Annotated in this window: 55 protein-coding genes (2 of these 55 running past the window's edge); 20 read left to right on the plus strand and 35 right to left on the minus strand. The window is 69.7% G+C overall.

Annotated features, from left to right (window positions below):
* Positions 1-234: the 3' portion of a hypothetical protein gene (locus tag QTI51_RS31195; RefSeq protein WP_286517177.1), read on the plus strand. 30 nt of this gene lie to the left of the window's left edge; the window shows 234 of its 264 coding nt (coding positions 31-264); its start codon lies off the left edge, out of view; it ends in the stop codon at positions 232-234.
* 40 nt (positions 235-274) lie between these two features.
* Here the strand turns inward: QTI51_RS31195 and rpe are convergent, their stop codons facing one another.
* The gene (gene rpe, locus QTI51_RS31200) at positions 275-970 is read right to left on the minus strand and encodes a ribulose-phosphate 3-epimerase (protein ID WP_286517176.1); all 696 of its coding nucleotides are present in this window, start codon (positions 968-970) and stop codon (positions 275-277) included.
* Between the two features lie 60 nt (positions 971-1,030).
* On the opposite strand from rpe, the gene apaG reads away from it, so the two are divergent.
* The 4 genes from apaG (at position 1,031) to QTI51_RS31220 (ending at position 6,021) form a co-directional block, all read left to right on the plus strand.
* Positions 1,031-1,426 carry a Co2+/Mg2+ efflux facilitator ApaG/CorD gene (gene apaG, locus QTI51_RS31205; RefSeq protein ID WP_286517175.1) on the plus strand — a complete coding sequence of 132 codons (396 nt, stop codon included), beginning with the start codon at positions 1,031-1,033 and terminating at the stop codon, positions 1,424-1,426.
* A gap of 124 nt (positions 1,427-1,550) precedes the next feature.
* Positions 1,551-3,548 (plus strand): transporter-like protein TlpB, encoded by a 1,998-nt coding sequence (gene tlpB, locus QTI51_RS31210; protein ID WP_286517174.1) that lies wholly within the window; start codon positions 1,551-1,553, stop codon positions 3,546-3,548.
* Entirely contained in the window at positions 3,545-4,816 is a 1,272-nt protein-coding gene (locus QTI51_RS31215) for a cation:proton antiporter (protein WP_116912376.1), read from the plus strand. Before tlpB ends, QTI51_RS31215 begins: the two co-directional genes overlap by 4 nt.
* Positions 4,813-6,021, plus strand: a complete 1,209-nt coding sequence (locus tag QTI51_RS31220; protein WP_116912377.1) for a YbdK family carboxylate-amine ligase — start codon at positions 4,813-4,815, stop codon at positions 6,019-6,021. The genes QTI51_RS31215 and QTI51_RS31220 overlap by 4 nt, the downstream gene beginning before the upstream one ends.
* Before the next feature lie 52 nt (positions 6,022-6,073).
* Here the strand turns inward: QTI51_RS31220 and QTI51_RS31225 are convergent, their stop codons facing one another.
* Entirely contained in the window at positions 6,074-7,072 is a 999-nt protein-coding gene (locus QTI51_RS31225) for a GlxA family transcriptional regulator (RefSeq protein WP_286517173.1), read from the minus strand.
* Between the two features lie 111 nt (positions 7,073-7,183).
* On the opposite strand from QTI51_RS31225, the gene QTI51_RS31230 reads away from it, so the two are divergent.
* The gene (locus QTI51_RS31230) at positions 7,184-7,810 is read left to right on the plus strand and encodes a cysteine hydrolase family protein (RefSeq protein WP_286517172.1); all 627 of its coding nucleotides are present in this window, start codon (positions 7,184-7,186) and stop codon (positions 7,808-7,810) included.
* A gap of 27 nt (positions 7,811-7,837) precedes the next feature.
* Complete coding sequence (gene thiL, locus QTI51_RS31235) at positions 7,838-8,794, plus strand: thiamine-phosphate kinase (protein WP_286517171.1); 957 nt, start codon at positions 7,838-7,840, stop codon at positions 8,792-8,794.
* A gap of 46 nt (positions 8,795-8,840) precedes the next feature.
* Here thiL and QTI51_RS31240 read toward each other — a convergent pair whose 3' ends face one another.
* Entirely contained in the window at positions 8,841-9,551 is a 711-nt protein-coding gene (locus QTI51_RS31240) for a DUF3053 domain-containing protein (protein ID WP_286517170.1), read from the minus strand.
* 112 nt (positions 9,552-9,663) lie between these two features.
* Entirely contained in the window at positions 9,664-11,124 is a 1,461-nt protein-coding gene (locus tag QTI51_RS31245) for an MFS transporter (protein WP_286517169.1), read from the minus strand.
* A 177-nt stretch (positions 11,125-11,301) separates the two neighbouring features.
* Between QTI51_RS31245 and QTI51_RS31250 the strand changes: the two genes are divergently transcribed.
* Genes QTI51_RS31250 through QTI51_RS31265 form a run of 4 tightly spaced genes read left to right on the plus strand, consistent with a single transcriptional unit; the run spans position 11,302 to position 13,224 of the window.
* Entirely contained in the window at positions 11,302-11,829 is a 528-nt protein-coding gene (locus tag QTI51_RS31250; RefSeq protein ID WP_286517168.1) for a phosphatidylglycerophosphatase A family protein, read from the plus strand.
* A gap of 5 nt (positions 11,830-11,834) precedes the next feature.
* On the plus strand, positions 11,835-12,389 hold the full coding sequence (locus tag QTI51_RS31255) for a CinA family protein (RefSeq protein ID WP_286517167.1): 555 nt from the start codon (positions 11,835-11,837) through the stop codon (positions 12,387-12,389).
* A gap of 29 nt (positions 12,390-12,418) precedes the next feature.
* Positions 12,419-12,913, plus strand: coding sequence for a nuclear transport factor 2 family protein (locus QTI51_RS31260; protein ID WP_116912384.1), 495 nt, complete (start codon positions 12,419-12,421; stop codon positions 12,911-12,913).
* A complete protein-coding gene (locus tag QTI51_RS31265) occupies positions 12,910-13,224 on the plus strand; it encodes a GNAT family N-acetyltransferase (RefSeq protein ID WP_116912385.1) in 315 nt (104 codons plus the stop codon). The genes QTI51_RS31260 and QTI51_RS31265 overlap by 4 nt, the downstream gene beginning before the upstream one ends.
* On the opposite strand, the gene QTI51_RS31270 is transcribed toward QTI51_RS31265, so the two are convergent.
* Positions 13,214-14,413 carry an MFS transporter gene (locus tag QTI51_RS31270; RefSeq protein WP_286517244.1) on the minus strand — a complete coding sequence of 400 codons (1,200 nt, stop codon included), beginning with the start codon at positions 14,411-14,413 and terminating at the stop codon, positions 13,214-13,216. The genes QTI51_RS31265 and QTI51_RS31270 overlap by 11 nt on opposite strands.
* Before the next feature lie 58 nt (positions 14,414-14,471).
* Complete coding sequence (locus QTI51_RS31275) at positions 14,472-15,263, minus strand: UPF0149 family protein (protein ID WP_286517166.1); 792 nt, start codon at positions 15,261-15,263, stop codon at positions 14,472-14,474.
* A gap of 55 nt (positions 15,264-15,318) precedes the next feature.
* Between QTI51_RS31275 and QTI51_RS31280 the strand changes: the two genes are divergently transcribed.
* Both QTI51_RS31280 and QTI51_RS31285 read left to right on the plus strand, forming a co-directional pair.
* Positions 15,319-17,010: an FMN-binding glutamate synthase family protein gene (locus QTI51_RS31280; protein ID WP_286517165.1), complete on the plus strand. Its 1,692-nt coding sequence runs from the start codon at positions 15,319-15,321 to the stop codon at positions 17,008-17,010.
* Positions 17,011-17,074: 64 nt separating this feature from the next.
* The gene (locus QTI51_RS31285; RefSeq protein ID WP_116912388.1) at positions 17,075-17,980 is read left to right on the plus strand and encodes a BUD32 family EKC/KEOPS complex subunit; all 906 of its coding nucleotides are present in this window, start codon (positions 17,075-17,077) and stop codon (positions 17,978-17,980) included.
* Positions 17,981-18,052: 72 nt separating this feature from the next.
* Here QTI51_RS31285 and QTI51_RS31290 read toward each other — a convergent pair whose 3' ends face one another.
* The 15 genes from QTI51_RS31290 to QTI51_RS31360 all read right to left on the minus strand — a co-directional run bounded on the left by QTI51_RS31290 (position 18,053) and on the right by QTI51_RS31360 (position 34,319).
* Positions 18,053-20,383: a fused MFS/spermidine synthase gene (locus QTI51_RS31290; protein ID WP_286517164.1), complete on the minus strand. Its 2,331-nt coding sequence runs from the start codon at positions 20,381-20,383 to the stop codon at positions 18,053-18,055.
* An 8-nt stretch (positions 20,384-20,391) separates the two neighbouring features.
* Positions 20,392-21,612: a TadE/TadG family type IV pilus assembly protein gene (locus QTI51_RS31295; RefSeq protein ID WP_286517163.1), complete on the minus strand. Its 1,221-nt coding sequence runs from the start codon at positions 21,610-21,612 to the stop codon at positions 20,392-20,394.
* A 27-nt stretch (positions 21,613-21,639) separates the two neighbouring features.
* Positions 21,640-21,984, minus strand: a complete 345-nt coding sequence (locus QTI51_RS31300) for a DUF192 domain-containing protein (RefSeq protein WP_286517162.1) — start codon at positions 21,982-21,984, stop codon at positions 21,640-21,642.
* A gap of 19 nt (positions 21,985-22,003) precedes the next feature.
* Positions 22,004-22,891, minus strand: a complete 888-nt coding sequence (locus QTI51_RS31305) for a type II secretion system F family protein (RefSeq protein ID WP_116912392.1) — start codon at positions 22,889-22,891, stop codon at positions 22,004-22,006.
* A gap of 18 nt (positions 22,892-22,909) precedes the next feature.
* Entirely contained in the window at positions 22,910-23,767 is an 858-nt protein-coding gene (locus QTI51_RS31310) for a type II secretion system F family protein (RefSeq protein ID WP_116912393.1), read from the minus strand.
* On the minus strand, positions 23,764-25,404 hold the full coding sequence (locus QTI51_RS31315) for a TadA family conjugal transfer-associated ATPase (protein ID WP_286517161.1): 1,641 nt from the start codon (positions 25,402-25,404) through the stop codon (positions 23,764-23,766). The genes QTI51_RS31310 and QTI51_RS31315 overlap by 4 nt, the downstream gene beginning before the upstream one ends.
* 38 nt (positions 25,405-25,442) lie before the next feature.
* Positions 25,443-27,098: a type II and III secretion system protein family protein gene (locus QTI51_RS31320; RefSeq protein WP_286517160.1), complete on the minus strand. Its 1,656-nt coding sequence runs from the start codon at positions 27,096-27,098 to the stop codon at positions 25,443-25,445.
* A 55-nt stretch (positions 27,099-27,153) separates the two neighbouring features.
* Entirely contained in the window at positions 27,154-28,122 is a 969-nt protein-coding gene (gene cpaB / locus QTI51_RS31325; protein WP_286517159.1) for a Flp pilus assembly protein CpaB, read from the minus strand.
* Between the two features lie 6 nt (positions 28,123-28,128).
* Positions 28,129-28,353: a hypothetical protein gene (locus tag QTI51_RS31330; protein WP_286517158.1), complete on the minus strand. Its 225-nt coding sequence runs from the start codon at positions 28,351-28,353 to the stop codon at positions 28,129-28,131.
* A gap of 17 nt (positions 28,354-28,370) precedes the next feature.
* Positions 28,371-29,102, minus strand: coding sequence for a hypothetical protein (locus QTI51_RS31335; RefSeq protein ID WP_286517157.1), 732 nt, complete (start codon positions 29,100-29,102; stop codon positions 28,371-28,373).
* Positions 29,103-29,137: 35 nt separating this feature from the next.
* Positions 29,138-30,133, minus strand: a complete 996-nt coding sequence (locus QTI51_RS31340; protein WP_286517156.1) for a hypothetical protein — start codon at positions 30,131-30,133, stop codon at positions 29,138-29,140.
* A complete protein-coding gene (locus QTI51_RS31345; RefSeq protein WP_116912399.1) occupies positions 30,130-31,992 on the minus strand; it encodes a pilus assembly protein TadG-related protein in 1,863 nt (620 codons plus the stop codon). The genes QTI51_RS31340 and QTI51_RS31345 overlap by 4 nt, the downstream gene beginning before the upstream one ends.
* A gap of 60 nt (positions 31,993-32,052) precedes the next feature.
* Complete coding sequence (locus QTI51_RS31350) at positions 32,053-32,358, minus strand: Flp family type IVb pilin (RefSeq protein ID WP_116912400.1); 306 nt, start codon at positions 32,356-32,358, stop codon at positions 32,053-32,055.
* Positions 32,359-32,554: 196 nt separating this feature from the next.
* The gene (locus QTI51_RS31355) at positions 32,555-33,499 is read right to left on the minus strand and encodes an AraC family transcriptional regulator (RefSeq protein ID WP_116912401.1); all 945 of its coding nucleotides are present in this window, start codon (positions 33,497-33,499) and stop codon (positions 32,555-32,557) included.
* Positions 33,500-33,887: 388 nt separating this feature from the next.
* Positions 33,888-34,319, minus strand: coding sequence for a putative toxin-antitoxin system toxin component, PIN family (locus QTI51_RS31360; protein WP_286517155.1), 432 nt, complete (start codon positions 34,317-34,319; stop codon positions 33,888-33,890).
* A 162-nt stretch (positions 34,320-34,481) separates the two neighbouring features.
* On the opposite strand from QTI51_RS31360, the gene QTI51_RS31365 reads away from it, so the two are divergent.
* A complete protein-coding gene (locus QTI51_RS31365; RefSeq protein ID WP_286517154.1) occupies positions 34,482-35,009 on the plus strand; it encodes a surface-adhesin E family protein in 528 nt (175 codons plus the stop codon).
* On the opposite strand, the gene QTI51_RS31370 is transcribed toward QTI51_RS31365, so the two are convergent.
* Entirely contained in the window at positions 35,006-36,283 is a 1,278-nt protein-coding gene (locus tag QTI51_RS31370; RefSeq protein ID WP_286517153.1) for a THUMP domain-containing class I SAM-dependent RNA methyltransferase, read from the minus strand. The genes QTI51_RS31365 and QTI51_RS31370 overlap by 4 nt on opposite strands.
* 82 nt (positions 36,284-36,365) lie before the next feature.
* Between QTI51_RS31370 and QTI51_RS31375 the strand changes: the two genes are divergently transcribed.
* The 4 genes from QTI51_RS31375 (at position 36,366) to QTI51_RS31390 (ending at position 40,276) form a co-directional block, all read left to right on the plus strand.
* Positions 36,366-38,246 carry an ATP-binding response regulator gene (locus tag QTI51_RS31375; protein WP_286517152.1) on the plus strand — a complete coding sequence of 627 codons (1,881 nt, stop codon included), beginning with the start codon at positions 36,366-36,368 and terminating at the stop codon, positions 38,244-38,246.
* Positions 38,247-38,368: 122 nt separating this feature from the next.
* Positions 38,369-38,962: a cytochrome b gene (locus QTI51_RS31380; protein WP_286517151.1), complete on the plus strand. Its 594-nt coding sequence runs from the start codon at positions 38,369-38,371 to the stop codon at positions 38,960-38,962.
* Positions 38,959-39,555, plus strand: a complete 597-nt coding sequence (locus QTI51_RS31385; protein ID WP_286517150.1) for a YceI family protein — start codon at positions 38,959-38,961, stop codon at positions 39,553-39,555. Before QTI51_RS31380 ends, QTI51_RS31385 begins: the two co-directional genes overlap by 4 nt.
* A 79-nt stretch (positions 39,556-39,634) precedes the next feature.
* Positions 39,635-40,276, plus strand: a complete 642-nt coding sequence (locus QTI51_RS31390; protein ID WP_286517149.1) for a YceI family protein — start codon at positions 39,635-39,637, stop codon at positions 40,274-40,276.
* A 43-nt stretch (positions 40,277-40,319) separates the two neighbouring features.
* On the opposite strand, the gene QTI51_RS31395 is transcribed toward QTI51_RS31390, so the two are convergent.
* Positions 40,320-40,565: a hypothetical protein gene (locus QTI51_RS31395; RefSeq protein WP_132748990.1), complete on the minus strand. Its 246-nt coding sequence runs from the start codon at positions 40,563-40,565 to the stop codon at positions 40,320-40,322.
* Positions 40,566-40,702: 137 nt separating this feature from the next.
* On the opposite strand from QTI51_RS31395, the gene QTI51_RS31400 reads away from it, so the two are divergent.
* Positions 40,703-41,359, plus strand: coding sequence for a LysE family translocator (locus QTI51_RS31400; RefSeq protein ID WP_286517148.1), 657 nt, complete (start codon positions 40,703-40,705; stop codon positions 41,357-41,359).
* A 55-nt stretch (positions 41,360-41,414) separates the two neighbouring features.
* Here the strand turns inward: QTI51_RS31400 and QTI51_RS31405 are convergent, their stop codons facing one another.
* The 7 genes from QTI51_RS31405 to argS all read right to left on the minus strand — a co-directional run bounded on the left by QTI51_RS31405 (position 41,415) and on the right by argS (position 49,584).
* Complete coding sequence (locus QTI51_RS31405) at positions 41,415-43,052, minus strand: phospholipase D family protein (protein ID WP_286517147.1); 1,638 nt, start codon at positions 43,050-43,052, stop codon at positions 41,415-41,417.
* Between the two features lie 10 nt (positions 43,053-43,062).
* Entirely contained in the window at positions 43,063-44,673 is a 1,611-nt protein-coding gene (gene rpoN / locus QTI51_RS31410; protein WP_286517146.1) for an RNA polymerase factor sigma-54, read from the minus strand.
* 17 nt (positions 44,674-44,690) lie between these two features.
* A complete protein-coding gene (gene lptB / locus QTI51_RS31415; protein WP_116912413.1) occupies positions 44,691-45,485 on the minus strand; it encodes an LPS export ABC transporter ATP-binding protein in 795 nt (264 codons plus the stop codon).
* A complete protein-coding gene (gene lptA / locus QTI51_RS31420; protein WP_286517145.1) occupies positions 45,482-46,207 on the minus strand; it encodes a lipopolysaccharide transport periplasmic protein LptA in 726 nt (241 codons plus the stop codon). The genes lptB and lptA overlap by 4 nt, the downstream gene beginning before the upstream one ends.
* Before the next feature lie 143 nt (positions 46,208-46,350).
* On the minus strand, positions 46,351-46,998 hold the full coding sequence (locus QTI51_RS31425) for a thiol:disulfide interchange protein DsbA/DsbL (RefSeq protein WP_116912415.1): 648 nt from the start codon (positions 46,996-46,998) through the stop codon (positions 46,351-46,353).
* 139 nt (positions 46,999-47,137) lie between these two features.
* Positions 47,138-47,890, minus strand: coding sequence for an SPOR domain-containing protein (locus QTI51_RS31430; RefSeq protein ID WP_286517144.1), 753 nt, complete (start codon positions 47,888-47,890; stop codon positions 47,138-47,140).
* Between the two features lie 8 nt (positions 47,891-47,898).
* Positions 47,899-49,584, minus strand: coding sequence for an arginine--tRNA ligase (argS, locus tag QTI51_RS31435; protein WP_286517143.1), 1,686 nt, complete (start codon positions 49,582-49,584; stop codon positions 47,899-47,901).
* Between the two features lie 135 nt (positions 49,585-49,719).
* On the opposite strand from argS, the gene QTI51_RS31440 reads away from it, so the two are divergent.
* A complete protein-coding gene (locus QTI51_RS31440; protein WP_116912417.1) occupies positions 49,720-50,064 on the plus strand; it encodes a hypothetical protein in 345 nt (114 codons plus the stop codon).
* Between the two features lie 82 nt (positions 50,065-50,146).
* Here the strand turns inward: QTI51_RS31440 and QTI51_RS31445 are convergent, their stop codons facing one another.
* The 5 genes from QTI51_RS31445 to QTI51_RS31465 all read right to left on the minus strand — a co-directional run.
* Positions 50,147-50,599: a DUF2214 family protein gene (locus QTI51_RS31445; protein WP_116912418.1), complete on the minus strand. Its 453-nt coding sequence runs from the start codon at positions 50,597-50,599 to the stop codon at positions 50,147-50,149.
* 80 nt (positions 50,600-50,679) lie between these two features.
* A complete protein-coding gene (locus QTI51_RS31450) occupies positions 50,680-51,606 on the minus strand; it encodes a LysR family transcriptional regulator (protein ID WP_116912419.1) in 927 nt (308 codons plus the stop codon).
* 90 nt (positions 51,607-51,696) lie between these two features.
* On the minus strand, positions 51,697-52,677 hold the full coding sequence (locus QTI51_RS31455) for a Bug family tripartite tricarboxylate transporter substrate binding protein (RefSeq protein WP_286517142.1): 981 nt from the start codon (positions 52,675-52,677) through the stop codon (positions 51,697-51,699).
* Between the two features lie 5 nt (positions 52,678-52,682).
* A complete protein-coding gene (locus tag QTI51_RS31460; RefSeq protein ID WP_116912421.1) occupies positions 52,683-53,891 on the minus strand; it encodes a CaiB/BaiF CoA transferase family protein in 1,209 nt (402 codons plus the stop codon).
* A protein-coding gene (locus QTI51_RS31465) for a hydroxymethylglutaryl-CoA lyase (RefSeq protein ID WP_286517141.1) crosses the window boundary here: on the minus strand, positions 53,884-54,438 show its 3' portion. 393 nt of this gene lie beyond the right edge of the window; 555 of the gene's 948 nt are visible here — the last part of the coding sequence; its start codon lies beyond the right edge, outside the window; it ends in the stop codon at positions 53,884-53,886. Before QTI51_RS31465 ends, QTI51_RS31460 begins: the two co-directional genes overlap by 8 nt.

A 54,438-nucleotide genomic window follows, 5' to 3' on the forward strand; every position in this document is an offset into this window, starting at 1 on the left:
CCCAGCGACAAGACCGCCGACGCGAACGACGGCAAGACCAAGGTGCAGCAAGGTGGCGAAGCCGCCCCGCGGCTGCCCAACGAGCACGACCAGTCGTCAGACAGCCAGCAGACGCAGGACGGGCAGGCCCCCGAGGTGGGCCGCAAGGCGCATGACGACGTGGAGCGCGGCGTGGTCGACACCGACCGCGGTCCGGAGGCCGACCGGGTCTACAACGACAAGGTCAAGCGCTAGACACTGCCTGAAACAGGCGCCTGAATGAAGACGCTGGAGATCAGGCCGCCGGAATGCTGGCGAGCTGCTTGCGCATGTCGCCGATGACCGCGCCGTAGTCCTTGGCGTTGAAGATGGCGCTGCCCGCCACGAAGGTGTCGGCGCCGGCCGAGGCCACGCGCGCGATGTTGTCGATCTTGATGCCGCCGTCCACCTCGAGGCGGATGTCGCGCCCGCTCTGCTCGATGCGCTTGCGTGCGAGTTCGATCTTGCGCAGCGCCGAGTCGATGAAGCTCTGGCCGCCGAAGCCGGGGTTCACGCTCATGATCAGGATCAGGTCGATGTCGTCGATGGCCCAGTCCAGCGCTTCCAGCCCCAGCCCGGGGTTGAACACCAGCCCGGCCTTGCAGCCCGCGCCCTTGATGGCCTGGATGCTGCGGTTCACGTGCGGCGAGGCATCGGGGTGGAAGCTGATGTAGTCGGCGCCCGCTTCCGCGAAGGAGGCCGCCAGCGCGTCGACCGGCTGGATCATCAGGTGCACGTCGATGGGCACGGGGGTGCCGTCGGCTTTCTTGGCGTAGGGCTTGAGCGCGTGGCAGATCATCGGGCCGAAGGTCAGGTTCGGCACGTAGTGGTTGTCCATCACGTCGAAGTGGATCCAGTCGGCGCCGGCCGCGATCACGTCGGTCAGTTCTTTGCCGAGGTGCGCGAAGTCGGCGGACAGGATGGAGGGCGCGATGCGAAACGGGGTGCTCATAACCCCCGATTCTCGCAGCCGATGGAAGTCCGACGAAAGGCCTCCGTTACCATGCGCCCCATGTCAAACAGCCCCTTCAGCGTCCAGGTCGAACCGCGCTACCTGGCCGAGCAGTCTTCCCCCACGGACAACATCTACACGTTTTCGTACGCGGTCACCGTCACGAACACGGGGTCGGTGGCGGCGCAGCTGATCGCACGCCACTGGCTCATCAACGACGCCTCGGGCCACCCGCAAGAGGTGAAGGGCCTGGGCGTGATCGGGCAGCAGCCGCTGCTGGCGCCGGGCGAATCCTTCCGTTACACGAGCGGCTGCCGCCTGCAGGCGCCCAGCGGCACCATGCACGGCAGCTACCTGGTGGTGACCGAAGAAGGCGAACGCTTCGACGTGACCATCCCGATGTTCGTGCTCGAGGCCGACGTGGGCGGCGCACCTGTCTCGCGCGTTCTGCATTAGCGCTCCCCCAGGCTTCGCGCACTGCGTGTCGCTTCTCTTCCCCCTCCCCGGGGGCGACACCGGCGGCCCGGCAAAGCCGGTTCCGCGGTGTCTCTTGAATTGAATTGCTGAACTCCCGACTCTCATGGCTGCCGCATCGCGCGACTTGCAGGGGCTGCTTGCCGGCCTCGACCCGACAGCCGACGTGGCGCAGCGCCACATCTGGCTCATCGACCTCTTCGACTGGCTGCGCGGCGACCGTGCGTCGCCCCAGGCGGCGATGGGCCGCGTGCAGCTGCTGCTCGACGCCATCGAGGCGCGGCCCGAGCTGCGCGAGCGCCTGCGCGCCTGGTGGCGCGCCTTCACGCGGGCGGTCGACCTGACCACGCTGCTGGCCGACTACGGCTTCGCGCCGCGCACCGCCTTCGCCAGCGAGCTGGCCGAGCGGCTGCGCCGCAAGATACTGCCGGGCACGCCCGAGACCACCGACGCATCGGACCTGTTCCGAATGGTGCTGCCGGGCGTGTTCGACGCGGGCTGGATCGCGCTGCTCGACGACACGCAGCTCGCGCGCATCGGCGCGTTGCTGGCCGATGCCTCGCCGGACGGCCCGCTGGGCGACCCGATCGATGCCGACGCCGCCCCGCGCTGGCGCCACACCGTGATGGACGCCGTGACCTACTGCGCCAGCCAGGTGGTGGCCGCCGGCTTCTCGCCGGAGCTGCGCCTGCGCATGAGCGCCGAGCTGGGCGCCGCGCGCCCCTTTCATTCGCTGATGGCCGACCTGGACCACCTGCGCGAGCAGATGTTCGTGCAGCCGCGCGACGCGCAGGCGCTGCAGGCGGCCTTCGTCGCCTTTCGCGACCGGCTGGAGGCCTGCCGCGCGGTCACGTCGTCGGTCTACACGCACCTGGAAGACAACGGCATCTCCGTGGGCCTGGTGTTCCGGCTGCGGCAGCTGCGCGAGCGGGTGCTGCGCATTCGCGAGCTGCTCGACTGCCTCATGTCGCCCACGCCCGCGCCCAGCGTGGCGCGGCTGGTCGGCAAGCTGGTGCTGGCCGGCGGTGAGCGCAACAGCATACGCGCGCTGATCGCCTCCAACTCGTCGATGCTGGCCGCCAAGGTGACCGAGCGCAGCGCCGAGACCGGCGAGCACTACATCACCCGCGACCGCGCCAGCTACGCGCAGATGGTGAAGAAGGCCGCGGGCGGCGGCGCGCTCACCGCCCTCACGGTGCTGCTGAAGTTCAGCATCTACGCGCTGGGGCTGTCGGCCTTCTGGAGCGGGCTGGGCGCCGGCCTCATGTATGCGGCCAGCTTCGTCGCGATCCAGCTGCTGCACCTGACGCTGGCCACCAAGCAGCCCGCCATGACCGCGCCGGCGCTGGCCGCGCGGCTGCGCGACATCAAGTCGGACGGCGCGGTGGGCGACTTTGTCGACGAGGTCGCCAACCTCGTGCGCTCGCAGGTCGCCGCCGTGCTGGGCAACGTGCTGGTGGTGGTGCCGGCGATGCTGGCGGTGGCGCTGCTGGTGCAGGCGGCGCGGGGGCGGCCGCTGCTCGACGCGGCGCATGCCGCGGCCACGCTCGATTCGCTGTCGCTGCTCGGCCCGACTGCGCTTTACGCGGCAATCACCGGCATCCTGCTGTTTTCGGCCAGCATCATCGCCGGTTGGACAGAAAACGCCTTTGTCCTGCATCGCCTGGACTCCGCCATGCGTTACAACCCCCGCATCGGCGCCTTTCTGGGCGCCGCCCGGGCCCGACGCTGGGCCGACTTCATGCGCACACACATCTCAGGCTTCGCCTCCAACATCTCGCTGGGACTCATGCTCGGACTGCTGCCCGCGTTCGCGGGTTTCTTCGGGCTCGGGCTGGATGTGCGGCACGTGACACTGTCGGCCGGGCAGATTGCCGCGGCGGCCGCCTCCACGGGCCTCGCGGTGCTGCAGCAGCCCGCCCTGTGGTGGGCGGTGGCGGCCATTCCGGTCATTGGCGCGCTCAATGTGAGCGTGAGTTTCTATTTCGCTTTCCGGCTGGCGCTGCGCGCGCACAGCGTGAGCCTGGGCGACCGCGCACGCATCCGCAGCGCGATCTGGGCACGCTGGCGCAGCCGGCCGGTGAGCTTCTTCCTACCTGCATGAACCTGACGAGCTTCTTCAACGATCTGCTGGGCTTCTGGTCCGAATGGGTGCGCCCCTCGGCCGGCCTGCCCACGGTGCTGTGGTCGCTGCTGCTGGCCGCGGCCGCGGCCTCCGGCCACCTGGTGCAGCGCTACCTGGGGCTGCCCAAGGTCATCGGCTATTCGCTGGTGGGCGCGGTGGTGGGCTTTGCCGGCTTCGAGGGCGCCATCTGGCCGCTGCGCGGGCTGAGCCTGTTCCTGCTGGAGCTCGGCGTGGCCGTGGTGCTGTTCGAGGCCGGCGGGCGGCTGCCGCTGCGCTGGTTTCGCCACAACCCGATGGTGCTGGTGCAAAGCCTGCTGGAAGCCACGCTCACCTACTTCGGCGTGTACTGGATATTGACGCTGCTCGGCCTGCCCGAGCCGGTGGCCAACCCCATCGCGCTGATGGCGATCGTCGCCTCGCCCGCGGTGCTGAGCCGCGTGATCATCGACACCCGCGCCGCCGGCCCCGTTACCGAGCGCGCCATGACGCTGGCCACGCTCAACACCTTCTACGCGCTGGCGCTGGGCTACGCGCAGGCCGGGCTCATCGAGCGCGCGCCGCAGACGCTGCTGCAAAAGCTCTACCCGGTGGCGGTGGTGCTGGGCCTGTCGTTCGTGGTGGGCGGCATCATGGCGCTGGCGCTGCGCTCGGCCCTGCGGGTGATGAGCCCGACCAGCGAGAACACCTCCATCCTGCTGCTGGCGATCATCGCGGCCGGCGCCGCGCTCACCGCGCACATCGGCGGCTCGGCGCCGCTGGCCGCGCTCATCGGCGGCGTGCTGCTGAAAACGCTCAACCCCAAGCCCTGGGCCTGGCAACGCCAACTCGGTACGGCCGCCTCGCTGCTGACCATGCTGATGTTCGTGCTGGTGTCCATCGTGGCGGCGCAGGCCGACTGGACATTGCCCGTGGCCAGCGTGGTGCTGGCGGTGATCGGCGTGCGCCTGGTCACCAAGATCGCCGGCGTGGCCATTGCCAACCCCGGCAGCGGCGCCAGCTGGAAGCAGGCGTTCTGGGTGGGCTGCGCGATGTCGCCGCTGTCGTCGATCGCGCTGCTCATCGCCTCCAATTTCGCGACCGCCTCTCCGCTGCTGGGCACCATGATCACGCAGGTTGCGCTGCCCTCCATCCTGCTGATGGAAGTGGTGGGCGCGGTGCTGGCCACGGTGGCCATCCACGCGGTGGGCGAGAGTTCGGTGCCCTGGGCGCCCCAGGCCTTCAGCACCACCGAGGACACGCAGCGATGAGCACGGCAGTGAACACCCCCTTCGACCCCGACAGCGACGACTTCCGCTCGGCCCCGTTGCCGGTCGACCCCGACAGCCGCACCGTCAAGCTCGAGCCCTTCAACAAGTCGGAGGCGCTGTCGCTGGGCGTGGAGCTGGAGCTGCAGCTCGTGAACACGCACGACTACGACCTGGCCCCCTACGCGGAGGACATGCTGCGCCTGATGGCGCAAACCCCGCTGCCCGGCAGCGTGGTGCCCGAGATGACCTCGAGCATGATCGAGATCTCGACCGACATCTGCCACTCGGCGCAGGACGTGATCACGCAGCTTTCGCCCATTCGGGAGGCGCTCATCCGCAATGCCGACAAGCTCAACATCGCGGTGGTGGGCGGCGGCACGCATGCCTTCCAGCAGTGGCACGAGCGGCGCATCTATGACAAACCGCGCTTTCGCGAACTGTCGGAGCTGTACGGCTACCTGAGCAAGCAGTTCACCATCTTCGGCCAGCACGTGCACATCGGCTGCCCCGACGCCGACGCGGCGCTGCTCATGCTGCACCGCATGTCGCGCTACATCCCGCACTTCATCGCGCTGTCGGCGTCTTCGCCCTTCGTGCAGGGGCAGGACACGCAGTTCGACTCGGCGCGGCTGAACTCGGTGTTCGCGTTTCCGCTGTCGGGCCGCGCGCCCTTCACCACCAGCTGGAAGGAGTTCGAGGCCTACTTCGAGCGCATGACCCGCACCGGCGTGGTCCGCAGCATGAAGGACTTCTACTGGGACATCCGCCCCAAGCCCGAGTTCGGCACCATCGAGATCCGCGTGTTCGACACGCCGCTCACGGTGGAGCGCGCCGCGGCGCTGGCGGGCTACGTGCAGTCGCTGGCGGCGTGGTTCCTGCAGGAGCAGCCCTTCGAGCCTTGCGAGGACGACTACCTCGTGTACACCTACAACCGCTTCCAGGCCTGCCGATTCGGGCTGGACGCGGTGTACGTCGACCCGGCCACCGGCCAGCACATGCCGCTGCGCGAGCACATCCTGATGACGATGACGCAGCTCGAGTGGCACAGCGAGGCGCTCAACGCGACGCAGGCATTGGGCGAGCTGCGCACCAGCGTGGAGGCCAACCGCAACGACGCGCGCTGGCTGCGCGAGAAGCAGGGCAAGGAACGGCTGCTGGCCGAGGTGGTGCGCCAGGCCTCGCTGCGCTTTCGCGGGCAGGCCTGACGGGTCTGGTGGGCCTGACGGGCCTGACGGGCCTGCATGGAGGCCGGGGCCTTCAACCCGGCGCCGCGTCCTGCGAGAACTGCCTGCGGTACGCCGTGGGCGACACCTTGAACGCGCCCACGAAATGCTTGCGCAGCGACACCGCCGAGCCGAAGCCCGCGTCGGTCGCCACGCGCTCCACCGGCCGGTCGGTGGTTTCCAGCAGCCGCTGCGCCAGCGCGAGCCGCTGGTTCTGCAGCCACTGGCCGACGGTGGTGCCGGTGGATTCGCGAAAGCGCCGCGTGAAGGTGCGCCGGCTCATCAGCGCGCGCCCGGCCAGTGCGTCCAGCTCGTGCGCCGTGTGCAGGTGGCGCCCCAGCCATTCCAGCAGCGGCGTGAGGCGGTCGCGTTCCGCCGCGGCCGGCATCGGCTGCTGGATGTACTGCGCCTGCCCGCCCTGGCGATGCGGTGCCACCACCATGCGCCGTGCGGCGCGGTTGGCGGTCTCGGCGCCGTAGCGCACGCGCAGCAGGTGCAGGCAGCAGTCGATGCCTGCGGCGGTGCCGGCCGACGTGAGCACATCGCCGTCGTCGACGTACAGCACCTCGGGCTGCAGCGTGACCTTCGGGTATTGCCGCGCGAAGGCCTCCGCCAGGTTCCAGTGCGTGGTGGCCGGCCGGCCGTCGAGCAGGCCCGCCTCGGCCAGCACGAAGGCGCCCAGGCACAGCCCGACGATGGTGGCGCCGCGGCGGTGCGCGGCCTGCAAGGCGCGAATCAGCTCGGGCGGCGCGGGCCGGCCGTCGTCGCGCCACGAGGGCACCACCACGATCTGCGCGCGACGTATCACCTGGAGCCCGTGCTGCACGCCCAGCGTGAAGCCCGCGTTGGTCCGCAGGGGGCCGGGCTCGCTCGCGCACACGCGCAGGCGAAAACGCGGGGTGCCCGCTTCGGTGCGGTCCTCGCCGAACACCATGCAGGGCACGGAGAGGTGGAACGGGCTGATGCCGTCGAAGGCCACGACGGCGATGGTTTCAGCAGGGGACCCAGTGGTTTCGACGGCGGCTTTTCGCATGGCCCGATGTTATCGATGAATGGCTGACGGGCCACTTTCGGCGCAAGGCCTCGAAGCGAAGAATCGGGCCATCGACATCCCCAACCAACGACGCCACCAAGGACCCAGACCATGAGCCAACCCGCACCGCGCCGCGCCCTCGTCGTGATCGACGTGCAGAACGAATACTTCGAGGGCGGCGGCCTGCCCATCGAGTACCCGCCGGTCGCGCAGTCGCTGCCGAAGATCACGCAGGCCATGGACGCCGCGCACGCGGCCGGCACGCCCGTGGTGGTGGTGCGCCACCACGCGCCCAAGGGCGCGCCCGTGTTCCAGGCCGACGCGCACAACGGCCAGCTGCACCCCGAGGTCGCCAAGCGGCCGCACGACCACCTCGTGACCAAGGCGCTGCCGAGCGTGTTCGCCGGCACCGACTTCGCCGAGTGGATCGCGCAGAACCGGATCGACACGCTGAGCGTGGCCGGCTACATGACGCACAACTGCGACGCCTCCACCGTGTACGAGGCGCTGCACCGCGGGCTGAACGTGGAGTTCCTGTCGGACGCGACCGGCGCGCTGCCTTACGAGAACGCGGCGGGCCGCGCCAGCGCGGAGGAAATCCACCGCGTGTTCAGCGTCGTGTTCCACAGCAACTTCGCGGCCGTGGCGACCACCGACGCATGGGTCGCGGCGCTGCAGGCCGGCCAGGCCCTCGAGAAGGACAACGTGGTCATGTCCAACCGCCGCGCGCGGGGCTGAGCCGGCAGCCCTTATGCTTCACCCCCCATGGGTGAATTCGACCTGATCACACGCTACTTCAAGCGCCCCGCCGTGCGCTCTCCGCTCGGCGTGGGCGACGACTGCGCGCTGCTGGCGCCCGCGGCGGGCATGCAGCTCGCCGTGTCTTCCGACATGCTGGTCGAGGGGCGGCACTTTCTGTCCACCGTCGAGCCCGCGCGGCTGGGCCACAAGGCGCTGGCGGTGAACCTCAGCGACCTGGCGGCCTGCGGCGCGAAGCCGCTGGCCTTCACGCTCGCGCTCGCGTTGCCGGGCGTGGACGAGTCCTGGCTCGAAGGCTTCTCGCGCGGCCTGTTCGCGCTGGCCGACGCGCACGGCTGCGAGCTGGTGGGCGGCGACACCACGCGCGGACCGCTCAACATCTGCATCACCGTGTTCGGCGAAGTGCCGGCCGGCGCGGCGCTGCTGCGCTCGGGCGCGCGCGCGGGCGACGACATCTGGGTGAGCGGCACGCTGGGCGACGCGCGGCTGGCGCTGGAAGTGTTCCGCGGCACGATCGCGCTGTCGGCCGAGGCCTTCGAGGCCGCGCGCTTTCGCATGGAGCAGCCCACGCCGCGCGTGGCGCTGGGCCAGGCATTGCGCGGCGTGGCCACGTCGGCGGTGGATGTGAGCGACGGGCTCATCGGCGACCTGGGGCACATCCTGGCGGCGAGCCGGGTCGGCGCCACGCTCGACGTCGATGCCACCACGGCGCTGGTCGCCGCCGAGGCGCCGGGGTTGCGCACCGAGCTGCTGCGCACCTGCGCGCTCTCGGGGGGCGACGACTACGAGCTGGTCTTCACCGCGCCGCCCTCGGCGCGCGAGGCCGTAATGCAGGCCGGCGCGCACAGCACCACGCGCGTCACGCGCATCGGCGGCATCGAGGCCGATGCCGGACTGCGCATCGTGGACGCGGCCGGCGCGCCGGTGTCGCAGCGCTTCGGCTCGTTCGACCACTTCGTCTGAGGCGCCGAGCCGCGGCGCGCCAGACGCTTCAGCGTTGGCGTGGTGCTCAGGAGCCCCGCACCATCGCCTGCATCTTGCGTTGCGCCGCGTTGATGGCGGCGGACTGGCCGTTCAGCTGCTGCAGCATCTTGTTGAACTCGGCCTGCACCACCGGGTCGGTCACGCTCACCGTGCTGCCCGAGATCTGGATCTTCGACTTGTTCTGCTCGATGTAGCCGCCGATGGCCAGCGCGCTGTCGAACACGGCGTCGAGCGCGGGGAACACTTCCTTGAAGGTGGTCGAGGGCTCGGTCACGGTCTTGGCGTAGGCCTTGTCGTAGACCTGCTTCAGGTCGTCGGGCTGCTTGAGCTGCGCGTGCGCGGCGTCGGCCTTGGCGGTCTGCTGGTCGAGCGCGGTGCGCAGGCCGGCCAGGCCGTCCTTCGCGGCCTTGATGTCGTCGCGGCGCGAAACCAGGTCGCCGATGGAGCGCAGCCCGCCCTTGGCCATGATCTGCGTCATCGGCTGGCTCACCGACTGGTTCATGCCCTCGTTGAAATCGGTGATCACCGCGTAGTGCTGCGCGTAGTCGCCGAAGGACGACTTCTCTTCGGCCGTGGGCTTGGGCACGTGGATGCCGGGCTTGTCGAGCACGCGGGTCTGCAGGTAGGTGCTGAAGGCCTGGCGCTGCTCGGCCTCCTTGTTGCCGCAGGCCACCAGCGCGAAGCTGAAGGCCAGCAGGAGCGACAGGGGCCCGAAACGTTGAACGAAATTTCTCATGGGGCAAGGCCCTCCCGCTTGTTGTGAATGCGAAAAATTATAGGGAGCGCCTTGTTGCGTCGGTGCAGGCGAGCGCCGCGACCTGCGGTGCGCTGCGGCGGCCTGCAACCCGTCAAGTGCCCCGCCGGGCCACGGCCCGAAAGGCCAGCCAGACGGCCACCGCGGGCGCGATCGCGAAGCTCGCGAACAGCCAGGCGGCCGCCGACTGCGCACCCGTCACCCCGCCCGGCGTGGTGAGCCCCGCCGCGTTCGCCACCAGCCCCGCCACCGCGGCGCCCACGGCCATGCCGTAGAGCTGCACGGTGGTGATCGAGGCGGAGGCCAGGCCTTCCTCGCCCTTGGGTGCGAGCGACATCACGCGCGTCAGCAGGTGCGGCCAGCCGATGCCCACGCCAAACCCCACGGCCGCCAGCGCGATGGCCACCAGCAAGGTCTCCACACCCGGGCCGAAGCGGCCCGGCGCGGGCAGCAGCAGCGCGAGCGCCACGAGGCCCAGCGTGCAGATCACCGGCCCGGCGCGCAGCATGCGGTCGGCACCCGCGCCGCTGCGGCCCGACGAGCTCAGCGAGCCCACGCTCCAGCCGCCGGCCATCGCTGCGGTGAGGTAGCCCGCCGCCAGCGGCGAGTGGCCGTGCAGCAGCTGCAGGAAGTACGGCACGAAGATCTCGGTGGTGGTGCCGATAAGCAGCAGCGCCACGCTCGCGTAGATGGCGCCCAGCGGCGCGCGCATCGAATACGCGCCGCTCGGCAGCACGCGCACGGCGGCGCGGCTGTCGATGCGCGTGGCCGCGAAGCCGATGCCCAGCCCCAGCGCCACGCCGAGCGCCTGCCACGCCAGGCTGGACCACAGGCCGCTGGCCGCGATCACCAGCACCGAGGCCGCGAGCAGGCCGATCTGCACGGCCGGCACGCGGGGCAGCGTGGCGGGGCGCGCGTGCATCACGCCGGCCGAGGGGCGCAGCTGCACCAGCACCAGCAGCGCCTGCGCGGCCGCCACCGGCAGCAGGAACCAGAAGGCCCAGCGCCAGTGGCCCGCCTGCGCGAAAAGCCCGCCCACCGCCGGCCCGCACAGCGTGGCGACGCCCCACATGCCCGACACCAGCGCCACCGCGCGCGGCCACAGCCGCTGCGCGAACACCAGCTGGATGAGCCCGTAGCTCAACGCGGCGAGCAACCCGCCGCCCAGCCCCTGCACCGTGCGGCCCGCGAGCATCCACGCCATGGCCGGTGCCAGCGCGCAGCCGACGGAGCCGGCGCTGAACACCGCCAGCGCGGCCAGGCAGGCGCCGCGCGGCCCCAGCACCGCGAGCAGCCGCACCGACAGCGTGGCGCCCAGGATCGAGCCGACCACGAAGAGCGTGGTGCTCCACGCATACCAGTCGAGCCCGCCGATCTCGCGCACCACCGAGGGCAGCACGGTGGTCACGATGTGCACGTTGACGGCGTGCAGCGCGACGCCGCCGGTGAGCGCCAGCGCGCGCCAGCCGTTGCGCCCGCTGAAGAGCTCGCGCCATGCGGCGGTGGGCGGTGGCGACGAAGGGGCTGGGCGCACGGCGGCGGAAGAAGAAGACATGAGGGAATGCGAAGCTCGAAAAGGAAGCCCCGATGCTAGGGGCCCGGGCTCAATTAAACAAGCAATTGCTTTGATTAATAAAATTGCCGGGCGAGCGGGCCGTGCCGCAGATGCGCGACACTCCTGCCCCTGATGCAAGCCGCTTCTTCTACGCCCTCGCCCTCCCCCTCCGGCCCCATGCCCCCACCCCCGATGCGCCGCGCCACGCTGCGCTTCATGCTCTCCCACCCCGCGCACTACATCGCGCTGGGTTTCGGCTCGGGCCTGCCGCGCATCGCGCCCGGCACCGTGGGCACGCTGTGGGCGTGGGCGGCCTTCGTGGTGATGCAGCTGTGGTTCACGCCCGCGACCATCGGCTGGATCATCCTGGCGTCGCTGCCCATCGGCTGGTGGGCCTGCACCGTGACCGCGCGCGACATGAACGTGGCCGACCCCGGCGCCGTGGTGTGGGACGAGGTGGTCGCCTTCTGGATCGTGCTGTGGCTGGTCACGCCGGCCGGGCTGCTGGCGCAGGCCATCGCCTTCGGGCTGTTCCGTTACTTCGACGCCGCCAAGCCCGGCCCGGTGGCCTGGGCCGACGGCTTGTTCAAGCAGCGCGACGCGGCGCAGGTGCGCTGGTGGCACGCGGGCTTTGGCATCATCCTGGACGACCTGGTGGCGGCCTTCTGCACGCTGCTCGTGATTGCGCTGTGGCGCGCATGGTGAACCCGATGGACTCTTCGCTTTCTTCTTCGACGTCGCCGGCCCCGGCCGAGCTCAGCAACCTCACCGACCTCGCCGACCTGGATACACCCGCGCTGGTGGCGACGCTGGCCGGCCTGCTGCAGCACAAGGGCTGGATGCTCGCCACCGCCGAGAGCTGCACCGGCGGCCTCATCGGCGCCGCCTGCACCGAGCTGGCCGGCTCCAGCGCCTGGTACGAGCGCGGCTTCATCACCTATTCGAACGAAGCCAAGACCGCGCTGCTGGGCGTGGACGCGGCCGTGATCGCCGCGAACGGCGCGGTCAGCGAGCCGGTGGCGCGCGCCATGGCCACGGGCGCCATCGCCCGGTCGGTGCCCGCGCGCGTGTCGCTGGCCGTGACCGGCGTGGCCGGCCCCACCGGCGGCACGCCCGACAAGCCGGTGGGCACGGTGTGGTTCGGCTGGTCGGTCGACGGCAGCGTGCGCACCGAGCGCCGCTGCTTCGACGGCGACCGCGCCACAGTGCGCGCGGCCACGGTGCGGCACGCGCTGCAGACGCTGGTCGGGCTGCTCGGCCGCTGATCCCCGATTTTTTTCAACCAAGAGGCCTCATGACCGCAGCCACCAACGCCCAGACCATCGAGCGCTTCTACAGCGCGTTCGCCAAGCTCGACGCCGCCACCATGCAGGCCTGCTACGCCAGCGACGCGCAGTTCGACGACGAGGCCTTCTCGCTGCGCGGGCGGCGCGAGGTGGGCGGCATGTGGCGCATGCTGGCCTCGGCCACGCAGGCCAAGGGCGCCGACGTGTGGCGCCTGACCTGGCGCGACGTGAAGGCCGACGACACCTCCGGCAGCGCCCACTGGGACGCGCACTACCGCTTCAGCGCCACCGGGCGCCTGGTGGACAACAGCATCGACGCGCGCTTCACCTTCACGCCCGACGGCCTCATCGCCACGCACCGCGACAGCTTCGCGTTCTGGACCTGGTCGCGCCAGGCGCTCGGCGCGCCCGGCCTGCTGCTGGGCTGGAGCCCGATGCTGCGCAAGAAGGTGCGCGCCACGGCCGCCGCCAATCTTGCCAACTACCTTGCACGCCAACCATGAGCAACACCGACCTCGCCTTTTCGAACAACGAAGCCCAGCACCGCTACGAAGCCGCGCTGGACGGCAAGCTCGCGGCCTATGCCGAGTACAACCTGCTGACCGACGCGATCATGTTCACGCACACCGAGGTGCTGCCCGAACACGAAGGCAAGGGCGTGGGCTCGGGCATCGCGAAGCATGTGCTGGACGAGGCCCGCGCCAAGGGGCTGCATGTGATTCCGGTGTGCCAGTTCATCGCGGGGTACATCCGCAAGCACCGCGAGTACGCCGACCTGGTTCGCCCGGACATCCAGCGCGCCTTCAAGATCTGACGGAATTCCTGGCCGGATCGGCCTTCGGCGCGGGCAGCCAAGCGAAGGCCGCGACGCCCGCCACCAGCAGCGCGGCGATGGTGCCCAGCACGGCCGTGAGCGGGTCCTTGCCGTGCGCCGCGGCCACCGAGGCGGCCACGCCGGTGCCCCACTGCATGAGCGCCACGCCGAGGAACATGGCCATGGTGAACACCGCCATCGCGCGGCCGGTGAGCGTGGCCGGGTAGGCGCCGCGCACGTCGGCGTACTGCCACACGATGAAGCCCGAGAGCACGCCGATGAGCACCATGCCGGCAATGTCGAGCCAGGCCGAGTGCAGCACCGCGATGAGCGCGAACAGCGCCGCGTAGCCCAGCGCGCAGACCACGATCCAGCGGCGGCGCCCGGCGCCGTCGCGGTCCAGCCGGCCGAACAGCGGCGCGCCGAACAGCGAAATGACCGACACCGCCAGCGCCACGTTGCCGCTCTGCACCAGCGAGTAGCCGTGGCGCTCCATCATGAGCGGGCCCAGCCACAGGCCGCGCAGCGAGATGAAGGCGGCATAGGTCACGGCACCGAGCACCACGATGCCCAGCGTGTGCGGCATGGCGAACAGCGCGCCGAACTGGCGGATGGCATCGGGAATGGATTCCCTGTTTTGCGGCACGGCCGAGGCCGGCTCGTGCACCCAGTGCCAGATGGCCAGCCAGGCCAGCGCCGCGGCCACGGCCAGCACCACGAAGCCGGCGCGCCACGAGTACGCCTGCACCAGCCAGGCGAGCGGCGTGCCGGTCACCAGCATGCCCAGGCCGCCGATGGCCAGCACCATGCCCGACACCGTGGCGAAGCGCGCCGCCGGAAAGTGCCGCGCGATGAACACGGTGCACACCAGGAAGGCCGGCGCGCAGCCGATGCCGATCAGCGCCTGCCCGGCCACCAGCATGAGGTAGCTGGACGACACCGCCGACAGCAGCGCGCCGGCAATGGCCACCGGAAACGCCACCAGCACCGTGCGCCGCACGCCGTGCAGGTCGATGCCGATGCCCATGAACAGCTGCATGGCGCCGAACGCGAAGTGGAAGGCGCCCGAGAAGATGCCCAGGGCCTGGGCGGACAGGTGAAAGTCGGCCTGCAGCGGGCTCGCCATGATGGCGCCCACCGTGCGAAAGGCCTGGCTGAGCGCCACCCCGGCGCACAGCGCCAGCACCATCACCCAGGCGGCCCGGGGCGTCAGCGGTTCGCGGTCGGCCACGGCACCAGGTCCTGTGTCAGGCCCCGTGGCACTTCTTGTACTTCTTGCCGCTGCCGCAGGGGCAGGGATCGTTGCGGCCCGGCTCGGCCTCCTTGCGGATCGTCTCGACCTTCGGGCCCAGGCTCTTCCAGAGCTGGCGCAGGTCGTACACGGCCCAGATGGCGGCGCCGAAGTCGTCCAGGCGCTGCTGGCTCACGCTGGGCGGGGCGTCGTCGCTGTACATCGACAGCGTGGGCTTGGCGTTGTCGTCCTCGGTGAGGGCGACGATGTTGTCCAGCGCGTCGTCCAGCATCTGGGCGGCTTCCTTGTCGCGCGGGGTGGCCCAGTCTTCGGGCCAGTTTTCCACCGCGTACATGAAGCCCAGCGCCCACACCTGCGCGAACGACGGAATCTCCTCGCCGGCGACCTCGGCACGCTCTTCCTCGGGCAGCGAGGCGATGGCGCCGCGGGTGTCGAGCACCTCGGGCTGCCAGCTGCGCTCGTCGTCGAGCGTTTCGACGGGGGCGTCCAGGCCCTCCTCGATCTCGATCCAGCGGCGCTTCCAGTTCCAGACGAACTCCATGTGCTGCGCGGACGAGAAGCTGTCGCCCAGCAGCACGGGCCAGTATTCGGACGGGAGGATGGGGCGGCGCGTGCAGATCAGCGCGGCCATGAAGCCTTCGCAGAACTCCCACTGGGGAATTTCCTCGTCGTGCTCGCGCATGGCGTCCAGGGCCTGGTCGAGCGCGTCGAAATCGTCGGGGCCGAGCGGGGTCTGGGCGGGTGGGGTGGCTTCAAGGGCCGTTTGGGGGTCGGGAATGGTCGTCATGGCAAGTTCGGGGCAGCCCTCTATGATGCAGCAGGCTTCGGTCGCCCCTATATCTATGCCCACGATTATTCCGTTTCCGGCGCGCTACAGCGCCTTCGCCGTGTGCGTCGTCGGCCTGCTGGCCTGCATCGTCTTCGTGCTCGTGTCGCCGCACCTGTGGCTCGCCTGGATCGGCGTGGTGGTGTTCGCGGTGCTCACGGGCACCGGCATCCACGACCTGCGGCAGGCCCGCCACGCCATCCTGCGCAACTACCCGGTCATCGGGCACCTGCGCTTCCTGCTGGAGTTCATTCGGCCGGAAATGCGGCAGTACTTCATCGAGAGCGACTCCGAGGCCGCGCCCTTCTCGCGCGCCCAGCGCTCGCTGGTGTACCAGCGCGCCAAGGGCGAGCCCGACAACCGCCCCTTCGGCACCCAGCTGAACGTGACCATCGCCGGCTACGAGTGGATCAACCACTCCATGCAGCCCACCCAGCTCGCGAACCACGACTTCCGCATCGTCATCGGCGGCACGCCCCAGCAGGACGGGGGCCACCACCCCTGCACGCAGCCGTACAACGCCAGCGTGTTCAACATCTCGGCCATGAGCTTCGGCGCGCTGTCGGCCAACGCCATCCTGGCGCTCAACCAGGGCGCCAAGATGGGCGGCTTCGCGCACGACACCGGCGAAGGCTCCATCTCGCAGCACCACCGCGTGCACGGCGGCGACCTGATCTGGGAAATCGGCTCGGGCTACTTCGGCTGCCGCAACGACGACGGCAGCTTCAGCGAAGAGCGCTTCACCGCCAACGCGCGCGACCCGCAGGTGAAGATGATCGAGCTCAAGCTCAGCCAGGGCGCCAAGCCCGGCCACGGCGGCGTGCTGCCCGCCCCCAAGGTCACGCCCGAGATCGCCGCGGCGCGCGGCGTGCCGGTGGGGGTGGACTGCATCTCGCCCTCGTCGCACAGCGCGTTCTCCACGCCGACCGAGATGATGCATTTCATCGCCAGGCTGCGCGAACTGTCGGGCGGCAAGCCGACCGGCTTCAAGTTCTGCCTGGGCCACCCGTGGGAATGGTTCGGCATCGTCAAGGCCATGCAGGCCACCGGCATCACGCCCGACTTCATCGTGGTGGACGGCGCCGAGGGCGGCACCGGCGCGGCGCCGGTCGAGTTCAGCGACCACGTGGGCGCGCCGCTGCAGGAAGGCCTGCTGCTGGTGCACAACACGCTGGTGGGCGTCAACCTGCGCCACCGCATCAAGATCGGCTGCGCGGCCAAGGTGATCACCGCCTTCGACGTGGCCCGCATGATGGCGCTGGGCGCCGACTGGTGCAACGCGGCGCGCGGTTTCATGATGGCGCTGGGCTGCATCCAGGCGCAGAGCTGCCACACCGGCCACTGCCCCACCGGCGTGACCACGCAGGACCCGCTGCGCCAGCAGGCGCTGGTGGTGCCCACCAAGGCCGACCGGGTGCGCAACTTTCACCGCAGCACGCTGCATGCGCTGCAGGAGCTGGTGCAGGCCGCGGGCCTGGACCATCCGCAGCAGATCACCGCGCACCACATCGTGCGCCGCATCTCCGACACCGAGGTGCGCCTGCTGAGCAACCTGGTGATGCAGGTGCAGCCGGGCGCCCTGCTCGGCGCGCTCGACGCGCAGCACAATGTCTTTCGCACCTACTGGCCGCTGGCCAGCGCGGAGAGTTTCCAGCCCGTCACGCAGGGCCCGCAGGGGCTGGTGTCGGGCTTTGCAATGGCAGCATGAGCGCTGCGCCGGGCCGCCCCAGGCAAGCTCGCGCCGCAGCACGGAGTGCGAAGGTATCGACCTGATGAGTCCTTTGAAACGAGGCGCCAACGGGCGCCTGCAATCGCGCAAGGGCGCTGCTTCGGCGCCCGCGCCGCTCGACGCGCTTGCGCGCGCGCCCGCTGCGGGCGACTACGCCGAGTTCCTGCGCGTCACCCTGCCCCGGCAGGAGAAGAACGTGGCCAGCCACCGCTTCGGCAGCGAGCGCGTGTGGCTCAAGAAGGCCGGCCCCCGGCACGGCAAGTGGGGCTACCGCGTGATGGCCGCCGTGGCGCGCATGGTGCGGCTGGACATCATCAAGCCCGTGCCCAACCCCGGCGGCGAGGCCGCCATCGCCACCGAGGCGCGGCGGCTCAAGCAGCTCGCGGCCGCCGGCCTGCGCGTGCCGGTGGTGCTGGCGCAGCAGCCGGACGGGCTGCTCATTTCAGACCTGGGTGAAAGCGGCCGCGCGACCGTGGTGCTGCAGGAGCGGCTCGACCAGGCCGCCGCCGCCGGCCCCGCCGCGCTGCTGGCCGTATGGCGCGAGGGCCTGGCCGCCATTGCCGCGGTGCACGTGCGCGGCCAGCACCTGAGCCAGGCCTTCGACCGCAACCTGGTGCAGTGCCCCGACGGCACCATCGGCTACATCGACTTCGAGGACGACCCCGCCGAGGTGATGACGCTGGCCGAATGCCAGGCGCGCGACTGGCTGAGCTACCTGCATTCGACGGCCATGATGCTGGAGGCCGCGGCCCCGCAGGCCGCCGGGCAGCACTGGCACGCGGCGCTGGCCGGCGTGAACGACGAGGTGCGCGAGCGCATCGCCAATGCCGCGCGGCGCATGAAGTGGGCGCAGAAGCTGCCCGCGAGCCGCCGCTGGGGCCGCGACACGCAGCGCGTGCGCGCCGTGGCGCGCCTGCTGGGGCAGTGGCACCTGGCGCCGCAGGCCTAGGAGCCCGCGCGCTGGCTGGCGATAGCCGCGGTGAGCCGTGGTGAGCCGCAGTCAGCCGCCATCAGCCGCGCTTCATTCCCACTTCAGCACGCCCAGCAAGTCGCTGTGGTCGTCCGTCCACAGCGCCGCACCCGCCGCGCTGACAGGCTCGCCGCGCTCCCGCACCACCGGGTCCGCCAGAAAGCGCGCGTCCTGCGTCAGCAGCACGTAGTCGGAGGTGTGCTCCAGCGTCGGGTTGCCGCGCTCGGGCTCGAAGCGGATGCGCACCGCCTGCATGCCCGCGTCGTCGGCCAGCCGCTTCACCACCGGCGCCAGGTCGAGGTGGCGGTTGCTGATGTGGAACGCGATCACGCCGGTCGCCTTCAGGTGCCTGCGGTAGAGCGCGAGCGCCTCGCGCGTCATCAGGTGCATGGGAATGGCGTCGCCGGAGAACGCGTCGACCACCAGCACGTCGAAGCGCCGGGCGTCCTGGGCTGCTTGAGCAACTTGACCGGCTTGCGCATCCAGCTCCTGCTGCAACAGCAGCCGCGCATCGCCCGGCACCACCTCGACCTGGGCCACCGAATCGGCCAGGTACGTGAAGTGCGAGCGCGCGGCCGCCGTCACCAGCGGGTTGATCTCGTAGAAGCGCACCGTGTCGCCCGCGCGCCCGTAGGCCGCGAGCGTGCCCACGCCCAGGCCGATCACGCCGATGCGTTGCGCGTCGCCGCGGTTGGTCGTCAACGCCACGCCGGCGCCCGACTTCGGGCCGTAGTAGGTGCTCGGCAGGCGCCGGTGGATCGCGCCGGTGACCTGCTCGCCGTGCGAGATCACGCCGTTCATCAGCCGGCGGTACGAGGTGAGCGCGCCGGGCACGCCGTACTGCTCCACGCGCAGGGCGCCGTAGAAATTGCGCTCGCGCAGCAGGGTGCGGTTGTCGGCCTCGCGCACGTTCGACACGGTGAGCCAGGCCACGGCGACCGACACCAGCGCCCCCAGCAGCCCCGCCCCCACCGCCCACGACCGCGCGCGCCACGCGGTGTAGCCGGCCGCGAAGCAGGCATGCGCCCCCACCATGGCATAGAACACCGGCAGCGACACCGCGACCGATGCCAGCCGCAGCCAGGCCGCGAAGCCCACCACGACGGCGAGCGCGAAGAGCAGCCACACCCATTGCTGGCGCGCGCGCGTGAGCCACAGCATGAGCAGCCCCGGCACCGCCAGGCTGGCGGGCAGCTCCCAGTAGCCGTTGAACGCGTGCGGCGCGACCACGCCGGCAAACAGCCCGCCCAGCGCGCCGCCGAGCGCGATCATCAGATAGAAGCGCGTGAGCCGCGCCGCGTCGGGCCGGGCGCGCGCGAGTTCGCCGTTGGCGAACATGCAGATGGCGAACAGGCCCGCGCAGTACAGCGCGATGGCCGCCGCAATCGGCAGCGAGCGCTGCGGCGTGTTCAGGTACCAGCCCATCACCGGCGTGAGCAGCAGCACCGCCGGCCAGAACACGCGGCGCCGGTACCAGAAGCCGCTGTCGAAGCACAGCACGAAGGACAGCAGGTACAGCGCGAGCGGCACGATCCACAGCATCGGCACGGAGGCCACGTCCTGCGTGATGAAGGTCGACACCGACAGCAGCGCCACCGTGCCCAGCGCGGAGAGCACCAGCCACAGCGCGTGGTCGGCCCACGACGGTGGCTGCGCCGGCGCCTTCGGCTCGACCGGTGCCGCAACCATCGTGGCCGTGTCGCCCTGCCCGTGTTGCGCCTGCTGCCACCGCGCCACCGACAGCACCGACGCCATCGCCAGCACCGCGAACAGCGCGAACCCCACCGACCACGCCACCGCCTGCGCATGCAGCGCGAACGCCGGCTCCAGCACGAAGGGGTACACCACCAGCGCCACCAGCGCCGCCACGTTCGACAGCGCGAACAGCCGGTACACGCGCGCCTGCCGCGGCGCGTCGTGCGCATGCAGCCGCGCCACCCAGCTCTGCACCAGCGGCCCGGTGGTGCACACGGCCAGGTACGGCAGGCCGACGGTGGCGGCCAGCACCGCGAGCACGCCCGTGGCCGGGTCGCCCTGCCCGCCCGGCTTGAACGCCGCGTCGGGAATCACGGGCAGCATCGCGCAGGCGGCCAGCAGCAGCAGCGCGTGCACCACGGCCTGCGTGCGCAGCGGCCGGCGGGAAAGCTGGTCGGCATAGAAGTAGCCCGCCAGCAGCACCACCTGAAAGAACACCAGGCACAGCGTCCACACCGCGGCCGAGCCGCCGAACCACGGCAGGATCTGCCGCGCGATCAGCGGTTGCACCAGGAACAGCAGGAAGGCCGAGACGAAGATGGTCGACGCGCAGAGCATCGACACGCGGGCACTGGCGCTGGCGCTGGCGCTGGCACTGGCACTGGCGTGGGCCGGGGCGTTCTCCATCCTCCCGCTCATCCTCCCGCGCCTGCCGCCCCGGCGCCCGGGTTCGGCACCTTGTCGAGCTGCCCCTTCACCGAGCCGTCCCAGATGGCGGGGCAGAAGGCGTTGCCGTCGCCCACCTTGCCGGCCAGCCCGTCGAGGCCGCGCGCCAGCAGCTGCGAGGCCCACTCGGTGCTGTTGTTGCGCACGAAGGCGGCCACGTTGGTCATGGCGTCGCCCGGTGCCTCGAGCACGTTGGTGCCGATGTTGTCGTTCCACGCCGGGTCCCACTGCAGGCCGATGGCGCGGTCGGCCTTGGGGCCGAACGAATAGAAGGGGTGCCAGTACATCGGCGACTCCATGCCCACCACCCCTTCGGCCGACAGCGGGATCTTGCCGTTGGCCAGGTAATAGGTGTCCAGCTGGTTCAGCCTGAAGTCGCTCGCCGGCGCGGTGGTGCCGTCGGTGGACAGCAGCTTGAACCACGCCTCGCCCACGTACTGGTAGCCCTGCAGCGCCTTGATGATGATCTTGTTGGCCACCGGAATGCCCAGCCGGTAGCCGTAGTGCACGCGCAGGTGCAGCACGTTGGTCTCGCCCAGCGTCTTGTTCGAGGTGTTGCCGCGCAGCTCGGCGTCGGGCGGCGTGGGGTCGTTGATGCCCGCGGCCGTGCCCAGGGCCTTGGCCTTGTAGTCGTAGGCGAGCGGCTTGCGGTAGCGCATGGTGTCGTTGGGTATCTGCAGGATCCAGCGGTTCTCGCCGAAGTTCTCGATGAAGGACCAGTCGATGAAGGTGGTCTGCGTCGGGTTCAGGTACTCGATGCAGGCCGACTCGATCATGTCCTTGTTGGTGGCGGCCCAGCCGGTGAACATGCCGCCCACGCTGGTGTCGTTCACGTACAGCGGCATCATGCCCTTCACCAGCCCCTGCCACACGCTGCCGCGCGTAAGCACGTTGGTGAGCGTTTCCAGGGCGGCGCTGCCCAGCGTGCCCAGCCCCGGCACGCCCGAGTTGCCGACGCGGAAGATGAAGGGCAGCGGCATGCCGTTGTTCAGCGAGCCCGCGCGCGCGGCCTCGTGCGCCGCGTACTCCAGCGTGAGCTTGGCGCGGTAGATGAGGCCGAACTGCACCACGCACATCACGAACAGGATGATGACGGGCAGCGCGACCAGCGTCTCGGTCATCGACACGCCATGCTGGGCGCGGCGCTGCATGGTCTGGCGAATGGTTCGACGGGTTCGACGGGTTCGCATGGGTTCTCTCCTTCGGATCGTTCGGCTTCACCAGCCCATCAGCTGCAGCCCCGGGCGCAGGGCCAGCCGGCGCGCCTGGCCCGCGGCCAGCTCCAGCACGCTGGACGCGCCCAGGCAGATGGCCATGCGCATCGGGTTCAGCCCCTCGACCACGCGCGCCACGCAGCCATGGCGGTCCAGGAAGACGACGTCGATGGCGTAGCGCATGCCCACCGTGTGCACCGAGCTGCAGCGCGTGATGAGCAGCCCCTCGCTGCCGCTGATGCGCGGCCGCCCGAGCAGCCCGCGCGTGCGGTCCCAGCCGCGCTCGGCAACGCGCACCGGGCCGAACGGGGCCTGCGTGTGGGCGGTGCGAAGGGAAACGATGCGCATGCGGTACGGCGGCGGCGCGTCAGCGCTGGGTTTCCAGGAACTGCATCACCAGCGGGAAGAAGATGATGATGAAGGTCACCGGAAAGATGAAGATCACCAGCGGCCCGATCATCTTCACCGGCGCCTCCATGGCCAGCTTCTCGGCCTGCTGGAAGCGCTCGGTGCGCCGCTGGTCCGAAATGGCGGCCAGCGTGTCGGCCAGGCTCGCGCCCAGCGACTCGGCCTGCGTGAGGTTGGACACCAGGCTCTTGATGTGCCGGTTGTCCAGCCGGTCGGCCATGGCGTTGAGCGCGTCCATGCGGCTTGCGCCGGTGCGCATCTCGCGCATCATGCGGTCGAACTCCTGGCCCAGCGCGCCGCCGGGGCCCTTCTGCACCGCCTGCGCGATGGCGCCGGTGAGGCTCAGGCCGGCCTGGCAGCACAGCGTGATCATGTCGAGGTAGCCCGGCAGCGTGCGCAGGATGTCCTTCTCGCGGCGCTTGCGGCGGTCGCGCATCCACAGCACCGGGTAGTACCAGCCCAGCAGGCAGCAGCACAGCGTGACCCACACCTTGGTGCCCGCGTGCGCGTCGAGCAGCCCCGCCGTCCACAGCCCCAGCGCGGCCACCACGATGAGCGACACGATCTGCACCGCGATGAACTCCTCCGCCTTCAGCACGAACTCCAGCCCCGAGAGCTGCAGCTGCCGCTTGCGCTTCACCAGCATCGAGGTGGGCGCGATTTCAGAGGCGTGGAACTGCAGGATGTTCACCACCGGCCACACCACGCGCAGCATGGGCGGCAGCGGGTCCATGTGCGTGCGCTCCGAAGGCCGCGCCTTGCGGATCAGCGAGATCATGTACAGCAGCAGGATCACGCCCGTGGTCGCGCACAGGAAGATGATGGCCAGCAATATCAGCGATCGCATCGTGCGTCTCCTTGCCCGTCAGATGTCGATGGCGACGATCTTGCGGATCATCAGGTAGCCCAGCAGCAGCATGATGCCGGTCACGGTGAGCACCACCCAGCCGATGGTGGTGCTGAACAGCATTCCCATGCTCGGCTGCATCAGGTAGAGCACGCCGCCCAGGAACACCGGAAACAGCGTCATCACCAGCCCCTGGATGCGCCCCTGCGCCGTGAGCGCCTGGATGCGCCCTTCAAGAATCGCCTTGCGCCGCAGCGTCTCGGCCAGCACCTGCAGCGGCTCCGACAGGTTGCCGCCCACCTCCTTCGACACGCGCAGCGCCACCACCACCAGCACGAAGTCGGGAATGCCCAGGCGCTGCGACATCTTCTGGATGGCGTCGTCGAAGCTCACGCCCAGGCGCTGCTCCTTGAGCACCAGGCCGAACTCCTGCCCCAGCGGCCCCACCTGGTCGCGCACCAGCACCTGCAGCGCCACCGACAGCGCGCTGCCCGCGCGCAACGCGCTGGCGATGAACAGCAGCGCATCGGGCAGCTCCGACTCGATCTGCTTCCTGCGCTTCTTGCGCTGCCAGGCGAACCAGCGCGCGGGCAGCAGGTAGAGCACCACCGCCGCCACCACGCCGCCGATGAGGTTGCCCGTGACCAGCCAGCCCAGCGCGCCGCACAGCGCGATCAGCAGCGCATGGCCCGAGGCGAAGGCCACCGCGTGCTGCGCCTGGAACTCCGACAGGTTCAGCGTGCGGCGCCCGCTGGCCTGCAGCTTGCGCATCATCTTGCCGGTGAGCTCGGGCGAGCGCTTGAGCAGCAGGTAGCCGCACAGCGTGATGAAGCCCATGCCGCTGAGCACCGAGGCCAGGAGCACCAGCGTCTTCATGCGCCCGCCTCGCCGAACAGGAAGTCCAGGTCCAGCTTCAGGCCGTGCTCCTGCAGCCGCGTGAAGAACTCGGGCACGGTGCCGGCCGCGGCAAAGTGGCCCACCGTCTTGTAGTCGGCGTCCACGCCGGTCTTGCGGAACATGTACACGTCCTGCATCTGGATCATGCCGTCGGCAAAGCCGGTGAGCTCGGTGATCTGCGTCACCTTGCGGCTGCCGCACGGAAAGCGCGTGAGCTGCACGATGAGGTCCACCGCCGAGGCGATCTGCTCGCGGATGGCGGCCACCGGAATGTTCATGCCCGCCATGGTCACCAGCACCTCCAGGCGCGACACCGCGTCGCGCGGCGAGTTGCTGTGCAGCGTGGTGAGCGAGCCGTCGTGGCCGGTGTTCATGGCCTGCAGCATGTCCAGCGCCTCGCCGCCGCGGCACTCGCCCACCACGATGCGGTCGGGCCGCATGCGCAGCGAGTTGCGCACCAGGTCGCGGATGGCGATGGCGCCCTTGCCCTCGATGTTGGCCGGCCGCGATTCGAGCGACACCAGGTTGGGCTGGCCCAGCGAGAGCTCGGCCGCGTCCTCGATGGTCACGATGCGCTCGTTGGGCGGGATGAAGTTCGACATCATGTTCAGCAGCGTCGTCTTGCCGGTGCCCGTGCCGCCCGAGACGATGATGTTGAGCTTTTCTTCCACCGCGATGCGCATGAACTCCACCATCTGCGGCGTGACCGAGCCGGTGCGGATCATGCCCTCGTGGCCCATGCGGTTCTTCGGAAACTTCCGGATCGTCACGCTCGGGCCGCGCAGCGCCAGCGGCGGAATGATGGCGTTCACGCGCGAGCCGTCCTTCAGCCGCGCGTCCACCATCGGCGAGCTCTCGTCGATGCGCCGGCCCAGCGGCGTCACGATGCGCTCGATGGCGCCCAGCACCGCGATGTTGCTGGTGAAAGCCACGTTGGTGCGCTCCAGCCGGCCGGAGCGCTCGATCCAGATCTCGTCGAAGCGGTTGACCATCACCTCGGTCACGCTCTCGTCCTTCAGCAGCACCTCCAGCGGGCCCAGGCCGATGGCCTCGTCCAGCAGCTGCTGGCTCAGCAGCGCGCGGTCGAGCTCGGGCGGCAGCTCGCGCGTGTCGCGGATGATCTCGGCGATCAGCGCGCGGATGTTGGAGCGCAGCTCCTCGTCCTTCATCTGCGCGGTGTCGATGCGGCGGTTGTCCAGCTGCTGCAGCAGCGTGCGGTGCAGCGAGCGGCGCCACTGCAGCAGCGGGTCTTCGGCCAGCGGCGCGAGCTGCAGCTGCGCGGCCTCCTCCGCGTCGAGCGGCTCGGCGCCCGCGGGGCGCAGCGCGATATCGATGGACACCACCAGCGTGTGGCCGCCGATGATGATTTCTTCTCCCCCCTTCAGCGGCCCGAAGCGCGTGACGCGGTTGCCGTCCACCCACGTGCCGAACAGGCTGCCCTGGTCCTGCACGAACACTTCTTCGTCGTGCAGCACGAACTGCGCGTGCTGCTTGGCGACGTTCCAGCCCGACAGCACGATGTGGCTGGCGGCGTCCTTGCCGACCTGCAGCTCGGCCACGTCCAGCGCAACCTCGCGCAGCGCCTGCTGGGGGGAATTGACGAAGACCTTGTGCATGGCGTGTGGGCTTCAGCGTTGGAATTCAGGGATGCGAATCACGGCGCCACGGGCTGGCCGGGCGTGCCCGCGGGAACACCCGCCGGCACGCCACCCGCGTCGGGCGTGGCCGGCACGTCGGTCTGCTTCGGGCGCAGGCCCTCGGGGTCGGTGCGGTCTTCGGTGAGCGTGCCGAAGTTGCGGTTCACGTCCTGCTCGATCTGGCGCGCGCGCTCGATGCGCGGCTGGCTCCAGGCCGGGTCGACCACGCGCGGCGTGATGAACACCACCACCTCCTGTTCCTTGTCGGTGTCGTTGTCGGCGCGAAACGCGCGCCCGATGATCGGCGCCTTGCGCAGCCCCGGCACGCCGTCGCTGGCGCGCGTCGACTCGCGGCTCAGCAGGCCCGACAGCACGATGGTCTCGCCGGCCTTGGTGTTGAACTCGGTGTCGGTGCGCCGGATCAGCAGGCCCGGAATGCCCTGCACCGCCACGCTGCGGTCGATGCTGCTCACCTCGGTGAGGATGCTGCCCGAGATGTTGCCCTCGCCGTCGGCAATGGGCTTGATGTTCAGCCGCACGCCGTAGGGCTTGAACTCCACCGAGCCCGCGCCCTGCGTGCTCAGCGCGGGCAGCGGGATTTCGCCGCCGGCCAGGAACTTGGCCTCGCCGCCGCTGCGCGTGGAGAGGTTGGGCGAGGCCAGCAGGTAGGCGTTGCCGCGCTGCACCAGCAGGTTGATGCGCGAGGACAGCGTCATGCCGATGCCGAAGTAGGCCTCCGGCGTGCGCCGGTTGCGGCTGAGCAGCGCCGAGCCCTCGGGGGTGGAGGTGTTGAAGCTCGAGCCCTCGGGCAGCACGCGGTAGCTGCCGCTGGAGGCGATGTCCGAGAACAGCCCGAAGTTGAAGCCGTCGCCCGAGCTCTGCCAGCGCACGCCCAGGTCGTCCAGCGCGGTCTTGCTGAACTCCACGATGCGCACCTGGATGTCGATCATGCGGTCCACGCGAATGCGGTCGGCGGTGGCCAGCGACACCACGGCCGGCGCGTACAGCTGCGCCACCGTGTTCAGCCGCTCCACGGCGGCGGGGTCGAGGTTGTTGCCGTCCAGGATCACGCGCTCGCCGATGCGGCGAATGCCCACGCCCGAGATGCCGCGCGTGATCTCGCGCAGCTCGCCTGCGATGCGGTCGAGGTCGACCACGTTCACCCGCACCTGCAGCTTGCGCACGCGGCCGTTGCGCTCCCACACGTGCAGCGTGCTGTCGCCCGCGTCCTGCGCGGTGATGAGCATGTTGGCGCCGTCGAGCACGCGCGCCTCCATGACCTTGCCGCTGCCGATGGCCACGCGCGCCACGCCCGGCATCTTCACCAGCACCATCTGCCCCACGTAGAGCGTGAGGCTGGACGGCAGCTCCTGCAGCACGGTGGCGCGCGCGGCGATGCGCTGCAGCTCGGCCGCGTCGATGGCCGGCGGCGGCGGTGGCGGCGGGCGGATGCCGGGCGAGCGCTCGACGCCGCCGCTGGCGGGCGACGGGCCGGGGCCTGGAACCGTGGCGCCCCCCGGCGCGGCCAAAGTGCCACCGGACGCACCACCGGACGCGCCACCGCCCGTGATGCCCTCCACGCCCACGCCCCCACCCATGCGCTGGCCGTGCGCCACGCCCTGGAAAGCCACCACCAGCGTCACCGCTGCCAACCCGCATCGCTTGAGATTCATCGAACTTCTTCTGGAGATCAAAAAATGAGAGGCACCACGAGCGCGGTGAACAGGCTCAGCGCAGCGGCGCCTCGCCCGGCGGCAGCATCTGGCCAAGGCCCAGGCCGGCACCCGGCGCGGAACCCCGGTTGCCCGCGCCGCCGACGATGTACTCCACCCCCGGGCGCGAAGGCGCGAACGAGGGCGGCGGCGCGCGCACCGCGCGCTGCGGCCGGAAGCCCGCGACGGTGGCATCGAGGTCGACCGAGTCCACGCCCGTCTGCATGGTGGCGCGGTCTTCGGGGTTGCGCAGCGTGGCGACGATCTTGCCCAGGCGCTGCGCGAGGATGAGCTTCTGCGCGTCCTGCGGCTGGATCGCCACTGTCACGGTGGAGTAGCGGTTGCGCTCGTAGGGGTCGGTCTCGGCCGAGGCGTCGGAGCGCTTGCGCAGCGAGGCGAACTGCTCGGAGGTGATCTGCCCAGTGGCGCGCACCTCGATGTCCTGCAGCAGCGGCACCACCACCGAGGGCTCGCCCGCGCCGGGCTTGTCGACCACGTACATGAAGTCGATGCGGTCGCCCGCGCGCAGCATGCCCGAGATGGAGCTGATCTCGTCCACCGGAATGGTGATGGCGCGCACGCCCTGCTCGATTTCCTGCGCGAACACCTTGCGCGGCGTGGAGAAGAACGAGGCCAGCAGCGGCTTGCCCGCGGCCACCGGCACCGTGAGCTGGCGCCCGGCGAACTGCGCGAAGGTCTCGGGCGTGAGCGCGTCGTTGTGCACGTACTCGTTGGGCACCGAGCGCTTGGCCACCATGCTGGGCATGACGGTGGTGCCGTCGTTCAGCGCCTGGCGCGCCACCACCACGTCGCGGCGCTGGCTGTCGGCGTCCTTCTCCAGGCTGGCCGCGATCTCGCGCTCGCTGGCCCGCAGGTAGTACCAGCCGAGGCCGGCGGCCAGCAGCCCGAGCACCAGCGCGCCGATGAGGGGAGACAGCCTTCTGACGCTTTGCTTGAACTTGAGAAATCCCGGAGATGGTTTCATGCCTGGCTAGAGAGGAAAGGAAAGGGTGTACGAGTAGGTCGCCCAGGCGTCGCGAAAGGCCTTCAGCAGCAGCCCGACGACGGATCGGTCGGCGCCGGGGAAGGTGGCGAACAGCATCACGGCGAGGATGCCGGCGACGATGACGTACTCGGTGATGACCTGGCCTCGCTGGCGGCGCTGGGGGCGCTTGCACGGGCGATGCGGGGAACGAAGGCTTCGGTGGCGTGGCATGGTGCGGGCTCTGGCGGCTATTGCCCGTCCGTGTCCGGCGAGGTCTGGCTCGCGATGACGATGTAGTCCGTGTCGCGCCGGGCGATGGTGACCACCATCTCTTCCTGCGCGCGGCGAAACACCAGGCCCGAGCGCAGGCCGCCGTCGATGGTGCGGTCCTGCACCAGCGTCCAGCCCAGGCGGATCATCTGCTCGCGCAGGTAGAGCGCGTTGGTCTCCACGCTCACGCCGTTGGTGACCATCACGGTGCGGTTGCGCTGGCCGCGGTCGAAGGAGAGCGTGTCGGAGATCACCTGCGAGCCGGCCGGGCGCGGAAAGCCGCGGCCGATGCGCGCGGCGCGCGCCTCGGGGTCGGGCACGTCCTCGTACACCACGGCCGCCACCAGCCGGCCCTTGGTGCCCATGCCGGCGCCGGCGCCCGTGGGCGTGGCCCACAGCTGCACCGTGACCTGGTAGGCGCCCATGCGCGCGCCGAGCACGCGCGCCGGGCCCAGCTCGCTGGCGCCGTAGCCGTTCTTGTCGGCGAACCACTTCTCGTAGTAACGAACCACCTCGGACAGCGGCACGCGCGTCTCGAAGCCGCGGATCTGCATGGGCACGGTGTTCTGCTCGAGGTACTCGGCGATCCAGAAGGTGCTGGCGTCGGGCGGCGAGGGAATGGCCGGCCAGTCGCGTTGCGGCGCCGCGCCGGCGGCCGTGGCGGCGACAAGGCCGATGCAAAGGCACAGCCACGCGAATGCCGCCCGCATGCGCCGCGATGACCACTGCGATGGCGCTCGCGGCCTCATGGCAGCGTGTTGACCACGGGCGTGGGCGGAAAGGCGCGGTAGTAGCGGAACCTGTCCTTCGGGCTGCCGCCGTCGGCATCGGCGCCGCCGCCGGTCTCGCCACCTGCACCACCCGCGCCGCCCCCTGCCGCGGCCGGCATGCGCTCGAAGCGGTCGAGCGGCGTCTTCTCCAGCGCGTCGCCCGGCGTGAGCCCGAAGGTGAGGTTGGAGTTGGCGAAGGCCGGGTAGACCTGGCTGATCTGGTAGGCCGCCGAATGCAGCCCGCCGCGCAGCTGCTGGTAGAACACGCTGTCGGTCAGCTTCAGCGGCACCAGGCCCTGGATCTTCTTTTCCTCGCGGTTGGTGCCGCCGGCGTTCCAGGCCTCGGTGAGCATGGTCACCTGCTCGCTGATCTCGATCTGCGGCATGAGCGTGAAGCGCGTGTTGGTCTGGATCACGTCGACCTGGTTGCGCATGTAGCCGCTGCTCACGAAGGTGAACTTGCCCAGCGACTGCGTCACCAGGTTGCCCGACAGCGCGCTCTGCGCGATGCGCACCTTGTCCCACAGCACGTCGCTGGCGTTCAGCAGCGACGGCAGCGCCACCGCCGTGCTCGACGCGGTCACGTGCGTGGTGCGCCGGTCGATGGCCGGCTCCAGCGGCTCGAACTCGGCGATGTCTTCCGCATGGATGGTGGCGCCGTCGGTGGAGCGGTCGCGAAAGATGTGGCGGCGCAGGTCGCGCGTGACTTCGGCATCGGTCTTCTTCACCGCGCCCGACGCGCCAGTGGCGTCTTCGGCGCTGATGCCGTGGGCCTCGGGCATCCACACGGTGCGCTGCCACGCCACCAGGCGCGCGGCGGACACGGTCTGCAGCCGCTTGGCGCCGTACTCTCCCAGCGCCGGAATGGCCGCGAGCGCGAGCGCCGCGAAGCTCGCGATGAGCAGGGTCTCGGTCATGGCATGGCCGCGCGCATGCCTGCGCGAAGCCGATCGCCGTGGGGTGCGCGTCATTCGCCGTTGTCCTCCTCGGCGCCGAGCACCGCGCCGCCCATGGCGACGGCGCGCGCCCACAGCGAGGGCTCGATGTTGTGCGCGTGCCAGTACGGGCTGAACAGGCTGCGGTGCTCGATGTAGCCGCCCGCGAAGCCCACGTTGTACTTGCCGATCTGCGGCGGATCGTCGGCCGAGAAATCGCGCCGCGCCCAGCGGTCCTGCGGCCGGCGGAAGTACACCTGCGCGGTGGACAGCGCCTTGATCTGCTGGCCCGCGAACTGGTCGCGCAGGCCGGTGCGGCCGTCGGGGCTGGCGTCGCCGAAGCCCACTGTCTGGCCGGTGCGAACGAGGTTGCCGCCCTTTTGCACCACCAGCGAAAGGGCCGGGCCCTTGTCTGTGTTCTTGCCCCACTTGAGCGGGTTGGCGCCCTTGAAGGCCTGCTCGGCAATCCAGTTGTCGGAGCCGTGCGCCTCCATCGGCGGATGCTCGCGAATGTCCACGTAGCGCGGCAGCGACCAGTTCTGCGTGAGGTTGGTGCCGATGCTGGTGCGCGGCCCGTAGTGCAGCTTGGCGTTGAAGATCAGCACCGCCATGGGCAGCAGCAGGATGTCGCCGTCGCGGTCGGCCGCGGCGCGGCGGAACGAGCCGCGCACCATGTTGGCGGTGTCGCCGGTCTCGTCGTTCAGGCCACCGTAGGTGCGCGCCTCGCGCGCATAGCTGCGCAGCGTGAGGCGCTGGCCCTCCCAGCTGCTCATGTAGTTGGGCCCGCCCGCCGCGGCCGCGCCCGCGCCCAGGCCGAAGCGCCCGCGCAGCGTGTCGCCCAGGCCGCCGAAGAAGTCGGTGTACAGCGGCGCGAGCGGCAGCTTGATCTCGATGGCGTCGCCCGACTGCCAGCGGATGCGCCCCTCTTCGCGGCCGATGCCGTTGGCCGCCACCAGCTCGGTGCCGCCCTTCCATTCGACCAGCCCGCCGAGCACGTCGCTCGCGAGCCCGCCGAAGCCCGCCGGCGTGGGGCTCTGGCTCACGATGCCGCTGATGGAGCTGGCCAGGCCCGAGCCGATCCAGCTGGCCCAGTCGGGCAGGAAGCGGCGCTTCTTGGTCCAGTCGTCGCGCGTGGCCTGCGCCGCGTGGGCGAAGCGCAGCACCTCGTTGTATTCGTCGGCGTCGAAGGGGCCGCTGGCCGACTGGTGGTAGGTGTTGAGGTACAGGCCCAGGTCGGCCACGAACTTGGTCGCGAGGATGGCGGTTTCGCCCGGCGGCACCGAGGCGTCGGGGTCGTTGGCCTTGAGCACGTCGACGATCAGCTGCGGCAGCTGCGCCGCGGTGCTCGCGAGCATCGCGACCTGGCTGGCGGAGATGCCCTGGTTGAGCACGCGCAGCACGTCCACGCCCACCTGCAGCGGCTTGGACACGGGCTCGACGAAACCGGCGATGCGGTCGGCCGTGCGCTGCAGGCGCTGGGCCTGCCCCACGTTCGCCAGGTAGGCCAGGAAGAAGAAGGGGCCGACGACGGGCGTGCGGCTGCGCTCGAGGTTGCGAATGCCCTGGTAGGCCTTGGCGATCACCAGGCCCTCCTGGATGTTCGATGCGCTGGTGATGAACGCGGCCATCGAGGTCTGCACGCTCGCGAGCGTGGCAATGCTCGCTTCGTTGGCCGCCATCGCGCGGTTGGTGTAGGCCAGGTAGTTCAGGCTGCGCGCGGTGAGCACGCTGGCGCTGTAGGTGGTGGCGTCCGCGGTGTTCTGCAGCTTCATCTTCTCGCGCGTGGCGGCGGCGGTGTTGTAGACCACCAGCACGCTGATGAAGACGAAAGGCAGCAGCGCAACGATGTAGACGATCGCCTGGCCGGCTTGCCTGGCTCTGTTCGGCGCTTTCACTGGACGTTGCGGGTCAGTGGAGGGCGAGCGTCTTGCGGACTTGCTGCTTGGCTTGGCGGCTTACTTCGCGCCGTCCGCGCCGCCCTTGGTGTAGGTGCTCATGTTCATGTTGACGTCGGCGTTGGTGGAGGCCTTGCCGGCGGCGGTCTGGGCCTTGGTCACTTCTGCGGTGCCGGTCTTGCCGCCCACTTCCTGCGCCATGCCGGCCACCTGGTTGCGCATGGTCTGGCCGAAGAAGCTGAACACCGCGATGGCCGCGATGGCGATGAGGCCGAGGATCACGAGGTACTCGGTCATGCCTTGCCCGCGGATCTTGATCTTCGAGGCAACGTGACGGCTCAACAGGGTCAGGCGATGGATGTGCATGAGAGAAGTTCCTGAAAGGTGGCTGAAAGAAACAGCCCGGATCGTAGGGACGCACTCGCCTCGCGTTCGATAGACTTTTTGCGATTGCCGATACGAATTGACTTTCAGGACACGCTTGTCAAAACACTCGCAGTCTTTAGTTCACTGAACGTTCGCTGAACCTTCGCCGAGCAGTCATCGAACCGTCATCGAACCGTCACTCGAGGCTTGCAGGAACCGTCGCGCCTTCGAACCGCAGCTGGCTCTGCCTTCTGAATTCGGTCGGCGTCACGCCCTTGATCTCGAGGAACTGCCGGTTGAAGTTCGACACGTTGTTGAAGCCCACGTCGTAGCAGATCGAGGTGACGTAGCGGTCGCTGTGCATCAGCAGCAGGCAGGCCTTGTTCACGCGCACCTGGTTCACGTAGCTGAGAAAGCTGTGGCCCGTGGCACGCCTGAACAGCCTGCTGAAGCGCCCCGCATGCATGCCGAGCTCCGCGGCGATGTCGGCCGCGCTCACGTCCTTCGACGGGTCGTTGGCGATGCGCGTGACGATGTCGTTGATGGCCTCCAGCGGGTTGTCGCCGTCGGTCTGCATGCCCGACAGCAGCCTGTAGTCGGTGCATTGCGCGATGTCGGCAAGAAAGTCGCAGAACAGGCTGAAGCGCTTCAGCCCGCGCGCATCCTTCACACGGTGCCAATGTTGCTGCGCGCATTCGGCCATGCCGAAGAACTCGATGCCGTAGCGCGCGCGCTCGAGCATGCGCACCGCTTCGAGCAGCTCGGGAATGCGCTGCGCGGCCTCGAAGATGGGATCGTGCAGGAACTGGATGACGAGGTCGCGCTGCGCGACGCCCTCGGGTGGTGCGTCGAGCGAGATCCAGTTGTGCGGCAGCTTGGGGCCGCACAGCACCAGGTGGCCGGGCTCGAAGGCCCCGATCCAGTCGCCCACGAAGGCCTGCCCCGAGGTGGCCACGATGAGGTGCAGCTCGTACTCCTCGTGGCAATGCCAGCGCGCCAGCGGCGTGGGGAAACCATGTTCCAGGCAACGCACCAGGCCCACTTCGTCGGATGGCTCGTAGCCCAGTTCGGTGGAACGGGCAAGCTCGACTTCGAGCTCGGGCAACAGTTGGCGTGGCGATCGCTGGTGTGAACTCGGCATGACTTTGTTTGAAGGACGGAAAGCGTTTTCCAACAACCGGCGCGGGGCGCCAAGGGCGCTCCGGACGGTCGTGGGGTCGTGGTCTTCGAAGTCGGCGTGGCTCGCATCACGCGAGCCCGCAAGCGGTGTGCGTGAACCACTTCGGCGCGGCGGACGATAGTTGCGAGGCCATGCAATTGCCAGACCCTATGCGGGCTACAGCAGTCGATATGCGCGCACGGCAAGCCGCCGGAACAGGCGCGATGCACACCTGCCGGCATTGTCTAGACAGCTGAACCACGGCAACTCCCTCTGTGATTTGCCGATCAGTAGACGCGAGGGCGCGGCCTGTCTAGAAGCCGAACCGATGCCGTCGCGAAGTAAGCTTTTTTCGCGCGGCGTCGAAAGGCTATGTCGCGGCGAACACGGCCTGCACCACCACGCCTTGCGCCGCCAAACGTTTGCGCATGGTGAGCACCTGCTGGTCCTTGCTGATGAGCAAGGCACGCCGCGCCACCGCCAGGTCGATGAAGACCTGGTCGTCGGGGTCCTTGCACACGCACGGTGCACGCGGGGGCGTGTCGGCCTGCAGGTGCACGCGCGCATCGAAGGCCTCGAGCACGCTGGCGGCGGCCATCTGCCGCTGCGCGAGCCGCTTCACGATGAGCGGATAGCCAAGCACGCGCGCCAGCTCGGTGCGCATGGGTGCGGTCACGAGCCAGCGCAGGTGGCCGGCGTCGAGCGCGGCCACCAGCGGTGCGCAATCGGGGTTGTCGAACACGAACAGGTCGAGCGCGATGTTGGTGTCGATGACGACGGGGCCGGGTTCTGTCAACGTCATGGAATGTGAGAGGGAATGCTTCGATGTTGCACCATGCGGGGCGAGGTCAGCCTGGCGTAGGTTCGGGGCTGGAAAATGCCGCGGCCCGTCTTGGCCTGCCTTGCTTGCTTTGCCTGCACCGTTGTTCTTCTTGCGTACCGCTTCCGTCCCGCTGCCCTTTTCATGAAACGACTTCCGCTGCCTTGCCCTGTCCTCGTTGCCCTGGTTGCTCTGGTTGCCTCGGCCGGTGCGCGCGCCGAATGGCTGACGCTCACCGGCTCGCCCGGCGATGCGGCCAGCAGCTACGTGCAGGTCGACCCGACCACGGTGCAGGTCGACGGCTCGCACCGCATCGTGAACCTGCGCCTGAGCCTGGCGCAGGAGCGCACCACGAAGGACGGCCTGCGCTTTCGCTCGTTCAACGCCCGCGTGAACGTCGACTGCGAGGCGCGCAACGCGCGCTATGTGAGCGCTACCTACTTCGGCCACCCTGATTTCGTGGGCGAGCCGATTGCGGTGCGGGTGTTCGAGGCGGACGACGTGCGGCCCATGACGCTGTCCGGCGCGCCGCGCGACCTGGCGGGGCGCACCATCAACGCGGCGTGCAGCGTGAGCGGCAAGGAGCAGAAGGAAGCGGCGGAGCAGCCGGTGCCGGATGCATCTCAGGCGCCGCAAGCACCTCAGGCACCGCAGGCGCCCCGGACGCCTTAGGAAGCGACCGGCTTGCGCGCCGAGCCCGCGACCATGTCGAAGCGGAACAGCCGGCACTCGATGGGGCCGTTCCACATCGGCACGCGGCGCGACTCCTTCAGGCGCATCTGCTTGGGCAGCTTCAGGTCGGGCGTGAGCACCCAGGCGGTCCAGCCGGCGTAGTTCTTCTTCCAGTGGGTGGCGAGCTGCGGGAAGAACTCGCCGCCGTCGCTGCCATCTCCGCCTTCTCCTCGTTCTGACGAATCGCTGGCCGACGTTTGCGCCGATTCGCGCGCACCGAAACGCCCCGGGCCGGCCACGCCGCCCACCTCGATGCGCTCGCCGTACGGCGGGTTGAGCATGATCACGCCGCCCTCCGCGGGCGGCATGCGCTGCAGCGCGTCGCCGCCGCGGAACTCGATGGCCTGCGCCACGCCGGCGCGTTCGGCGTTGCGCTCGGCAAAGTCGACCATGCGGTGCGACACGTCGGAGCCGAAGATGGCCACGCCGGCATCGCGCTCGGCCTTTTCAGCCTCGTTCTTGATGGCCGTCCACACATGCGGCTGGAACGGCAGCAGCTTCTCGAAGCCGAAGCGCCGCAGCGAACCGGCCGCGATGCCGCGCGCGATCTGCGCCGCCTCGATGGCGATGGTGCCGCTGCCGCAGCAGGGGTCGTACAGGGGCTGGTCGGACACGGTGCCGGCCTCGGGGTTCCACCAGCCGCTGGCGGCCAGCATGGCGGCGGCCAGGGTTTCCTTCAGCGGGGCGTCGCCCTTGTCCTGGCGCCAGCCGCGCTTGAACAGCGGCTCGCCCGAGGTGTCGATGTACAGCGTGCAGGTGTCGGTGGTCAGGTGGGCGAACACGCGGCAGTCGGGCCACTGGGTCTCGATGCTCGGGCGCACGCCGTTGGCCTTGGCGCGAAAGCGGTCGGCAATGGCGTCCTTGATGCGCAGGGTGGCGAAGTTCAGGCTCTGCAGCGGGCTGTGCTGGGCGGTGGTCTCGATCTTGAAGGTCTGCTTGGGCGTGAACCAGATTTCCCAGGCCACGCCGTTGGCAATGGCGTACAGGTCGTTCTCGTTGCGGTAGGGCGCATGGGCCAGCTCGACCAGCACGCGCTGCGCGAGGCGGCTGTGCAGGTTGAGCTTGAGGGCGTCGCGCCAGTCGGCACGCACGCGCACGCCGCCTCGCAGGGTGAGCAGGTCTTGCCCGGCGCGGCCCGTCAGGGCGTGCACCTCCTGGGCAAGGAATTCCTCGACGCCGGCGGCGCAAGGCAGGAAGAAGGAGAGATCGTTCACGGGAATTTCGCTATCGGGAAGCCCGACCAGGGGCCTCCATTGTCGCCGCGTCACAGTCCTTCTCTATATAGTCGATTCGCCGATGAACTCCACCCCCTCCTCGTCCAGCGTGCTTTCGAGCGGGCTCGCCACTGCGCCGGCCGTGGTCGGCGGCGGCAGCGACCGCTTCGAGATCCAGTGCGAGGTGCTGCGGCTGTCGATCCGCCCCATCGGGCCGGTGCTGGCGGTGCAGTACCTGCTGAACTGCGGGGTGGCGGCGCTGTTCGCCTGGCAGTACTCGCTGCCGCGCGCGCTGCTCTGGATGGCGCTGATCACCGGCGTGACGCTCATGCGCGGCTTCTTCCCCCAGCGCCTGCCGGAGCCCTTCTCCCCGCAGACGCTGCGCGCCGCCCAGCGCACGCACACGCTGCGCACGGCCGTCTGGGAGCTGGCCCACGGGCTGGCCGGGCTGCTGTTGTTCAACCCCGAGCGGGCCGACCTGCAGCTGCTGCTGGGGCTGATCGTGATGGGCATGACGCTGTCGTCGGCCTTCTCGGTGTCGTTCTACACGCCGGCCACGCAGCTGGCGATCACGCTGCTGCTGGCGCCGATCATCGTCACCGGGCTGTGGCTGGGCGCCCCGGTGATGATCGCGGTGTCGGTCATCGGCATCGGCCTGACGGCCATGATGTGGAAGCTGGTGGCCGAGCGCTCGCGCCAGCTCGAGGAAAACATCGGCCTGCGGCTCAACGAGCGCACGCTGCGCGAACAGGCCCTGGCCGGCCTGCGCGCCTCCGAACAGGCGCAGGCCGAGCGGCTGCGCTTTTTCTCGGCCGCCAACCACGACCTGCGCCAGCCGGTGATGGCCATCGGCCTGCAGGCCGAGGTTCTGCGCCAGCAGCTGCACGGTGGCGCGGACATGCAGGCGGTGCAGCACACGGTGGGCTCGCTGGCGCGCGCGCAGCAGGCGCTCGAAGGGCTGACCAACCAGCTGCTCGAAATCGGCCGCATCGAGGCGGCGGTCGACCCGCTGCGGCCCACGGCGGTGGCGCTGGCGCCGCTGCTGCACGAGCTGGCGCGCCAGGCGGGCGAAAGCCGGGTGCGGGTGCGCTGCCCGGCGGGCGCGGTGGTGTGGACCGACACCGTTTCGCTGCGCCGCGTGCTGGCCAACCTGGTGGACAACGCGGTCAAGTTCACGCCGCGCGGGCGGGTGCTGCTGGCCGTGCGCGCGCGCCGGCGCGGCGATGCGGCCGGGCAGGGGCAGGGGCAGGGGCAGGGGCAAGGGCAGGGCCAAGGGCTGGCCTGGCGTGTCGAGGTGCGCGACAGCGGCATCGGCATCGCGGCTGACGCGCAGGCGCGCGTGTTCAACGACTTCGAGCAGGTCGGCAACGTGGAGCGCAACCTGCAGCGCGGCCACGGGCTGGGCCTGGCGATCGTGCGGCGGCTGGCGACGCAGCTGGGCATCGAGGTGTCGCTGCGCTCGGCGCCGGGGCGGGGGTCGGTGTTCAGCTTCGAGCTGCCGGCGCCCGCCGATGCCACGGGCGGTGGCGACATGGCCCAGGCGGCGCTCGCACCGCCCACGCTGCCCGTCGACGGGCCCGACGCCGCGCGCACGCTGCGCCCGGGCCTGGCGGTGCTGGTGGTCGAAGACAACACCGTGGTGGCCGACAGCCTCAGCGCGCTGCTGCGCCAATGGCAGGTGCAGCCGCGCGTGTACGCCAGCGCGGCCGAGGCGCTGGCGCTGGCCGACCTGCGCGCGCTCGACGCGGCGCTGTGCGACATCCGGCTGCCCGGGGCGCTCGACGGCATCGCGCTGGCCGAAAGGCTGCAGCAGCAGAAGCCTTCGCTGGCCATCGCGTTGATCTCGGCGGACATCAACGAGGCCACCCAGCGGCTGGCCACCGAGCGCGGCTGGCATGCGCTGCGCAAGCCGGTGCAGCCCGACGAGCTGCGCAACGTGCTGCTGAAGGCGCAGCGGGGCTGACGCGGGCGGGCCGAGCCTGCCTCGCCTGCCTCACTCGCCTCTCTGGCACGGCCCGTGCTGTCATCGCTTCCGATATATGCTCCGCGCACAGGCCCCCGGCGCTGCCGCCGACCCTGCTCCCGATGTCCGCCGACACCCCCTCTCTTCCCCTGGACCCCCGCGTGCGCGCCCCGCGCTACGACGGCTTTGCCATCGCACTGCACTGGCTGCTCGCGGCGCTCATCATCGGCTCGCTCGGCGTGGGGCTCTTCATGACGGGGCTGCCCTTCTCGCCGCTGCGGCTGAAGATGTACAGCTGGCACAAGTGGGCCGGCGTCACCATCCTGGCGCTGTCGGCGCTGCGGCTGCTGTGGCGTGCCGGGCACCGGCCGCCCGCGCTGCCGCCCGGCATGTCGCGCCTGCAGCTGGCGAGCTACCGGGTGAGCCACACGCTGATGTACCTGCTGTTCTTCGCGGTGCCCATTTCGGGCTGGGCCTACAGCTCGGCCATGGGCATGCCGGTGGCATGGTTCGGCGTGCTGGCGCTGCCCGACTTCATGCCGGTGGACCACGTGTTCGCCGAGGCCGCGCTGCAGCCGCTGCACAAGTACTGCGCCTTCGCGCTGGCCGGCGTCACGCTGCTGCACGTGGCCGCCGTGTGCAAGCACCACTGGATCGACCGCGACGGGCTGATGCAACGCATGTGGCCCGCGCCACGCAAGGAATCCGACCGATGAACCCATGCTTTTTCCGCCTGCGGCCCGCGCTGCTTCCAACGGCGCTGGCCTTTGCCACGGCCCTGCCCGCGCTCTCGCTGGCCGAGCCCGCGGCCACCCGGCTGGTGCCCGACAAGAGCCAGATCGTGTTCGTCACCAAGCAGATGGGCGTGCCGGTGGAAGGTGCGTTCAAGAAGTTCGACGCCCAGGTCGCCTTCGACCCGCGAAAGCCCGAAGGCGGCAGCGTGGCGTTGCAGATCGACACGGCCAGCGCCGGCTTCGGCATTCCGATGAGCGACGCCGAGCTGCCCAAGGCGCCCTGGTTCGACGCCACGCACTTTCCGCAGGCGAGCTTCCAGTCGAACGGCATCAAGGCGCTGGGCGACGGGCGCTTCGAAATGACGGGCAAGCTCACGCTCAAGGGCACGGCCAAGCCGGTGACGGTGCCTGTCAGCATCGCGACCACGGGCGGCTACGCGGTGGCCACCGGAAGCTTTACGATCCAGCGGCTCGACTTCAAGGTGGGCGACGGCGAATGGACGGACACCTCGATGGTCGGCAACGACGTGCAGGTGAAGTTCAAGTTCACGCTCGCGGGCTTCGGGCCCCTTTGAAGACACCGCTCGCGCCCGTGCTCCCCACATGTCATCCCGCATGTCTCACATGTCTCACATGTCCCCCCTACCCCACGCCATGAACAAGCTCTTCTCAGTTACGGCGCTCTCGGCCGCGGCCTTCGCCGGCACTCCTGCACTGGCGCAGGACTACACGGCCCCGCCCATCGCCGTCAAACCCGCCGGCGGCCCGGTGAAGAACGCCAGCTACGTGGTCGACCCGACCCACACCTTCGTGATGTACGAGATGGGCCACTACGGCACCACCACCAACCGCGGGCGCTTCAGCACCAAGGACGGCACGGTGAAGATCGACGGCACCGGCACCAGCGGCGCGGTGGACATCACCATGGACATCAGCTCCATCAACACGGGCGTCGACCTGCTTAACCGGCACGTGCAGAGCAAGGACTTCTTCAACGTGGCGGAGTTTCCAACCGCCCGCTTCGTGGCCGATCGCATCGATTTCACCGGCGACAAGGTGGCCGACGTGCCCGGCACGCTCACGCTGATGGGCCAGAGCCGGCCGGTGACGCTGAAGGCCGCGCGCTTCAACTGCTACCTGAGCCCGCTGATCAACCGCCAGGTCTGCGGCGGCGACTTCGAGACCACGGTGGAGCGCAGCGACTGGGGAATTACCTGGGGCCTGAACTTCGGCTTCGAGAACAAGGTGAAGCTGCTGGTGCAGGTGGAAGCGGTGAACCTGAACGCACAGCCCTGAGCGGCCCCGGCCGCTGGACGCGGCCGGACGCCTGGGACGCGACCTAGATGCCGGAGCCCAGGCGCTTGCGGTCGTCTTCCTTGGGCACCTTCAGCAGGTTGCGGGTGGCGAGGAAGGCGCGCGGCAGGTTCAGCAGCACCAGCATCCAGGCGCCGGTGGCCACGGTCATGAGGGCGCCGAACAGCAGCTGCTCGGCCAGCGGGGCGTCGCTCCAGTAGAAGAAACTCAGCAAAAACGCCAGCACCACTGCCCAGGCGGCCAGAAGAATGAGGTTTTTCATTTTTTGCATGGTAGTAACTCCGGTCATCAAAATGTAATCCAAAAGTTACCGAAGTACTACTTAAAGTTTAACTTCTAAGCCGCGATGAACGTGCATTTGTGCACGTTGTTCGCTCATTCGTAACCAAGCGCAGCCCGAAAAAACCAATGAACAACACGCTTTCCCTGCTCGGCATTGCCGGCGCCATGGCCCTGGGCGCGATGAGCCCCGGCCCCAGCTTCGTGATGGTCGCGCGCACGGCCGTGGCCTCCCGCACCGACGGGCTGGCGGCCGCGCTGGGCATGGGCGCGGGCGGGCTGGTGTTCGCGATTGCCGCGCTGGCCGGCTTGCAGGCAGCCTTCCTGGCGGTGCCGGCGCTGTACCTGGCCATCAAGGGCTTCGGCGGCGCTTACCTGGTGTATCTGGGCGTGCGCATCTGGCGTGGCGCGCGGCAGCCGCTGGCCCTGGCCGAGGCGGGTACCTCGGCGAATGCGCAGGGGAGTGCGAACGGCGGCGGCGGCCGGGCGCGCAAGACCTTCCTGCTGGGCCTGGCCACCCAGGTCAGCAACCCGAAGACGGCGGTGGTCTACGCCAGCATCTTCGCGGCCTTCCTGCCGCACGACGTGCCGCTGGTGCTGGCGCTGGCCGTGCCGGCGGTCATCTTCTGCATCGAGACCGGCTGGTACACGGTGGTGGCGCTGGCGCTGTCTTCGGCGGCGCCGCGCTCGGCCTACCTGCGCTACAAGCTCTGGATCGACCGCGCCGCCGGCGGCGTGATGGGGCTGCTGGGCCTGCGGCTGGTCTGGTCGGCGGTGCGGGACTGAACGCTGAACTCGCCTGACCTTGCCTGAACGCGCCTGAACTTGGGTGGAGCCGCTGCTACAGCAGGCTCTCCGGCGTCAGCGGCGCCAGTATCTCGAGCATGGTGCGGTCCCAGAAGCCCGAGTCGGGCTCCTCGGTCAGCACGGTGAGCTTGCCGGCGTCGTCGCTGGTCCACTCGATGCGCGACTGGTTGCTGCCTTCGGCAAAGCGCAGCCTGTAGGCGCCCTGCTGCTTGAGCAGGTCGAGCAGCTTGAGCATCTGCTGCGCCATCTCGGGGCTGTGGATGATCAGCCCGATCTCGGTGTTGGCCGACTCGGAGCGCGGGTCGAAATTCATCGACCCCACGAACAGCGTGCGCCGGTCGATCACGGCCGACTTGGCGTGCAGCCGCCCCACCGAGGTACCGAACAGGCCCAGCCGCACGCTGCGCCGGGTGCGGCTGGAGCTCAGCTCGTACAGGTCGGCGCCCAGCTTGAGCATGTCGCCGCGATAGCGCCGGTAGGCGGTGTGCACCAGCGGCTCGTCGGTGGCGGCCAGCGAATTGGTGACCACGCTGATCTTCACGTCGCGCCGGCGAATCTCGCGCATCACCTCCAGCCCGGTGGCGCCCGGAATCAGGTACGGCGAGACGATGGTCACCTCGGAGCGCGCGCGGCGCATCTGCTCGACCACGTTGTAGCGCACGCTGTCCACGTCCAGCAGCGGCACGCCGCCGTAGGAAGCGGTCTTGCCGATCACGCGGTCGGGCGAGTCGGCATAGGCCTCGGCCAGGTTCCAGATGAGGTTGAGCTTGCCGGTGTTCAGGTCGTCGGCCATGGGGCTGTAGCCCAGCAGGTCGTTGGGCGCGGGCGGCGGCGGGGGCGGCGTGGTGTCGGGGCCGGTGGCGGCCTCGAAGCGGCGCTGCAGCTCGTCGCGCGGCACGTCGGTGGCGACCACCGCGCCGATGGGCCGCACATAGACGCTGTTCCAGTACTGGTCGAACAGGCTGCCCAGCCGCGGGATCAGCGCGCCGGTCACGAAGGTGTCGAGATCGAGAAAGTTCTCGCCCGCCGTGCGCCGGAAGTACTGGTTGCCGATGTTGCGCCCGCCCGCCACCGCCATCGCGCCGTCGGCGATGAACAGCTTGTTGTGCATGCGGCGGTTGACGCGGCTGAAGTCGAACAGCGACGCCGTGAAGCGCTTCAGGATGCTGCCGCGCCCGGCCGGGAACGGGTTGAACAGGCGCAGCTCCACGTTGGGCGTGGCGGCAAAGGCCAGCAGCAGCTCGTCTTCGCCCGAGGTGTACAGGTCGTCCATCAGCAGGCGCACGCGCACGCCGCGCAGGGCGGCGTCGCGCAGGGTGCGCAGCAGGTAGCGACCGGTCTCGTCGTTCTCGATCTGGTAGTACTGCACGTCGAGCGTGCGCTGGGCGCGGCGCGCGAGCTGGATGCGGGTGTCGAAGGCGAAGTCGCCGCCAGGCATCAGGCGAAAGCCGCTCAGGTCAGGGTCGGGCTGGGCCGCCAGCGCGATCTTGCCGAGCGCGGTGTCGCCCGAGACGGGCACGGCCTTCACCGGTGGGCGCGGCGCCTCGTCGGGCAAGGTGGCGCAACCGGTGGACAGCAGCACGAACAGCGCCGCCACCATGGCGAACAACCGGAGCCCCCAGCGCGACATCGGCAGCATCGGCGATATCGGCGGCATGGGGAAACGGTGCATCGCCGGCTTTCTACAGGGCCTTGCGCAGGTTGGCGGGCGCGATGCGCAGCGCCTCGCGGTACTTGGCCACGGTGCGGCGCGCGCACTCGATGCCCTGCTCTTTCAGCATCTCGGAAATCTGGCTGTCCGACAGCGGCTTCTTGATGCTCTCGGAGCTCACGAACTGCTTGATGAGCGCGCGCACCGCGGTGCTCGACGCGTTGCCGCCGGTCTCGGTGCCCAGCGCCGAGCCGAAGAAGTACTTCAGCTCGACCGTGCCGAACGGCGTGGACATGTACTTGGCCGTGGTCACGCGCGAGATGGTCGACTCGTGCAGGCCCAGCTCGTCGGCAATTTCGCGCAGCACCAGCGGGCGCATGGCCAGCTCGCCGTGCACGAAGTAGCTCTTCTGCCGCTCCACGATGGCGTTGCTCACGCGCAGGATGGTGTCGAAGCGCTGCTGGATGTTCTTGATGAACCATCGCGCCTCCTGCAGCCGCTGCGACAGCGCCTGGCTGCCCTCGCCCTTGTGCGCCTTGAGCGCGCCGGCGTAGATGTCGTGCACGCGCAGCCGCGGCATGACCTCGGGGTTGAGCATGACGCGGAACTTGACGTTGGTGCCGCGACCGGTCTTGGTGACGATCACGTCGGGAATGACGATGTTGCGCTCGACGTCGACAAAGCGCCGGCCCGGCTTGGGCTCCAGCCGCGCGATGACCTGCAGCGCCGAGCGCACCAGGTCTTCGTTGGTGCGCGTGAGCGTGGCCAGGCGCTTGAAGTCGCGCCGCGCGAGCAGCTCCATGGGCTGCTTGCAGATGGCGATGGCGGTCTTGCGCACCAGCGCTTCTTCTTCGGTCTCGTCCTCGCTGGCCATGCCGCGCAGCTGGATGCTCAGGCATTCGCCCAGGTCGCGCGCGCCAACGCCGGCGGGCTCCAGGCTCTGCAGCAGGCCCAGCGCCACCTGGAAGTGGTGCACCAGGTCGTCGAACTGGTCGTTGTCGTCGCCGGCCAGGCCCGAGGCGAGCGCGGGCAGCGAGTCTTCGAGGTAGCCGTCGTCGTTGAGCGACTCGATCAGGAAGCGCAGCGCGGCGTGGTCGTTCTCGCCCAGGCGCAGGCTGAGCACTTGGCGGTGCAGGAAGGACTGCAGCGACTCCTGGCTGCGCGCGAGCTCGGTGGCGTCGGCGCGCTCGTCGTCGCCCAGGTTGTTCTGGCGCGCGGGGGCGTCGCTGCCCCACTCGCTGTCGTCGGGCGCCATGTCGACGGTGCCGTCGCCTTCCCAGTCGGGCTCGCGCTCGGTGATCTCGGTGGCGGGGCCGTCGGACTCGGCGGTGCTGGTGGTGCTCTCGGTGGACGCGGTGCTGCTGCTGGCGGTGGGCGCGGAGAAATCGCTTTCGCCATCACCTCCATCACCGCTGCCGCCGTCGCTGTCGTCGCGCGGCACCGGCGCGTCGGCCGTGTCGAGCCCGAACTCCTCGCGCGCGGCTTCTTCCGCGGTGCGTTCGAGGAACGGGTTCTCGTCCAGCATCTGCTCCACCTCCTGGCTCAGTTCGAGCGTGGAGAGCTGCAGCAGCCGAATGGACTGCTGCAGCTGTGGCGTCAATGCCAGATGCTGCGAGACGCGAAGGGACAGCCCTTGCTTCATGGAGAGCCCACCCGCCCTTACATCCGGAAGTGCTCGCCCAGGTACACGCGTCGTACCTCGGCGTTGTCGACGATCTCCGAAGGCGTGCCTTGTGCCAGCACATGCCCGTCGCTGATGATGAACGCGTGGTCGCAGATGCCCAGCGTCTCACGCACGTTGTGGTCGGTGATGAGCACGCCGATGCCACGTTCCTTCAGGAAACTGATGATCCGCTGGATCTCGATCACCGCGATCGGGTCGATGCCGGCAAAGGGCTCGTCCAGCAGGATGAAGCGCGGCTGCGTGGCCAGAGCGCGGGCAATTTCCACGCGGCGGCGCTCGCCGCCGGACAGCGCGAGCGCGGGCGAATCGCGCAGGTGGTCCACCCGCAGGTCGGCCAGCAGCTCGGACAGGCGCTCTTCGATGTGCGCCTTGGACAGCGGCGCCAGCTTGCCGCTGGCGTCGGGCTCCTGCTGCAGCTCGAGCACGGCGCGCACGTTTTCCTCGACCGTGAGCTTGCGGAAGATCGAGGCTTCCTGCGGCAGATAGCTCAGGCCCATGCGGGCGCGCCGGTGAATGGGCATGTGGGCGATGGGCTCGCCGTCGATGGTGATGTCGCCGGCGTCGGCGCGCACCAGCCCGACGATCATGTAGAACGAGGTGGTCTTGCCCGCGCCGTTGGGCCCGAGCAGCCCGACGACTTCGCCCTTCTGCACGTCGAGCGAGACGTCCTTCACGACCGTGCGGCTGCCGTAGCTCTTCTTCAGGCCGCGCGCGACCAGGCGGCTGCCCGGGGTGCCGTTGGCGTCCTGCGTTCCAGCGGTTTCGATCACTTGCGGGTTTCTCCGTCGTCGCTGAGCGTGGTGCTCGGGCGCAGGCCCTTGCCGGGCGCCGGGGTGGGTGCCGGCGGCGCCGCCTTGGCACCGGCGGGAGCGCCGGGGGCCGCGGCGCCGGGCGCGGTCGCGGCCTTGGGCGTGAGGATGGTCTTCACGCGCCCGCCCGGGGTGGACGCGTTGACGGCGGTGTTCGCCGGCACGGTGGAACCGTTGACGGTGTAGGTGTCGTTGCTCTGGTCGTAGACGATCAGCGCGCCCTGGCTCTCGTCGTTCGGCGTGGCGCCCAGCAGGCGGCGCATGACGGCGTTGCGGATGAACTTGACGTTGTCGGCGCGGCTGTCGTACTCGATGACTTCCGACTCGCCCTCGATCCACTCGTCGGGCGCGTTGCGCTTCTGCTTGTAGTAAGCGCGCTTGCCCGGGGCCGCGGTGACCACGCCGTACTGGTAGCCCTCGGCGTCCTGGCGCACGTCCATGCGCGCGCCGCGGATGATGATCGTGCCCTTGGTCACCAGCACGTTGCCGGTGAACACGCTCGTCTGCTTGAGGTCGTCGTAGCGCATGGCGTCCGACTCGATGTTCATCGGCTTGGTGCGGTCGGCGGTTTCCGCCACGGCGCCCGAGGCGAAGCCGGCCAGCAGGAACGCGGCGGCGGCCAGGCGGGCGAGGCGGCCCAGGCGATGCAGGAGGGGAGTGGTGGGGTAAGAATGCAATGTCATAGAGGCACGAAACTTGCTCGGCATTGTATGCGGCTGATTGCGTCAGCCCCGCACGCACAGATGAAAAAGCCCGCCGAAGCGGGCCATGTATCCCTTGCAAAAAGGGAGAAAGACTGCGCCGGAAGCCGCGCGCAGCCTCGGGCTCAGCCCTTCTTGGCTTCGCCGATCAGGTAGTTCACCACCTGGAGGACCTTGGTCATGTTACCGGCGGTCTCGCCATCCACATACCAGCGCCCGGCCACGGCCATCGCGGGCACGCCGGCCACCTTGTAGGCGTCGGTCATCTGCGAGGCGCGCTTGGCCTTGCTGGCCACGCCGAAGGAGGTGAAGGTTTCCTTGAACTTGGCGCCGTCCAGGCCGTTGGCCGTGGCCCAGGCAATGATGTTGGCGTCGCCGTTCACGTTCTGGCGCTGGGCATGGATGGCGTTGAACACCTTCGGCTGGTACTCGTCGACCTTGCCCATGGCTTCGAGCGCGTAGTACAGGCGCTGCTTGGCTTCCACGTCGTTGCCCACGAACGGCACCGGAATGCGGCGGAAGGCGACTTCCTTCGGCAGCGTCTTGACCCAGGCTTCGAGCGACGGCTCGAAGTCGTTGCAATGCGGGCAGTTGTACGAGAAGAACTCGACCACCTCGATCTTGCCGGCCGGTGCGTCGACCGGTGCGCGCTTGTCGAGCACCAGGTACTCGGTGCCGGCCTTGGGCGCGCGCGCCTGGGCGTGGGCCGGGTTGGCGGCCAGGGACAGCAGCCCGAGCGAAGTGGCGGCGAGCGAAAAGTCACGACGTTTCATTGAAAGGGTTCTCCAGTTGGTACGGCAGTACTGAGCCGGCGCGCGGCGGGGAGTTCCCCTGCCGCCGGCGCGCCCGGGGCCGTGAATGGTGGCGGCAAACGCCGCGGCGCGAAGCTTAAGGGCTAATCGTGTCAGCGTGTCAGCGCTGCACGCGCACCAGCGCCGACTCCATGCCGCCGCCGTCCAGGCGGTCCTTCAGGCGGTCGGCGTCGTCCTTCTTGTTGAACGGGCCGGCGCGCACGCGGTACACGGTGCGGCCCGCCTGCTCGCGCTCGGTGACCTTGGCCTCCACGCCCATCAGCGACAGCTTGGCGCGCTGCGCCTCGGCGTCGTCGGTGGTGCGGAAGGCGCCGGCCTGCACGAAGTACATGAACGGATCGGCGCCGGAGGTGGAGGCCGCCGCGGTGCTGTTGTTGCTGCTGCTCGGTGCGGCCGAAGCGGTGGTCACGCTGCCCGAGCGTGCCCGGGCCAGGTCGCCCAGCGGATCGTTCGACGGCGGCAGCGCATTGGCTTCGGCCGGCACCGGGGCCGCGCGCGTCGGCTTGGGCGCGACCACCACGGGCACCGGCGGCGCGGTCGTGGGCGGCGGGCTGCCGGGCGCCACGGCGGCGGTGGCCGGCTCGCCGGTCACGGGGTTGACCGGGCCGGTGGCGGCCGGCGCGGGCCTGGCGACCCCGGCCTTGCCGGCCAGGGGCGCGTTCGGGTCCCAGTCGCGGTTCTTGCGGGCTTCGGCCTCGTCCTGCTCGGCGCCGCCCTTCTGGGTCTTGGTCACGAACGGGATCGGCACCTTGGTCACGTAGACCGCGATGCCCAGCGCGACGCCCAGGCCGAGCACCAGCCCGATGATCAGGCCGATGACGATGTTGCCGCGTTGTCTGGTTGTCTTCTTCATGGTGAGGTTCACATCTTGCTCGGCGCACTGACGCCGAGAATCGCGAGGCCATTGTGCAGCACCTGCGCGGTCGCGGCGACCAGCGCCAGGCGGGCCAGCTTGACCTTCTCGTCGTCCACCAGGATGCGCTCGGCGTCGTAGTAGCTGTGGTAGCTGGCGGCCAGTTCGCGCAGGTAGAAAGTGACGTCGTGCGGCGCGAAATCCTTGGCCGCGGCGGTGAGCATGGCCGGGTACTTGGCCAGCAGCAGCATCAGCGCCTGGGCGGCCGGGCTTTCCAGCGGCGACAGGTCCACGCCCTTCAGCGTGGCCGCGTCGCCGCCCCAGCCGGCCAGCACCGAGCAGATGCGCGCATGCGCGTACTGCACGTAGTACACCGGGTTGTCGTTGTTCTTCGCGACGGCCAGGTCGACGTCGAAGGTGTACTCGGTGTCGGGCTTGCGGCTCAGCAGGAAGAAGCGCACGGCGTCGGTGCTGGTCCACTCGATCAGGTCGCGCAGCGTGACGTAGCTGCCCGCGCGCTTGCTGATCTTGACCTCTTCGCCGCCCTTCATCACGCGCACCATGGTGTGCAGCACGTAGTCGGGGTAGCCCTCGGGAATGCCTTCGCCCGCCGCCTGCAGGCCGGCGCGCACGCGCGCGATGGTGCCGTGGTGGTCGGTGCCCTGGATGTTGATGACCTTGTGGAAGCCGCGCTCCCACTTGGCGATGTGGTACGCGACGTCGGGCACGAAGTACGTGTACGTACCGTCCTGCTTCTTCATCACGCGGTCCTTGTCGTCGCCGTAGTCGGTCGAGCGCAGCCACAGCGCGCCGTCCTGCTCGTAGGTCTTGCCGGCGGCCACCAGCTTCGCGACGGCGGCCTCGACGCGCCCGCTGGTGTACAGGCTGGACTCCAAGTAGTACTGGTCGAAGCGCACCCGGAAGGCCTGCAGGTCGAGATCCTGCTCGCGGCGCAGGTAGGCCACGGCGAACTCGCGGATGGCATCCAGGTCCTCGATGTCGCCGCTGCCGGTGACTTCGCGGTCTTCGGACTTGACCGTTTTCTTCGCCTTGAAGTCGGCCGCGATCTCGGCGATGTAGTCGCCGTTGTACGCGGGCGCCTTCTCGCCGCTGGGCCATTCGGCGTCGCCGGGCTTGAAGCCGCGCGCGCGCAGCTGCGTGCTGTTGGCCAGCGTCTGGATCTGCACGCCGGCGTCGTTGTAGTAGTACTCGCGCCACACGCTCTCGCCCTGCGAGGCGCGCAGGTTGCAGATGGCGTCGCCCAGCGCCGCCTGGCGGCCGTGGCCCACGTGCAGCGGGCCGGTCGGGTTGGCCGAGACGAACTCCACCAGCACCTTCTCGCCCGTGGCCGGCTGCTGGCCGAAGCCCGCGCCCGCCGACAGCACCTCGCGCACGATCTGCTGCTTGGCAGAGGTCTTCAGGCGGATGTTGAGGAAGCCGGGGCCGGCGATCTCGATGGCCTCGACCCATCGGGAAAAAGCGGGGGTGGCGAGCAGCGCGGTGCTCAGGCGCTCGGCCAGATCGCGGGGCTTCTGGCCCAGCGGTTTGGCGAGCTGCATGGCGGCCGTGCTGGCGAAATCGCCATGGGCAGCCACCTTGGGCGACTCGAACGCGGCTTTGGAGCCAGCGCCGGGCGAGAGGGATTCGAGCGTGTTCGCGAGCGCCGCGAGCAGCTCCTGTTTGACCAATAGCATCCGGGAATTTTACCGGGGGCAAACCCGGACTCAGTTGACGATCGTCATCCGATTGTTGCCTTGACCCGTTAGGGTGGTCTGCCCCGGGGCGGGGCACCTGTCACACCACCCAACCTTGCAAGGACACATCCCATCATGAAGAAGCTCCTTTCCCTGGTCGCCTCCACCGTCGCGCTCGGCGCCTGCCTCTCGTTCAGCGCCTTCGCGCAGGACAAGGCCGCCGCACCCGCGGCCGCCCCCGCCGCCATGGCGGCACCCGCTGCCGGCGCCACCTGCGACGCCAAGGCCGTGGACAAGAACGGCAAGCCCCTGGCCGGCGCCGCCAAGGCCAGCTCCATCAAGAAGTGCGAGAAGGACACCAAGGCCGCCGCCGCTCCCGCCTGCGCCACCAAGGCGGTCGACAAGAACGGCAAGGCCCTGGCCGGTGCCGCCAAGAACAGCTTCATGAAGAAGTGCGAAGCCGACGCAGCCAAGGGCTGACCGCACGCCCACGGCGCGCCGAACGCGCTGTCGAAGAGGCCCGCCGCGTGCGGGCCTTTTTCATGGAGTCGCCGCGTGGGCGTTACTTGCCGAAGCCCCGCGCGAAGAACACCGCCACCAGCGGGATCACCGCGATGATGTGCGCCTGCATCATCACCAGCCGGCGCGTCTTCTTGATGTCGGCTTCCACCGGCAGCTTGCCGGTGGCGCGCAGCGTCTTGCGCCAGCGGAAATAGGTGAGCGTCGGAAAGATAGACAGCACGCCCACGATGATGAAAAGCCCCAGCTTCACGTGCAGCAGCGGGTTGGTCCAGTACCACGCCGTGCCCTTCACGCCCCACACGGTGCGTGCGATGCCGGTGGCCAGCACCGCGATGGCCGCAATGCCGTAGACCATGTCGAGCCTGGCCAGCCGCTCCACCACCGCGGCGTTGAGCCACTGCACGCGGCACAGGGCCGCTTCGCTGGAGATGAACACGACCATCGTGAGGATGGCCAGGATGTGCAGGTACGCGAGGATGGCTTCGAGCGTCATTCGATGGCTTTCTTCTCAATGCAGTGGGGTTTGCAATTGAGGACAGATTGTGCCGCCGCGAAGCCGTCGTTGCCCTGAAGCTACGCCCTGCCGCCCCAGAATTCCGGATTGCCGTACTGCGCCTTCAGGAAGTCGAGCCACAGCCGCACGCGCAGCGGCAGGTGCTTGGCGCCCGCGAACACGGCGTAGATGCCGTTGGGCGGCGCGGCGAATTCGTCGAGCAGCGGCACCAGCAGGCCGGCGTCGATCTCGGCCTCGACCTCCCAGGTGCTGCGCCAGGCGATGCCGTGGCCGGCCAGGCACCAGTCGTGCAGCACCTGGCCGTCGGAGCAATCGAGCGGGCCGCTGGGGCGCAGGTGAATCAGTTCCTGCGCGCCGCCCTCGGTGGTGATGCGAAAGGCCCAGCCGCGGGTTTGCGAGGCGTCGCTCGACAGCGTCAGGCACGCGAAGCGCGACAGCTCGCCGGGGTGCTTCGGCTTGCCGTGGCGCCGCACGAACTCCGGCGTGGCGACGCAGCGGCGGCGGTTGTCGGCCAGCCGCACGCTCACCAGCGAAGAGTCGGGCAGGTCGCCCACGCGCACCGCGCAGTCGAAGCTCTCGCCGGTCACGTCGACCACGCGGTCGCTCAGGTTCAGCGAAATGGTGACCTCCGGGTGCAGCGCATGAAAGCGCGGCACCAGCGGCGCGACGTGGCGGCGGCCGAAGCCGGCCGGCGCGGTCACGCGCAGGTGGCCGCTGGCCTTGACGCCGCCGGCGCTCACGCTGGCCTCGGCATTGGCGAACTCGGTGAGCAGCCGCTGGCAGTCTTCGAGAAAGGCGCTGCCCTCGTGCGTGAGCGTGATGCGCCGCGTGGTGCGCACCAGCAGCTTCACGCCCAGCCGCTCTTCCAGCGCGTCGAGCCGGCGGCCCATGATGGCGGGCGCCACGCCCTCGGCCTTGGCCGCGGCCGTGAGCCCGCCCCGGGTCGCGACCGAGACGAAGGATTCGAGCTGCTTCAAGCGGTCCATGGGGCGGAAACTATATCGTCCTCATCGTCCTGTATCCGTCCGCCCGCCGGGCAGGCACCGCCTGTTCGCGCCAGCCCGGTACTTTGGGGTTTATTCCGGGCGAACGCCGGCCGAGCGCACCGCTGCGCCCCAGCGCGCGTGTTCCGCCTTGATGTACTGCGCCGCCTGCTCCGGGCTGCCGCCGACGGGCGTGCTGCCCTCGGCCAGCAGCTGCGAAATGGTGGCGGGCTTGGCCAGCGCCTTGTCGACGGCGGCGTTCAGCTTCTTCACGATGTCGGGGCTGGTGCCGGCCGGCACGACCAGCGCCTTCCAGTCCACGGCCTCGAAGCCCTTGTAGCTCTCGGCCACGGTCGGCACGTCGGGCATCACCGGCAGGCGCTTGGCCGAGGTGACGGCCAGCGCGCGCAGCTTGCCGCCCTTCACCATGGCCAGCGCGCCCTGCGGCGTGGCGAACATGCAGTCGGTCTGGCCGCCCAGCAGGTCGGTGATGGCGGGCGCCGCACCCTTGTACGGCACGTTCAGCACCTTGAAGCCCGCGCGCTGCGCCAGCACCTCGCCGGCCATGTGGCCCAGCGTGCCGGTGCCCGCGAGCGCCTGCTTGATCTCGCCGGGCTTGGCCTTGGCGGCGGCGACCAGTTCGGCCAGCGACTTGTAGGGCGAGTCCGCGCGCACCACCAGCACCACCGGCTGCGAGGCCACCACCGCCACCGGCAGCAGGTCTTTCAGCGCGTCGTAGGGCATCTTGGGGAACAGCGTCGGGTTGATCGCCAGGTTGGCGGTCTGGCCCAGGCCGACGGTGTAGCCGTCGGGCTTGGCCTTGGCGACCACGTCCATGCCGATGTTGCCGTTGCCGCCCGCGCGGTTGTCGACGATGAAGGTCCACCTGGTGTCGTCGGCGAGCTTCTGCGCGACGAGGCGCGCCACGATGTCGGTGGCGCCGCCGGGCGTGTAGGGCACGACCAGGCGCACGGGCTTGTCGGGCCAGGCGGTGTCGGCCAGGACGGCGGTTGCGTTCAGGCATGCCGCAGCCGCGGCGCAGGCGAGCAGTGCGCGCCGGTTGATCAAATACATGGGGGTCAGTCTCCGAAGGTGATGTGTCGTGTCTGGAGCGCAGCGATGTCTTCGTCGCTGTAGCCCACTTCTTTCAGCAGCTCGCGGCTGTGCTCGCCGATGTGCGGCGGCTGCAGCCGGATGCCGGGGCGCTCGCCGTCCAGCGTGAACGGCGCCAGCGGCACCTTGGCCATGCTGCCGTCGTTCATGCGCACCGGGGCCAGGCCGCCGGTGGCGTTCAGGTGCGGGTCGTCGAACAGGTCCTGCGGCTTGGTGATGGGGGCGAAAGGCAGCTCGTGCTGCTCGAACACCGCCGCGAGCTCGGCCGCGCTGTGGTCGGCCAGGTGCGAGCGCAGGATGGGCATCATCCATTCGCGGGCGCGCACGCGGTCGTTGTTGGTCTTCAGGCGCGGGTCGGCCAGCATGTCTTCCAGGCCGAAGGCCTTGCAGAAGATGGCCCACTGCTTGTCGCTCACGGCCGCCAGGAAGATCTGCTCGCCGTCCTTCACGGTGAACACGTCGTACACGGCCCAGGCCGAGATGCGGCTGGGCATCGGGTCGGCGGGCTTGCCGGTGGCGGCGAACTGCATCATGTGCTGCGCCACCAGGAACACGTTGTTCTCGAACAGCGCCGACTGCACCTCGCAGCCCTTGCCCGTGAGCTCGCGCTGGCGCAGCGCGGCCATGGCGCCGATGGCGCCGAACATGCCGCCCATGATGTCGTTCACGCTGGTGCCCGCGCGCAGCGGGTCGCCCGAGCGGCCGGTCATGTAGGCCAGGCCGCCCATCATCTGCACCACCTCGTCGAGCGCGGTGCGGTGGTCGTACGGGCCGGGCAGGAAGCCCTTGTGGCTCACGTAGATGAGGCGCGGGTTGAGCTTGGCGAGCGTGTCGTAGTCGAGCCCCAGCTTCTTCATGGTGCCGGGCTTGAAGTTCTCGCTCACGATGTCGGCCGTGGCGATGAGCCGCAGCGCGGCCTCCACGCCTTCGGGCTGCTTCAGGTCGAGCGCGATGCTCTTCTTGTTGCGGTTGAAGGTCGGGAAGAAGCCCGAGCCCGAGCCCAGCAGGCGGCGCGTGTTGTCGCCCTCGATGGGCTCGACCTTGATCACCTCGGCGCCCAGGTCGGCCAGCAGCAGGCCGCAGGTCGGGCCCATGACCATGTGGGTGAACTCGACGACGCGCACGCCGGCGTAGGGCAGCGGGTGGGCGGCGTTGGCTGTGTTGGCTTCAGACATGTGCGGTGTGTTCCTGGGCAAGACCTTGGACGAAGCCCTTGGGCAGGCCGGCTTCGGGCGTCATGCCGTAGACCGGTTCGCCCGGCAGGCCGGCCATGAGCGGCGCGCGCGCCGCGATGAGTTTCTGGATGTCGATGCCGGTGCGCACGCCCATGGCCTCGAACATGAAGACCAGGTCTTCGGTCACGGCGTTGCCCGACGCGCCCGGCGCATAGGGGCAGCCGCCGAGGCCGCCGAGCGAGGCGTCGAAGGTGCGCACGCCCTCGTCCCACGCGGCCAGGCAGTTCGCGATGCCCAGGCCGCGCGTGTTGTGCATGTGCGCGGCGCCCGCGTGTTGGCCGAGCTCGGCGCGCAGGCGCCTGAACAGGCGGCGCACCTGCGCGGGGTTGGCGTAGCCCACGGTGTCGGACAGGCCCGATTCGTCGGCGCCCGCTTCGATGCACTGCGCGGCCAGGCGGATCACGTCGTCCTCGGGCACCAGCCCCTGCAGCGTGCAGCCGAAGGCGGTGGAAATGCCGGCTTCGAGCTTCACCTGCGGCGCGATGGC

Source organism: Variovorax sp. J22G73 (genome assembly GCF_030317035.1).
Classification (GTDB): domain Bacteria; phylum Pseudomonadota; class Gammaproteobacteria; order Burkholderiales; family Burkholderiaceae_C; genus Variovorax.

What these genes read in the sequence shown, in the direction of transcription:
- rpe (WP_286517176.1), bottom strand. Translation starts at nt 970, where the DNA reads ATGAGCACCCCGTTTCGCATCGCGCCCTCCATCCTGTCCGCCGACTTC.
- apaG (WP_286517175.1), top strand. Translation starts at nt 1,031, where the DNA reads ATGTCAAACAGCCCCTTCAGCGTCCAGGTCGAACCGCGCTACCTGGCC.
- tlpB (WP_286517174.1), top strand. Translation starts at nt 1,551, where the DNA reads ATGGCTGCCGCATCGCGCGACTTGCAGGGGCTGCTTGCCGGCCTCGAC.
- QTI51_RS31215 (WP_116912376.1), top strand. Translation starts at nt 3,545, where the DNA reads ATGAACCTGACGAGCTTCTTCAACGATCTGCTGGGCTTCTGGTCCGAA.
- QTI51_RS31220 (WP_116912377.1), top strand. Translation starts at nt 4,813, where the DNA reads ATGAGCACGGCAGTGAACACCCCCTTCGACCCCGACAGCGACGACTTC.
- QTI51_RS31225 (WP_286517173.1), bottom strand. Translation starts at nt 7,072, where the DNA reads ATGCGAAAAGCCGCCGTCGAAACCACTGGGTCCCCTGCTGAAACCATC.
- QTI51_RS31230 (WP_286517172.1), top strand. Translation starts at nt 7,184, where the DNA reads ATGAGCCAACCCGCACCGCGCCGCGCCCTCGTCGTGATCGACGTGCAG.
- thiL (WP_286517171.1), top strand. Translation starts at nt 7,838, where the DNA reads ATGGGTGAATTCGACCTGATCACACGCTACTTCAAGCGCCCCGCCGTG.
- QTI51_RS31240 (WP_286517170.1), bottom strand. Translation starts at nt 9,551, where the DNA reads ATGAGAAATTTCGTTCAACGTTTCGGGCCCCTGTCGCTCCTGCTGGCC.
- QTI51_RS31245 (WP_286517169.1), bottom strand. Translation starts at nt 11,124, where the DNA reads ATGTCTTCTTCTTCCGCCGCCGTGCGCCCAGCCCCTTCGTCGCCACCG.
- QTI51_RS31250 (WP_286517168.1), top strand. Translation starts at nt 11,302, where the DNA reads ATGCCCCCACCCCCGATGCGCCGCGCCACGCTGCGCTTCATGCTCTCC.
- QTI51_RS31255 (WP_286517167.1), top strand. Translation starts at nt 11,835, where the DNA reads ATGGACTCTTCGCTTTCTTCTTCGACGTCGCCGGCCCCGGCCGAGCTC.
- QTI51_RS31260 (WP_116912384.1), top strand. Translation starts at nt 12,419, where the DNA reads ATGACCGCAGCCACCAACGCCCAGACCATCGAGCGCTTCTACAGCGCG.
- QTI51_RS31265 (WP_116912385.1), top strand. Translation starts at nt 12,910, where the DNA reads ATGAGCAACACCGACCTCGCCTTTTCGAACAACGAAGCCCAGCACCGC.
- QTI51_RS31270 (WP_286517244.1), bottom strand. Translation starts at nt 14,413, where the DNA reads ATGGTGCTGGCGCTGTGCGCCGGGGTGGCGCTCAGCCAGGCCTTTCGC.
- QTI51_RS31275 (WP_286517166.1), bottom strand. Translation starts at nt 15,263, where the DNA reads ATGACGACCATTCCCGACCCCCAAACGGCCCTTGAAGCCACCCCACCC.
- QTI51_RS31280 (WP_286517165.1), top strand. Translation starts at nt 15,319, where the DNA reads ATGCCCACGATTATTCCGTTTCCGGCGCGCTACAGCGCCTTCGCCGTG.
- QTI51_RS31285 (WP_116912388.1), top strand. Translation starts at nt 17,075, where the DNA reads ATGAGTCCTTTGAAACGAGGCGCCAACGGGCGCCTGCAATCGCGCAAG.
- QTI51_RS31290 (WP_286517164.1), bottom strand. Translation starts at nt 20,383, where the DNA reads ATGGAGAACGCCCCGGCCCACGCCAGTGCCAGTGCCAGCGCCAGCGCC.
- QTI51_RS31295 (WP_286517163.1), bottom strand. Translation starts at nt 21,612, where the DNA reads ATGCGAACCCGTCGAACCCGTCGAACCATTCGCCAGACCATGCAGCGC.
- QTI51_RS31300 (WP_286517162.1), bottom strand. Translation starts at nt 21,984, where the DNA reads ATGCGCATCGTTTCCCTTCGCACCGCCCACACGCAGGCCCCGTTCGGC.
- QTI51_RS31305 (WP_116912392.1), bottom strand. Translation starts at nt 22,891, where the DNA reads ATGCGATCGCTGATATTGCTGGCCATCATCTTCCTGTGCGCGACCACG.
- QTI51_RS31310 (WP_116912393.1), bottom strand. Translation starts at nt 23,767, where the DNA reads ATGAAGACGCTGGTGCTCCTGGCCTCGGTGCTCAGCGGCATGGGCTTC.
- QTI51_RS31315 (WP_286517161.1), bottom strand. Translation starts at nt 25,404, where the DNA reads ATGCACAAGGTCTTCGTCAATTCCCCCCAGCAGGCGCTGCGCGAGGTT.
- QTI51_RS31320 (WP_286517160.1), bottom strand. Translation starts at nt 27,098, where the DNA reads ATGAATCTCAAGCGATGCGGGTTGGCAGCGGTGACGCTGGTGGTGGCT.
- cpaB (WP_286517159.1), bottom strand. Translation starts at nt 28,122, where the DNA reads ATGAAACCATCTCCGGGATTTCTCAAGTTCAAGCAAAGCGTCAGAAGG.
- QTI51_RS31330 (WP_286517158.1), bottom strand. Translation starts at nt 28,353, where the DNA reads ATGCCACGCCACCGAAGCCTTCGTTCCCCGCATCGCCCGTGCAAGCGC.
- QTI51_RS31335 (WP_286517157.1), bottom strand. Translation starts at nt 29,102, where the DNA reads ATGCGGGCGGCATTCGCGTGGCTGTGCCTTTGCATCGGCCTTGTCGCC.
- QTI51_RS31340 (WP_286517156.1), bottom strand. Translation starts at nt 30,133, where the DNA reads ATGACGCGCACCCCACGGCGATCGGCTTCGCGCAGGCATGCGCGCGGC.
- QTI51_RS31350 (WP_116912400.1), bottom strand. Translation starts at nt 32,358, where the DNA reads ATGCACATCCATCGCCTGACCCTGTTGAGCCGTCACGTTGCCTCGAAG.
- QTI51_RS31355 (WP_116912401.1), bottom strand. Translation starts at nt 33,499, where the DNA reads ATGCCGAGTTCACACCAGCGATCGCCACGCCAACTGTTGCCCGAGCTC.
- QTI51_RS31360 (WP_286517155.1), bottom strand. Translation starts at nt 34,319, where the DNA reads ATGACGTTGACAGAACCCGGCCCCGTCGTCATCGACACCAACATCGCG.
- QTI51_RS31365 (WP_286517154.1), top strand. Translation starts at nt 34,482, where the DNA reads ATGAAACGACTTCCGCTGCCTTGCCCTGTCCTCGTTGCCCTGGTTGCT.
- QTI51_RS31375 (WP_286517152.1), top strand. Translation starts at nt 36,366, where the DNA reads ATGAACTCCACCCCCTCCTCGTCCAGCGTGCTTTCGAGCGGGCTCGCC.
- QTI51_RS31380 (WP_286517151.1), top strand. Translation starts at nt 38,369, where the DNA reads ATGTCCGCCGACACCCCCTCTCTTCCCCTGGACCCCCGCGTGCGCGCC.
- QTI51_RS31385 (WP_286517150.1), top strand. Translation starts at nt 38,959, where the DNA reads ATGAACCCATGCTTTTTCCGCCTGCGGCCCGCGCTGCTTCCAACGGCG.
- QTI51_RS31390 (WP_286517149.1), top strand. Translation starts at nt 39,635, where the DNA reads ATGAACAAGCTCTTCTCAGTTACGGCGCTCTCGGCCGCGGCCTTCGCC.
- QTI51_RS31395 (WP_132748990.1), bottom strand. Translation starts at nt 40,565, where the DNA reads ATGCAAAAAATGAAAAACCTCATTCTTCTGGCCGCCTGGGCAGTGGTG.
- QTI51_RS31400 (WP_286517148.1), top strand. Translation starts at nt 40,703, where the DNA reads ATGAACAACACGCTTTCCCTGCTCGGCATTGCCGGCGCCATGGCCCTG.
- QTI51_RS31405 (WP_286517147.1), bottom strand. Translation starts at nt 43,052, where the DNA reads ATGCACCGTTTCCCCATGCCGCCGATATCGCCGATGCTGCCGATGTCG.
- rpoN (WP_286517146.1), bottom strand. Translation starts at nt 44,673, where the DNA reads ATGAAGCAAGGGCTGTCCCTTCGCGTCTCGCAGCATCTGGCATTGACG.
- lptA (WP_286517145.1), bottom strand. Translation starts at nt 46,207, where the DNA reads ATGACATTGCATTCTTACCCCACCACTCCCCTCCTGCATCGCCTGGGC.
- QTI51_RS31425 (WP_116912415.1), bottom strand. Translation starts at nt 46,998, where the DNA reads ATGAAACGTCGTGACTTTTCGCTCGCCGCCACTTCGCTCGGGCTGCTG.
- QTI51_RS31430 (WP_286517144.1), bottom strand. Translation starts at nt 47,890, where the DNA reads ATGAAGAAGACAACCAGACAACGCGGCAACATCGTCATCGGCCTGATC.
- argS (WP_286517143.1), bottom strand. Translation starts at nt 49,584, where the DNA reads ATGCTATTGGTCAAACAGGAGCTGCTCGCGGCGCTCGCGAACACGCTC.
- QTI51_RS31440 (WP_116912417.1), top strand. Translation starts at nt 49,720, where the DNA reads ATGAAGAAGCTCCTTTCCCTGGTCGCCTCCACCGTCGCGCTCGGCGCC.
- QTI51_RS31445 (WP_116912418.1), bottom strand. Translation starts at nt 50,599, where the DNA reads ATGACGCTCGAAGCCATCCTCGCGTACCTGCACATCCTGGCCATCCTC.
- QTI51_RS31450 (WP_116912419.1), bottom strand. Translation starts at nt 51,606, where the DNA reads ATGGACCGCTTGAAGCAGCTCGAATCCTTCGTCTCGGTCGCGACCCGG.
- QTI51_RS31455 (WP_286517142.1), bottom strand. Translation starts at nt 52,677, where the DNA reads ATGTATTTGATCAACCGGCGCGCACTGCTCGCCTGCGCCGCGGCTGCG.
- QTI51_RS31460 (WP_116912421.1), bottom strand. Translation starts at nt 53,891, where the DNA reads ATGTCTGAAGCCAACACAGCCAACGCCGCCCACCCGCTGCCCTACGCC.